A 56844-nucleotide genomic window follows, 5' to 3' on the forward strand; every position below is an offset into this window, starting at 1 on the left:
ACTTCATCGATGCCCAGCGCGTGCTGCGCAGCGCGCGCAACGAGCTGATCGCCGCCCAGTACGAGCAGCAGCTGGCCGCCATCCAGATCGAAAAGCTCTTGTCGACCGCCCCCGGCGCCACCGCCGCGCCGGGCCTGCCGCCGACCTCCACCATCGAACAGAAATAACCATGCGTCCCAATTTCCTGCTTTCGCTGACGGCCGCCGCCGTCCTGACGTTCAGCCTGGCGGCCTGTTCCGACAAGCCTGAACCCGTTGCCGAGGCGCCCAAGCTGCCGCCCGGCGTGATCCAGCCGGAAGGCAACCTGCAGCAGTCGCTGAAAGTGGCGCCGGTGAGCACCTCCCCGTTCAGCGAGATGCTGCGCGTGGCCGGCCGCATCGACTTCGACGAGCAGCGCGTATCGCGCATCGGCGCCAGCGTGACCGGCCGCGTCACCGACCTGTATGCCACGCTGGGCCAGGAAGTGAAGGCCGGCCAGGTGCTGGCGCGCCTGCACAGCAGCGAGCTGGGCGCGGCGCAGATGTCGTTCCTGAAGAGCGAGGCGCAGCACGAGCTGCAGGTGCGCAACGCCGAGCGCGCGCGCCAGCTGTTTGCCGCCGACGTGATCGGCCGCGGCGAGCTGCAGCGCCGCGAGAGCGAGCTGGCGATCGCCTCCGCCGAGATGCGCGCCTACCGCGACCAGCTGCGCGTGCTGGGCATGTCGCAAGGCTCGATCGCCGAGCTGGCCAGGAACGGCAGCATCAACTCGCATTCGCCGGTGTATTCCAGCATCAGCGGCACCGTGGTCGAGCGCAACGTGGCGCAGGGCCAGGTGGTGCAGCCGGCCGACGCGCTCTACACCGTGGCCGACCTGTCGCGCGTGTGGGTCGTGGCCGAGGTGCCCGAGCAACAGGCCGCGCAGGTAGCCGAAGGGCAGAGCGTTGAGATCGAGGTGCCGTCGCTGGCCAACGGCAAGGGCGGCAACACCATCACCGGCAAGCTGATCTACGTGGGCCGCACGGTCAACCCGCAGTCGCGCACGGTGCTGGTCCGCACCGAACTCGAGAACCGCGAAGGGCGCCTGAAGCCGGCCATGCTCGCCAGCATGCTGATCGCCGGCAAGCCGCAGGACCAGCTGGTGATTCCCGCGGCCTCGGTGGTGCGTGACGGCAACGACGAGCTGGTCTATGTCGAGATGCCGGGCAACAAGTTCCGCCTGACCAAGGTCAAGCTGGGCGCCGAGAGCGACGGCATGCGCGTGGTGCAGAACGGCGTGAAGGCCGGCGACCGCATCGTGGTCGATGGCGCGTTCCACCTGGACAACGAGCGCAAGCGCATCGAGCAAGGGTAATCGGACATGATGAAATCCCTAGTCGAAGCCGCCATCAAGCAGCGGCTGGTGGTTTGCGTGCTGGCCGTGGTGCTGTTCTTCTTCGGCCTGCGCGCTGCCACCAAGCTGTCGGTGGACGCCTTCCCCGATGTGACCAACGTGCAGGTGCAGATCGCGACCGAAGCCGCGGGCCGCTCGCCCGAGGAAGTCGAGCGCTTTGTCACCGTGCCGGTGGAAATGGCGATGACGGGCCTGCCCGGCCTGGAAGAGATGCGCTCGCTGAACAAGGCGGGCCTGTCGCTGATCACGCTGGTCTTTACCGACGCCACCGACGTGTACTTTGCACGCCAGCTGGTGATGGAGCGCCTGATCGAAGTGGGCGGACGCATGCCGGAAGGCGTGTCGCCGGTGCTGGGCCCGGTCTCGACCGGCCTGGGCGAGGTCTACCAGTACACGCTGGACCGCGCCGACGACGGCAACCGCGAACTGACGCAGGAAGAGCTGGCCGAGCGCCGCATCGCCCAGGACTGGGTGGTGCGCCCGCTGCTGCGCTCGATCCCCGGCGTGGCCGAGATCAACTCGCAGGGCGGCTACGTGCGGCAGTACCAGGCGCTGGTCAACCCGGAGCGCATGCGCCATTACGACGTGTCGATCCAGCAGGTCTACCAGGCGCTGGCGCGCAACAACGCCAACTCCGGCGGCGGCGTGCTGCCGCACTACGCCGAGCAGTACCTGATCCGCGGCGTCGGCCTGGCCAAGGGCGTGGAGGACCTCGGCAGCATCGTGCTGAAGGAAGTCAACGGTACGCCGGTCTACCTGCGCGACGTGGCCAACGTCTCCATCGGCCATGAGGTGCGGCAGGGCGCGCTGGTCAAGAACGGCCAGACCGAGGCCGTCGGCGGCATCGTCATGATGATGCGCGGCGGCAATGCCAAGGAAGTGGTCAGCCGCGTGAAGGCACGCGTAGCGGAGATCAACGAACGCGGCATGCTGCCCGGCAAGCTGCAGATCGTGCCGTACTACGACCGCAGCGAGCTGGTCGATGCCGCGTTGTGGACGGTGACCAAGGTGCTGCTCGAAGGCGTGGTGCTGGTGGTGATCGTGCTGTTCCTGTTCCTGGGCGACGTGCGTTCGTCGGTGATCGTGCTGGCCACGCTGGTGCTGACGCCATTGCTGACGTTCATGGTGATGAACCACGTGGGGCTGTCGGCCAACCTGATGTCATTAGGGGGCCTGGCAATTGCCATCGGCCTGATGGTCGACGGCTCGGTGGTGGTGGTCGAGAACGCGTTCGAGCGATTGGGGCACAAGGAGCCGGGCCTCACCAAGACCGAGATCCTGGTCAAGGCCGTGCAGGAAGTGGCCACGCCGGTGATCGTCGGCGTGGGCATCATCATCCTGGTGTTCCTGCCGCTGATGACCCTGTCCGGCATGGAAGGCAAGATGTTCGCGCCGCTGGCGTTCACCATCTCGATCGCGCTGGCGATCTCGCTGATCCTGTCGCTGACGCTGTCGCCGGTGCTGTCCTCGTACCTGCTCAAGGGCGGCGCCGAGCATGACACGCGCGTGATTGCATTCATGAAGCGCCACTACCTGCGCATGCTGCACTGGGCGCTGGGCAACAGCCGCAAGACCGTGCTCAGCGCAGTGGGCGCGTTCGTCGCGACGCTGCTGATCGTGCCGCTGCTCGGTACGTCGTTCATTCCGGAGATGAAGGAAGGCTCGATCGTTCCCGCGATCGACCGCGTGCCGAACATCTCGCTGGAAGAGTCGATCAAGCTGGAAAAGGAAGCCAACAGGCTGGTGCTGGGCGTGCCCGGCGTCAAGTCGGTGGTGTCCGGCGTGGGCCGCGGCGAAAGCCCGGCCGACCCGCAGGGCCAGAACGAATCGACCCCGATCGCCAGCCTGAAGGATCGCGACCAGTGGCCCGACGGGTGGACCCAGGACGATATCGCCAACGCCATTCGCGAGAAGCTCAAGGCCATCCCCGGCGTGCAGATCGTGATGGCGCAGCCGATCTCGGACCGCGTCGACGAAATGGTGAGCGGCGTGCGTTCGGACGTGGCGGTGAAGGTGTTCGGCGACGACCTCGACAAGCTGCGTGAACTCGCGGGTGAGATCTCGCGCGTGGCCGGGGGCATCCAGGGCTCGCAGGACATCCGTATCGAGCGTGTCTCGGGCCAGCAATACTTGTCGATCGAAATCGACCGCCAGGCGATTGCGCGCTACGGGCTGAACGTGTCGGACATCCATGACGTGATCGAGATTTCGATCGGCGGCAAGCGCGCCACGGACATCTTCGAAGGCGAACGCCGCTTTGCCGCCGCCGTGCGCCTGCCGGATGACTTCCGCAACAACGTGCAGTCGATCCGGCAGCTGCTGGTGAACGCGCCGGACGGCACGCAGGTGCCGCTGCAGAGCGTGGCCAGGATCGAAGTCAACGACGGCCCGGCGCAGATCAGCCGCGAAATGGCCAAGCGCCGCGTCGTGGTGATGATCAACGTGAAGGATCGCGACCTCGGAGGCTTCGTCGCCGAGCTGCAGCAGGCCACCGCGTCCAAGGTCAAGCTGCCGGAGGGCTACTACCTGGAGTGGGGCGGCCAGTTCCAGAACATGGAACGCGCCATGGGCCACCTGAAGATCATCGTGCCGGTGACCATCGCTGCGATCTTCTTCCTGCTGTTCCTGCTGTTCAACTCGCTGCGCTTTGCCACGCTGATCATCACGGTGCTGCCGTTCGCATCGATCGGCGGCATCATCGGGCTGTTCGTCACCGGGGAATACCTGTCGGTGCCGGCGTCGGTGGGCTTTATCGCGCTGTGGGGCATGGCCGTGCTGAACGGGGTGGTGCTGGTGTCGTATATCCGTTCGCTGCGCGATTCGGGCTTGTCGCTTGATGAGGCGGTGGTGCAGGGGGCGACGCAGCGGTTCCGACCGGTGATGATGACTGCGACCATTGCGATGTTGGGGTTGGTGCCGTTCTTGTTCTCTACCGGGCCTGGCTCGGAAGTGCAGCGGCCGCTGGCGGTGGTGGTGATCGGCGGGTTGATTACGTCGACGCTGCTGACGCTGGTGATGGTGCCGACTTTGTATCGGTGGTTTGATGATCGGAAGCCGGATCCTACTAGGGATGTGCCGGTTTAAGGTTTTGTTTGTGTTTAGGTTTTAGGTAGTGGGACGCCCTGTGCGCTGGTTGCGTGTGGGGCGTTTTTTTTTGGTTATGCTGCGGCTGGCATCTGGCGGTGCTTGATATGCCCTGTTCCGCCCTAAAGGGCGGGTAACTCTTTGTCCGAGCGACAAAGAGTCACCAGAAAGCGCGTTTACGGCCCTGCGGGCGGCCACTCTTATCGTAGTGGGCTGGGGCTTTCGTACGGGGCTTTGCTTCGTTGCAGGGCAGGACTGCCTGACGCCTTGGTGCGCCACGGTGGTTTGGGATTGACTCGGATGTTGAACGAGCCCAGAGCTGTTGAGTGGCCCCTGCTGCGGGCGGCGTGGTAGGAACGCCTGCGGCTGCGCTGCGCGCGGGTCCTAGTTGGTTTGCTGGGCTTGGCGACATGTTATGCCCTAAACACAAAATTTCTGACAGGCCCCCGAGCCCAGGCCCCTGACCTGCGATACTGCCGGCGCGCAGCGCAGCCGCAGGCGTCCCCGCGTTGACGCCAGCAGTAGGCCCCATCCCCCCTCAAGCCAACCTCATCTCCAACTGCCGGGACCACAAATCCATCGTGAAATCCGGCTCCTGGTGATGAATATGCCGATACAGCCCATGCTGCGCACCAATCGCATCATGCACCGCCTGCGCCGTGATCTGCTGCTCGGCGAACAAATGCCGGAAATGGCAGGCGACAATGACGCCGTCATCGCTCAACGCACCCGCCGCCAGCGCCGCGACCTCGTGCCAGTCGGACTTCGGGAAGTAGTACCCCAATTCTGAAAACACGATCAGGTCAAACGATCCCTCGGGCCAATGCTGCGGCAGCTCACCCGTCAGCACCTGTACGTGGGCAAACTCCGCCACGCGTTGCCGCGCCTGCCCGGCAGCGCTGTCGGCAAGCTCCATTGCCACCAGCGCATCGCAGCGCGGCGCCAGTTCGACGGTAAGATGCCCGCCGCCGCAGCCGGGCTCGAACACGCGTGCGAAGCGTTCGCGCGGCAGCGTGGCCATCAGCAGCGCGCGCTTGCGTGCCTCGTACCAGCGCGTGCCGATGCCCCAGGGGTCGTCCTGCCGGCCGTACAGCCGGCTGAAGTATTCGCGATCGACCGGCATGATCAGTAGCCGTAGTAAGGCTGTTGCCGGTAGTAGCCGGACGGCTGCGGGCCGCACGGCACGTACGCGCGGTCGTAGTCGCTGTAGCAATAGCCCGGTGGCACCGCCGGCGCCGCGTACGAGACCGGCGCGGGGGCATAGGTGACCGGCGGCGCCACCGCCACCGGTGCGGCCACTACCGGCGCCGAGGCCAGCGCCGCGCCGAACGCCAGGCCGACCAGCGCGCCGACGGCAAGGACCGCGCCGGCATTCGACCCGCCGCCATGGTGGCGGCCGTGCGCGGACGCGGGGCCGGCGGCTACCAGCGCCACGGCCAGGGCGGCCGCGGCGACGATTCGGGTGGAGGGGCGCATGTCGGACTCCTTGTGATGCAGCTTGTGTTCCTGAATGATGGATGCAAACTGCCCGGCAAGGTGTTTCGCCGCGAAGGCCGACTTGTTAGCTTTGTAACGGGGCTTTTTTCAGGGACCGGTTTTTAACAGGCCGTAATACGGCCCCTGTCACCCACCCTGTCCGGAATCCACCCCGGGGATTTGGGCCAGTCCGCCCGGGCTCGCGCAGGGCGGGCGTACCGATGTCTTGAGCGCGGACCACCGGGCGGAGCGGTCGGCGGACTTACCCCGCCGCGTATGCGCGTTGCGATGCTTCGCCGAACGGCGGCAGGTTTTCCAGCCGCAGCGATTGCGGTTCGGTCAGTGCGATGTCCTCGGCGCGCAGCCGCTTGAGGATCTCGAACAACAGGTCGCTGCGCGTGGCCGCGGCGATGCGCGGGCTGCCGACGTAGCCCGTCACCGACAGCGTGATGCCGTTGGAAGCGAGCTGGCTGAACATGACCGACGGCGCCGGCACGTCCAGGATGGACTCGTTTTCCTTGTAGACATCGAGCAGCAGGTCGCGCAGCTGTTCCGGATCGGTATTGAGCGGGAATGTCAGCTGCAGCGATGCCACGCCCTGCGTGCTGTTGCTCATGGTCACGTTGCGCACGTTCTGCGAGATCAGCTGCGAGTTGGGCACGATCACAGTCGAGCGGTCGCCCAGCTGGATCTCGGTCGCGCGCACATTGATGCGGCGGATGTCGCCCTCCACGCCGGCCAGGCTGACCATGTCGCCTACCTTGACCGGGCGCTCGGTCAGCAGGATCAGGCCCGAGACAAAGTTTTTCACGATCTCCTGCAGGCCAAAGCCGATGCCCACCGACAGCGCGCTGACGATCCACGCCAGGTTGTCCCAGCGCACGCCCAGCAGCGACAGCGTCAGCAGCACCAGCAGCACATAGCCGACATTGCTGAACAGCGTGATCAGCGATGCGCGCAGCCCCGGCTCGCTGCACACCTTGGGCAGCAGTTCCGCATCGAGCCAGCGCCGCACCGAACGCAGCAGCCAGATGCCCACGCCGAGCGCCAGCACCGCATTCAGGATTCGCTCCGGCATGATGTTCAGGCTGCGCAGCTTCTCGCCGCCCAGCACCATCAGCAGGCTGTTGAGCAGGTCCGCCGGCGTGGTGCCGAAGCCGCCGGTCAGCAGCGCCACCACTGCCACCAGCAGCAGCACGCTGGCGCCGATGCCCGACAGGACGGTCGAGGCCTGCTCCAGATGCGAATCGTCCACGCCGAACAGCTGCTTGATGACGCGGCCGCTGGCGTGGTTGGTCGACAGTACGGCCTCGCAGACATCGCGCGTGACCTGCGTCAGCAGGTACAGGCTGCACAGCACGATGTCGAACCAGACCAGCTCATAGGTCAGGAAGCGCGCGAAGCTGATATAGCCGGCCAGCAGCGCGACCATCGACACGATCACCAGCACGGTCACGGCGGCGTGGATCATGCCGGCCAGCGTGGCGCGCGCCTCCGGGCGTTCGCCCGCGGCGGCGAGTTCGTTGCGCACGCGGTTGGCGCGCAGCAGCGCCGCGCCGATGGTCAGCACCACCACCAGCGACACCAGCCCGCGGCCCAGCAGCGTGACCTGCAGGCTGGTGTCGGCGATGCGGTTGATCTGCTCGAGCGTGCCGGCCAGCAGCAACAGGCCAGCCAGCACGGCGGGGAAGGGCTTCATCGCCAGCGCGACCGGATCGGCCAGCGCAGGCAGGCGCCAGCTGGGGTGGCGCGTGCACAGCAGTGCGCGCCCCAGCCCGACGATCAGCGCGCTGGTCATCGTCAGCTTGACCAGCTGCGCGTAGAGCGCCATCCCGTCGGGCGGCAATTCATAGTTGCGCGCGAAGGCGTGGTAGACCAGCTGCACCGCGAGACCTGTGGTGCAGACCGTTGCCAGCGTGGTCGCCAGCGCCAGCGCGCTGCGGCGCAGGCGCGTCTCGGGCAGCCGGGTCAGGCAGAACCACGCCAGCGCGCGCTCGGCAAGGCGCCGCCCCAGCGTCCATACCGCCAGCGCGAGCAGCAGCAGGGCCACCGTGGCCGCGCGTTGCGACGGCTGCCACGCCAGCTGCAGCATCGGCTCCACCTGGTCGCGGAAGCCGTCCAGCCGCGCCTGGTCTTCCGGCGGCGGGCTGAACAGCGGCTGCCAGAACTGCGGGTTGAGGATGCTTTCCGAGCGCAGCGCGAGCTGGTCTTTCAGGTGGCCGCGCTCCAGCCGGGCCAGTTGCTCGCTCAGGTTGGCGATGTTCTCCTTGCTCTCGGCAGCCTGCTTGAGATGCGCGTCGAGCTGCGTGCGGCGCGTGTTCAGCTCGGCGCGCTGCTTCATCACCGCGGGAGCTTCCCTGGTGGTGCCGTCGACCGGTGGCGGACCGAGCACGTCGAGCTGTGCCTGCAACTGCTCGCGCTGCGGCTTCAGGGCGGCGCCGAGCTTGTCGGCGTCGGCATCCAGCCGCCGCAGCGTCTCTTGCAGGTCATGCAGCTTGGTATTGCCGTCGGGGTCGGAGGCCTGCTGCTTGACGCTGTCCTGCTCGGTCTGCAGGCGCTTGAGTTCGGCGTTGGCTTCGGCGTGGGTCAGCGCGGGCGCTTGTGCGGCGGCCTCGGCTTCCGATGCGGTCCCTGCGGCATGGACGGCGGGCAGGGTGACCGGCATCAGGTGGCATAGCGCAGCGAGCGCAAGGCCCAGTGCGAGCCGTGAAGCTTTGCTCATGGCGGATTCTCGTCGGATGGTGACGGCTTGCGGCGCTCCGGCGGCGGATGGAAATGGCAAGGCACGGTGCGGGCAGGGCCACATGGCGCTGCATCGCGATTCCGCTGCGGAACGGCCGGGACACCGGCGATGAACACGGGAAGGGATGGCTGCGTACAGTCCATCCGCTTCGGCGAATTTGGGTCAGCCACGAGAAAGGCCTGCGGGCGAAGCCGCAAGCGGGCAATGCGTGGCACGGGTCGTGCTGACCGATCGCGGCGGGACCATTTTCGGAGCCGCCACGGCTCAGGGCATTATACGAAAGCGTTCAGGTCACACGTCCCGCACAGGCGGCGCATGGGGCACCGGCGGGCAGAATTTTGCGCATCGGTGTAGTGCGCGGCCGTGCGTGGCCGTGCGAGGAAACAGCGCGGGCGGCATGTTCGTCACAATCGCATTACCATCACGGCTTTCGCGGGCCGGCAATCGGCTCGCCCGACATTGCAAGGAGCATTCATGGGAGTACCGTCTGCCACGGAAACGGCGCACCTGGCTGGCGCCGCCGGGCCGATCGAGATGCTGGTCGACCGTCCCGCCGGCACGCCGCGCGGGATCGCGGTGGTGTCGCATCCGCACCCGCTGCTGGGCGGCGCGGCCACGCATAAGGTGCCGCACCAGTTGGCCAAGGCGCTGCTGGCGCGCGGCTTCCTGACTGTGCGGCCCAACTTCCGCGGCGTGGCGGGCTCGGGCGGCGAGCACGACCAGGGCCACGGCGAGACCGGCGACATGCTGGCCGTGGTGGCGCAGTTGCGCGACGACCACCCCGGCCTGCCGCTGGCGCTGGCGGGCTTTTCTTTCGGGGCGTTCGTGATGGCGCAGGTGGCCGCCACGCTGGCGGCGCAGGGCGTGCCGGTCCGTCACCTCGTGCTGGCCGGCCTGCCGTATGGCACGGTCAAGGCCCATCGCAGCTATGACACGCCGGCAGTGCCGGCCGACTGCCTGGTGGTGCATGGCGAGCGCGACGAGCGCGCGGAATTGTCGGCGCTGTTCGACTGGGCCCGACCGCAGGCGCTGCCGGTGGTGGTGGTGCCGGGCGCCGATCATTTCTTTACCGGCAAGCTGCCGTTGCTGGTGCGCATCGTCGGCCAGTACCTCGACCGGCCCGCCGGGGATGGACGAAGCGCATGACGTTGTTGCGCATCGTGTAAAAACTGCGTCCCGCGGCGCTGCCGGAGCGCCACGCGGCCAGCACCGGCGCAAGGGCATGTTTTGTGCTACCGATATCAGGCTAGGACGTCAGATCGGAGGCAATCCATGAAAGACTATCCACCGTCGGAAATCCGGGGAACCTGGCGCCACCGCGGCTACGATGAGCCCGACGATACCCGCCAGGCACGCCACTGGCGCAGCGGCGACACTGGCGGCTCGCCGTATGGCTATGGCGAGGCCCGCTATGGCCTCGAGGATGAAGATGACGAGCGCCCCACGCGCCCTTCGCGCTGGGCCGCGCAAGCGGGGTCGCGCCGCATGCCCAAGGGCTACCAGCGCACCGACGCCCGCATTCGCGATGACCTGTGCGAACGGCTCGCCCACGCCGATGACGATGTCTCGGATGTCACCGTCGACGTCGGCTCGGGCATCGTCACGCTGGCCGGCACCGTCCGGGACCGCGACGCCAAGTTCCGCATCGAGCAAATGGCCGAGGATGTGCTCGGCGTCAGTGAAGTGCGCAATAACATCCAGATGGTGCGGCCCGGCAGCAGCGGCGGTAGCGGCGGCAATGGCGAAATCGGCGAGCGTGCCGGCCGCGCAGCGCGTGGCGAGGATCAGGATCAGGGTCAGCAGCGGGTCGGCCAGTCCACCGGCCAGCGCCGGCAGGTCGGTTCCCCGGCCGGCGACGTGCTGTACATCGTGCAAGGCTGGGACGGTCGTTTCCTCGCTAACGAGCGCGGCGAGGCGGTGATGGTGAGGTCGATCGCGCAGGCCGGCCTGTTCGATGATGCCGATGTGGCCCGCGCCGCTGCCGCGGAACACTGCGGACGCGGCTATCGCCTGCTGGCCACGCGCCGCTAGCGCGTTTTGCGCGCGCAAGCCTGTGCGCAAGGGGCACGCCGGTGTTATCGTGAGGGGCCCACGGCAAGCACTGCCGCAACCGGGCCCCATACCATGCATGAAGCCAGCGTTCTCCGGCCGCCGCACGCGGCGGTCGGCCAATCGTTGTCAGCGTTGCCCACGCCTGCGCTGCTGATCGAACTCGATGCCTTTGAAGCCAACCTGGCGCGCATGGCGGAACTTGCCGAACGCGCCGGCGTAGCGCTGCGCCCGCATGCCAAGGCGCACAAGTCCGTGGCGATCGCGCAGCGGCAGGTCGATGCGGGCGCGGTCGGCATCTGCTGCCAGAAGCTGTCCGAGGCGTATCCCTTTGCCGCCGCCGGCATCGGCAGCATCCACCTGAGCAATGAATTCGTCGGCGCCGACAAGGCCGCAATGGCCGCCGAACTGGCGCGCCACACGCGCTTGTCGATCTGCGTGGACGATGCGCGCCAGGTCAGCCAGGTCGGCGCCGCCGCGGCGCGCGCCGGCGTGCGCATTGCGGTGTTGCCGGAGGTGGACGTGGGGCAGGGCCGCTGCGGCGTGGACAGCGACGAGGCCTTGCTGGCGCTGGTCGATGCGATCGGCGCCGAAGCCGCACTGGATTTCGGCGGCCTGCAGGGCTATCACGGCGGCATCCAGCATATCGAGGCCTGGGCGCAGCGGCGCGAAGCCGCGCAGCGCGCGGCCGAAGCCACCGCCGGCTACCTGCGCGCGCTGGAGCGGCGCGGGCTGCGCTGCCCGGTGGTGACCGGCGGCGGCACCGGCACCGCCGAATTCGACCTGGAGAGCGGCGTCTACACCGAGATCCAGCCGGGCTCGTACCTGTTTCTCGACGGCCATTACGGCTCGCTCGAATGGGAGGGCGCGCTGCGGCCGCTGCATTCCCTGTTCGTGGCAGCCACCGTGATGAGCGCGGCGCGCGCCGGCGTGGCGGTGTGCGATGTGGGGCTGAAGTCGGTCGCGGTCGATTCCGGCCTGCCGCACGTGTGGCCGCGCGATGCCGATGGCGCGCTGGAGTACGTTGCCGCCAACGACGAGCACGGTGTGCTGACGGTGACCGGCGCCGACAGCCGCGACCTGCTGGGCGAGCGGCTGTGGCTGGTGCCGGGCCATTGCGATCCCACCGCCAACCTGCACGATGCCTATGCCTGCGTGCGCGGCGAGCGCGTGGAAGCGGTTTGGGCCATCGAGGGGCGCGGGCTCAGCCGCTGATTTTGCCTCGTACCCGATCCACCAGGCTTGACCGGCTCCTCGCCGACATTGCCGGCTGCCACGCCTGTGCCTTGCCCCACGAGCCCAGGCCGGTGGTGCAGGCCGGCGCCCATGCGCGCCTGCTGATCGTCGGCCAGGCGCCCGGGCGCCGCGTGCATGAAACCGGCATCCCCTGGAACGATCCTTCCGGCGACCTGCTGCGTACCTGGCTGCAACTGACGCCCGAGCAGTTCTATGACGCCGGCAAGGTGGCGATCGTGCCGATGGGGCTGTGCTATCCGGGCAAGGGCGCCAGCGGCGACCTGCCGCCGCGGCGCGAATGCGCGCCGCTGTGGCATGCAGCGCTGCTGGCGTCCATGCCGGAAATCCGGCTGACGCTGCTGGTCGGCCGCCACGCACAGGCTTATTACCTCGGCAGCCGGGCCGGGGCGACGCTGGCCGATACCGTCGCCGCCTGCGCCGACTACCTGCCAGCATTCTTCCCGCTGCCGCACCCCAGCCCGCGCAACCGCTTCTGGCTGCAACGCCATCCGTGGTTCGACACAGACGTGCTGCCGCGGCTGCGGCGGCAGGTGGCGCTGGCGCTGTCCGGCTGATGCCGCTCAGTGGTCCCTCAGTGATCCCTCAGTGATCCCTCAGTGATCCCTATGCGGGAAGCGGATGTTGAACTCCGTGAACTCGTGCTCGACGGAACGGCAGCTGATGCCCGCGCCCCAGCTGGTCAGCACGTTCTGGCAGAAGGCCAGCCCGATGCCGGTGCCGCGGTGCGCCGGGTAGGAGAAGAACGGCTGGAACATGCGCGCCAGCACCTGCGGCGGCACCCCGGTCGCGGTGTCGCGGAAGGTGACGTGCACCCCGTCCGGCCGCACCTCGCAGCAGATCCGGATATCGCCCTTGCCGGCGCGCTTGATCGCTTCGAGCGCGTTCTTCAGCAGGTTGGTCACGACCAGCCCGAACAGCTGGGCGTTGCCGAGCACGCGCACCGGGCCGGGCAGGTCGAACGCGACGATGTCGCGGCCCGGCTCGTCGAACGGAAACCGGGCGATGGCATCGCGGATCACGCCGCCCAGCTCGAACAACTCGCGCGTGGCCTGTTCCGGGTTCTTGGAGTTGGACACCAGCAGCTCGATGCTGTTGCTGATATGCGCGATGTCGGACTCCATGCGCGCCACCGCCTGCATCAGCCCCTCGCGGCGTGGCGCATCCTGGTCCAGCGCCGCCGGCAGCCGCGCCTTGAGGCCGCTCGCGCTGACGCTCAGGCTGGTCAGCGGCGTACGCAGTTCATGCGCGACGGTGGCCAGCGCCGCGGCCATGCCGCGCCGCTTCTGCTCGATCAGCAGCTGGCGGTCGAGCTTGATCACCACCAGCACCGAGATCACGAAGCCGATGATCGGCAGCTGCAGCAGCACCGGCTCCCATGGAATCCCGCCCATGGAATTGCCGGCCAGCACGAACAGCGCCACCGCGGCGGCCGCGCCGGACAGCAGCGAGATGGTCGCGAACGCCGTATTGAAGTGATAGAGGATCACCACGGCGATGATGACCGACTCGGCCCAGGCCATCGAGCCGCCGTTTTCCAGGTACAGGAAGATGAAGGCGAACGGCATGCCCACCGTGATCGCAAACAGCGCGTAGGGCGGCAGCCAGCGGCGGTGCGAGAACGCCCTGGCAAACAGCAGCGGCACGAACAGCGCGGTGCAGACCAGGCGCAGCCACAGGTTCTCGTAGGGCTGCGGGAACACGTACGACCAGATCAGGTAATAGAGCGGGTGACCGATGACCCCCAGCGCGCCCACCATCTGGATGCGCCGCAGCCGGATGACGCTTTCCTCGTCGAGCAGGATGGCCCGCGCCGCGGTATCGAACACCGCCTGCCAGGCCCGGCGGGCAAGGCTGGCAAGTCCCGGCAGACCGGAACGGCGCTTGCGGCCGCCCGAGTCGGCCAACTCTGCTTCCATCTCCAACGGCTACTCCTCGCGGGAGCTTGCGGCGAGCTCCTCTTTGGGATTGGGGGATTTGCGCCGGCTGCGGCGCGTCGATGACCATTCTTCCAGGCGCACCTCGTCGCGGATACTGGCGAGAACGCTGACCAGCCGGTCGATTTCACCGGCGCTAAGTTTCGCATGCAGGGTAAGTCGCATCAATGCCCGATTCTTGGGGGTTGCCGGCGAACAGAATACCGCGCCGAAGATGCCGCGCTGCTGCAGCGCGTTGCGCAGGACCATCACCTGCGGCTCGGTGCCGGCCTCCAGCCCGATGATCTGCTCGGAGCCGTCGCTGATGTTGTACCCCAGCGCACCGATCGCTTCGCGGGTGGTGCGGGTGATCGCATGCAGCTGTTCGCGCCGCTGGTCCGCCGCGGCGATGAAGTCGATGGCGGCGTCGAACCACGCAACCTCGTGGCGCAGCAGCCCCGAACTGAAAATGGCCGGCCGCGACTCGACCGCGAAGAAGTCCTTGAACGTGCTGGAGCAGGTGACGAAGCCCGCGCGCCCGGCGAAGGCCTTGGCCAGCGACGCGGTGCGGAAATGCACCCGCTCCGACAACCCCAGCGCCGGTACCAGCCCGCCGCCCGATGGCCCATGGGTGCCGAGCGAGTGCGATTCATCGACCACCAGCACCGAACCCGTCGCCTCCGCCACCGCGACGTATTCCTCCAGCGGCGCCACGCTGCCGGTGGTGGAGTACACCGCGTCGACCATGATCACGCCGGGCCCGAAGCGTTCGGCCTGGCGGCGCGCATGGCCCACGTCGTTGTGGCGGATCGGCACGGCCTGCGCACCGGCGGCGGTGATGCCTTCCCACAGCGAGGCGTGGCCGTTCATGTCGATATAGACCGGCACGCCCGGCCCGGCGATGCATTGCACCAGGCCGACGTTGGCGGCCCAGCCGGACTGCGCGATCAGCCCGTCCTCGGCCTGCATCAGGTTGGCCAGCTTGCGCTCGACGTGCCGTTGCGGCGTCTCGCCGTACTGGAACACGGACGACATCAGCAGCTCGGGCTGCTCGTTCAGCAGCGCGCGCGCTTGCGCCTCCAGCAACGGCCGCTCGCCCAGCAGGCAGAGGTAGTCGTTGCTGCTCAGGTGCAGCGCGTCGGGCCCCGGCTTGCGCCCGTGCAGCAGGTGGTCGCCACCCCAGAGCTTGCCCAGCCTGGCATCGAAATGCTCTGACATGCGTGCTGCGATCCACTGCGGCAGCGGCGGCGTGGTCACGCTGCGGGGGGGGCAGGGAACGGGGTGCGTCGGTTGCGGACGCTGGACGGCGGAGAACATCGGTTTTCCTCTGGTAGGTAGGAGGGATCGAAGGAGATCGCTGGCGGCATGGCCAGGAACCCGGGCATCGCAGGCACGTCGGGCTTTCTGCACGTCAGCGATTACTGTGCCAAGTCCTCGGCAACGATTGTGACCGGGCTTCCACCAGTCCAACGCTTGTATGAGCGGGAGGGGCCACGCCGCCGTTGCATTGTGGCGCGGCCAGCGCTCGCTGGCATGTCGGTATATCGCCGGTTAGTGCCTGGTAAGGCATATATAGGCAGGTGTACCCACAAATGCCACCCTCCGCGCGAGCGGGGACCGCCTAGGGTTTGTCCTGAAGACGAGGCGTAGCGGCTTGTTTTGATTGTGATTTCCGGCGGCGCGAAAGGGGGCGGGGCCCCGCCGGCCGAACTTTCGCCTTGACCTCCGGTGCTGGCCGCCGATAATAATGCAAACGTTTGCAAAGGAGAGTGACATGGAAACATCGATCGCGCGGCAGGTATCGCCGGCCCCGCGCCCCACGCTGATAGACGACGAACATTCGGTCACCGGCATCGTCCAGGCCGCGATGGCGGACACCGCCAGCCCACGCCTGCGCTTCGTCATGGATGCGCTGGTCCGCCATCTGCATGGCTTCCTGCGCGAGGCGCGCCTGACCGACGAAGAGTTCGAGTTCGCGCTGGGCTGGCTCGCCAGCCTTGGCCATGCGACGCATGCCACGCACAACGAGGTCGTGCTCGCGGCCGACGTGCTGGGTTTGTCGACCCTGGTGACGGTGATGAACAACAGCACCCGCGACGGCCGCACGCCCGGCGCCTTGCTGGGACCGTTCTACCGCGCCAACGCGCCGCGCTATGCCTGCGGCGACTGCGTGGTGCAGGACGACGCGCCCGGCCTGCCGCTGCTGGTCAGCGGCACCGTGCGCGGCACCGACGGCACGCCGCTGGCGGGCGCGCTGGTCGAGATATGGCAGGCCTCGCCGGTCGGCCTGTACGACAACCAGGACCCGACCCAGCCCGACCGCAACCTGCGCGGCTGCTTCCATGCCGATGCCGACGGCGGCTACCGCTTCCGCACGGTGCGTCCGGCCGGCTATCCGGTGCCGACCGATGGCCCGGTCGGCGCGCTGCTGGCCGCGCAACAGCGCCATCCGTACCGGCCGGCGCATATCCACTTCATCGTCGCCGCGCCGGGATACCGGACGCTGGTGACGCAGGTGTTTGCCGACGAGGCCGACAAGCTGGCCTCGGATGTCACCTTCGGCGTGCACCGGCAACTGGTCGGCACGCTGCAGCTGCACGACCAGGGCAGCAGCCCGTGGGGCGACGTGCCGGCGCCGTTCTACACGCTGGACTTCGACTTCACGCTGGAGCCGGGGCAGCAGACCTTTCCCAAGCCGCCGATCGACTGAACGCCGGCCGATTTCCTTTCACGCAAATTCAACTCCGAACATGAGCGCATCCCCCCTTTCCGGCAAGGTTGCCGTGATCCTCGGTGGCACCGGCAGCATCGGCTTTGCCGCCGGTGAAACGCTGGCCCGCCTCGGCGCGAGCATCGTCCTGACCGGCCGCGACGCCGACAAGGCGGCCAGCGCGGCGGCCGCGCTGCCGGCCGGCAACCATCTTGCCGCCGTCGCGGAAGTTGCCGACAGCGCCTCGCTGCGCGCGCTGGCCGACGAAGTCATCTGCCATTACGGCCGCGCCGACATGCTGGTCAATACCGCCGGCTTTACGCGGGCAATCCCGCACGCCGACCTCGACGCGCTCGACGACGCGCTGATCGACGAACTCTTTGCCATCAACTGGCGCGGCCAGTTCGCCGCGATCCGCGCCTTTGCGCCGCACCTGCGCGCCAGCGGCGACGGGCTGGTGGTCAACGTCGGCTCCATCGCGGGGCGCAACGGGCAGGGCAGCAACGTGGCGTACTGCGCGGCCAAGGCCGGGCTCGACGCCATGGCGATGTCGCTGGGGCGCGCACTGGCGCCGCAGATCCGCGTGCTGAACGTCTCGCCCGGCGTGGTCGACAGCGCCTTCGTGCCCGGCCGCGACAGCAGCTTCAACGAGCGCGCCGCCAGGACGACGCCGCTGCAGCGCATCGGCCAGGCGCAGGACGTGGCCGATGCCATTGCCGCGTGCGCTACCTCGCTGCGCTTTGCCACTGGCACCACCATTGTCGTCGACGGCGGCAGGCAACTCGGCTAGCCCGGCGCCACGCTCCGTTTTTCTCTTGTTCTTCACCAACGTTCGCTCATGCACGCACGCAAGACCATCATCACCTGCGCGGTGACCGGCAATATCGTCACCCCCGAGCAGCATCCCGGCCTGCCGGTCACGCCGGCGCAGATCGCCGACGCCGCGCTCGAAGCCGCCGAAGCCGGCGCTGCCGCGGCCCATATCCACGTGCGCGATCCCGAAACGGGCCGCCCGTCGATGGCGCTCGAATACTACGCCGACGTCATCGACCGCATCCGCGCGCGCAACCGCACGCTGATCATCAACCTCACCACCGGACCCGGCGGCCGCTTCGTGCCGAGCGAGGACGAGCCGCGCGTGGCCGCGCCGGGCACCACGCTGCTGCCTCCGGGCAAGCGCGTCGAGCACATCACCGCGTTGCGCCCCGATGTGTGTTCGCTCGACCTCAACACCATGAATTCCGGGGGCGACGTGGTCATCAACACGCCCGCCAACGTGCGCAAGATGGCCGCCGCGATCCGCGCCGCCGGCGTCATGCCGGAGCTGGAGATCTTCGACTCGGGCGACCTCAACATGGCGCTCGACTTCATCCGCGACGGCGTGCTCGACGGGCCTGGCCTGTGGACCTTCGTGCTGGGCGTCAAATACGGCTTCGCGCCCACGCCCGAAACGATTTTCTATGCGCGCAACATGCTGCCCGCCGGCGCGCACTGGTCCGCCTTCGGCATCGGCCGCGCCGAATTCCCGATCGTGGCGCAGGCATGGCTGGCCGGCGGCCATGTGCGTGTCGGCCTGGAAGACAACATCTACCTGGAGAAGGGCGTGCTGGCCCCCAGCAACGCCGCGCTGGTCGCCAAGGCCCGCGACATCGTGCGCTCGCTCGGCGGCGAGATCGCGTCGCCCGCCGAGGCGCGCCGCACGCTGGGGCGGCGCGAAGCCTGAGCCTTGCCAACCGAATTGCCGATTCCTGAAAGGAAAGAACTTATGAATACGATCCGCGTGAACCAGAAAGCCGCCGATATCGAGGCGCTGCAGCTCGAACTGCTCGGCGTGCCGCGCCCCGATGCCGCGGCGGACCAATGCATCATCGAAGTCGCCAGTGCCGGGGTCAATCCCAGCGACGTGAAGGCGACGCTGGGCCTGATGCCGCATGCGGTGTGGCCGCGCACGCCCGGCCGCGACTATGCCGGCCTGGTGGTCGACGGGCCGGCCGCGCTGCTGGGCCTGCAGGTGTGGGGCAGCGGCGGCGAGCTCGGCATCCGCCGCGACGGCACCCATGGCAAGTACCTGCGCATCCAGGCCAGTGCGGTGCGCGCCAAGCCGGCGTCGGTGTCGCTGCTGGAGGCCGGCGCCGTGGGCGTGCCGTTCATCACTGCCTACGAAGGCTTGCGCCGCGCCGGCATGCCCCAGGCCGGCAGTACCGTGCTGGTCTGTGGCGGCAACGGCAAGGTGGGGCAGGCCACCATCCAGATCGCCACGGCGCTGGGCGCGCGCGTCTTTGCCGTCGAGCGTACGGCCGAGCCTTACCGCGGCCATGCCAGCGGCGCAGTGCGCATGATCGACGCCAGCCGCGAAGCGATCGCAGAAGTGGTGCGCGACGAGACCGGCGGCCATGGCGCCGACATCGTCTACAACACCGTCGGCAGCCCGTACTTCGAGCAAGCCAACCAGGCGATGGCCATCGGCGCAGCGCAGATCTTCATCTCGACCATCGAGAAGCCGGTGCCGTTCGACATCTTCGCCTTCTACCGCGGCCAGCATACATACGTTGGCGTCGATACGCTGGCCCTGGACAGCGGCGCGTGCGCGCACATCCTGGACCAGCTTGCGCCAATGTTCGCCGCGGGCGCGCTGCGGCCGTTCCCGGTGCTGTCCGATTACACCTATGCGCTGGCCAATGCCAAGGACGCATACCGCGCGGTCCTGCAAGGCGCGACCGAGCGCGTGGTGCTCAAGCCATGAACACGACCCGCTTTGCCCGGGCGCCGGCGTATTTCCCGCCCAACCACGACGGCATGCATTGCCTGCGGCTGCAGGGACACGAGGCCGGCCCGTCCGAGGCACTGTGGCTCGGCGTCTCGGTACTGCTGCCAGGCGGCCATACCGCGCTGGATGCCTCGCCGGTGGAAAAGCACTACGTCGTGCTCGAGGGCGAAGTCTGCGTGCGCACGCCGGACGAGGCCGTCACGCTGGGACAGTACGACTCGGTGCGCCTGGCGCCGGGCGAGGCGCGGCAGGTCTCCAATCCCGGCAACCGGCCCGCCTTGCTGCTGCTGGCGATGCCGTATCCGAAGGCCTGATTTTCTTGTGCCGTGATGCAAACGATTGCAGACCCGAAATAAACGGCGCTGACCAAAAAGGTGATTACAAAAAGAATGACCACAACCAAAGGGGTAGACCAATGACATCCGTTCCCAAGCGGTGCCGCTTGCTACTGCTGGCCATGGGCGCGGCCTGCACCGGCCACGCCGGCGCGCAGTCGTCCGTGACGCTGTACGGGCGCCTCAACACCGCGCTGGAGTATTCCTACGCCAATACGGCGACCGACGGCACGCGCCTTGGCGGCGTCGGCCGGCTGACCAACAACCGCTCCGTGTTCGGCATGCGCGGCGAGGAAGGGCTGGGCGGCAGCCTCAAGGCAATCTGGCAGATCGAGAGCAACGTCTCGCTCGACACCGGCCAGGGCCAGATCGCGGGGCGCAATTCGCGCATCGGGCTGCAGGGCAGCGCCGGCACGCTGTTCATGGGGCACTGGCAGACGCCTTATACCGAGGCGACCTCGACCTACGATCCGTATTACCCAACCACGGCGGGGTATATGGCGCTGATCGGCAACGGCTCCACGTCGAGCTCGGACAACGTGCAGGACACCAGCGCGTTCGACCGACGGCAGAAAAACATCATCGTCTACAAGTCGCCGTCGCTGGCGGGCTTCAGCGGCGCCGCCGCGTGGGGCATCAACGAGGAAAAGACCACGGTGCCGCGCAACCCGGGGCTGTACTCGTTCTCCGCCGCCTACGACAACGGCCCCCTCAACGTGGTGCTGGCCTATGAAATCCACCAGCATTACCAGACCGCGGGCCGCAACGACGATGCGATGAAGGCGGGCGTTTCCTACAAGTTCCCGACGACCACCGTCGCGCTGCTCTATGAACGGCTGCACTACCGCACCGCCACCGGCGACCTCACGCGCAACGGCTACTACGCGTCGGTGGTGCAGAAGCTGGGGCCGGGCAGCGTGCGGGTCGGCTTTGGCCTGGCCAGCAACGGCGCCGGCAACGCCACCGAGACCGTCGGCTTCTTCCGCAGCGGCGCGGAGACGGGCGCGACGCAGGTCACGGTGGGCTACGACTATCCGTTGTCCAAGCGCACGGCGCTGTTTGCGTACTACAGTCGCATCAACAACAAGCGCAACGCGATCTATGACTTTGCCATCAACGAGCTGGGCGTAAGCGCGGGCGCCGACCCGCAGACCGTCGCGCTCGGCATGCGGCATTTCTTCTGAGGCGCGGCACACGCGTCCCGACTAGCAGTGAGGAGACAAGGAATGATTCGATCCATCCAGGGCGCCGTGCTGGCGCTGACTTCGACGCTGATACTGGCGGCCGCCCCCGCCGCCAGTGCACAGCCCCAGTACCCCAGCAAGCCGATCCGGCTGGTGGTGCCGTTCTCGGCCGGCAGCGCCACCGATATCCTGGCGCGCATCCTCGGCAGCAAGATGGCCGAGGGCGGCAGCTACCAGGTGATCGTCGACAACCGGCCCGGCGCGGGCGGGACTGTCGGCGCGACCGGCGTGGCCAAGGCGGCGCCGGACGGCTACACGCTGATCCTGGTGTCGGTCGGGCATGCGATCAACGCCACGCTGTATCCCAGGCTCGGCTATGACACGGTGAAGGACTTCGCGCCGGTCTCGCTGGTGGCCAGCGTGCCCAACGTGCTGGTGGTCAATGCGGCCAGCAAGTACAAGTCGGTGCGCGACGTGGTGGCGGCGGCCAAGGCCACGCCGGGCGCGCTGAACTTTGACTCGGCTGGCTCCGGCAGCTCCACGCACCTGAGCGGCGAGATGTTCAAGATGCAGGCCGGCATCGACATCACGCATATCCCGTACAAGGGCACCGGCGAAGCGCTTACCGACGTCATGGCCGGCCGCGGCGACATGATGTTCGCGCCCTCCGTCTCGGCGATGCCGTTCGTCAGGCAAGGCAAGCTGCGCGCGCTGGCGGTGACCACGGCCAGGCGGGCCAGCGCGCTGCCGGATATCCCGACCGTAGCGGAGTCGGGCTTGCCGGCCTATGCCTTCGATTCGTGGTTCGGCATCCTCGCCCCGGCCGGCACGCCGCGCGAGATCGTCGATGCCCTCAACGCCGAGATCGGCAAGGCGCTGTCATCCCCCGACGTGCGCGAGCGCCTGGCGGCGCAGGGCGCCGAGCCGCGGCGTTCATCGCCGCAGGAGTTTGCCGCGTATATCCAGGCGGAAATCGGCAAGCTGGCGCCGGTGGTGCGGCAGTCAGGGGTCAGGGCTGGGGAGTAAGGGCAGGGCATCGCGATGGCCAGGCTTGCCGATTGTGTGCTCCCTCTCCCGCTTGCGGGAGAGGGGAGCAAACAAGCCGGATAGAATGGATTGCGGGCAGCGCCGCGACGGCGCCAAGCGAGCGCAGCGACGCGTTACGTGCCCGAGCCCCTGACCTGCGATACTGCAGGCGCGCAGCGCAGCCGCAGGCGTTCCTGCGTTGCCGCCAGCAGCAGGGGCCGCCCACAGCTCTGGGCTCGTTCAATCACCGCGTCAATGCCGAGCCATGGTGGCGCACCACGGCGTCAGGCAGTCCTGCTTTGCAACGAAGCGCAGCCCCGTACGAAAGCCCCGGCACGCTACGATAAGAGTGGCCGCCCGCCCAGGGCAGAAAACGCGCTTTTGGTTACTTTTGCCGCTCGGGCAAAAGTGACTCGCCCCTTCAGGGGCGAAACCAGGGCATATCAAATATCCGCCAGATGTCCAGCCACAGCCATGTGAAGGATGACGGCGAAGTGAAGCCCAAGACTTCATTCAGGCCCCCGTCCCCACCCCCCATCAGCAATGCGCCTTAAAATATCGCATCTCCCATTCCCGGCCCGCCGCCCAACAACCAGCCGTCATGTCCGAGCGCAAGCGCCTCACCCTGAAAGACCTGGCCGCCGAGATCGACGTGCATTACTCGACGGTCTCGCGGGTCATGAACCCGGCCACGCGGCACCTGGTGGCGCAGGACGTGGCGGCGCGCATCCTGGAGGTGGCCGAGGCGCGCGGCTTCCGCCCCAACCGCATCGCCGCCGGCTTGCGCACGCAGCGCTCCGGGCTGGTAGGCGTGGTGCTGCCCGACATCGCCAACCCGGTGTTCCCGCCGATCCTGGCGGGGATCGAGTCGGTGCTGGCGCAGCAGGGCTACGTGCCCATCGTCGTCAACGCCGGCACCGACAAGAGCCGGCAGCGCTTCATCATCGACCAGATGATCGGCCGGCAGGTCGAAGGGCTGGTGCTGGCGACGGCGGAGCGCGAGGACGCGGTGCTCGACTACTGCATCCGGCAGCATATCCCGGTGGTCACGGTCAATCGCGGCGAAGAGACGGGCCGGGTCTCGTGCGTGGTCAGCGACAACCTGCTGGCGATGCGGCTGACGGTAGACCACCTGGCCGGCCTGGGCCATCGCCATATCGGCCATATCGCCGGCCCGGCCGCGCTGTCCACCGGCTTCTTGCGGCGCGAGGGCTTTGTCCAGGCGGTCAGGCGGCACCGCCTGCGCCGCGACGCCTGGCACGTGATCGAGGCCGCCAGCTATTCGCGCGAGGCCGGCAAGCTGGCGTGCGCGCAACTGCTGGAAGCCTTTCCGGCGGTCACCGCGATCGCCGCCGGCAATGACCTGGTGGCGATGGGCTGTTATGACCTGCTGCGCGAGCGCGGGCTGCATTGCCCCGCCGACATCTCGGTAGTGGGCCACAACGACATGCCCTTTGCCGATGCGCTGACGCCGCCGCTGACCACGGTGCGCATCGCCGTCCATGAGATGGGCGAGGAGGCTGCACGGCTGCTGCTGCGGCAGATCGACAAGCCGGGATCCGATGCCGTCACCGTGCAGCTGACGCCGCAGCTGATCGTGCGCGGGTCTACCGCCGCGCCGCGCGACGGCACGTCATAGGCGGGCCGTGCCGCCGCCACTGCGGCCATGAAGGCCAGCGACAGCACGCCCAGGTTTATTCGCGCCGGACCACCCGCCGCGTATTCTGGCAGGCACATGCGGCATAGCCGAGCGCGCGCGCCTGGTAATTCTGGAAGCGCCCGTTGCATGATGGACCGGCCAGGGTGCCTCCCCAGGCGCCGCATTGCGGGCGCCGTTGCTCTGGAACGGGATTTGCTATTGCCATGCAGGACACGTCGCGACAGGACCTCGCATGCTATCCCTTGGCCCCGTGTCGCCGCGCGCCGCCTTCGAGCTGATCCGCGAGAGCATCAACTCCTGGATCGACGACTATGCCCCGAGCATGGGCGCGGCGCTGGCGTACTACACCGTCTTCTCCATTGCCCCGCTGCTGATGATCGTCATCACCGTGGCGGGCGTGATATTCGGCGCGGAAGCGGCGCGCGGCGAGGTCGTCAGCGAGCTGAGCGGGCTGATCGGCACCGAAGGGGCGGAGGTGGTCGAAGACATGCTGGTTGCGGTCAGCGAGCCGGCCGCCAGCACGGTCTCCGCCATCATCGGGGTGGTGGCCCTGCTGATCGGCGCGACCACGGTGTTCGCCGAGCTGCAGTCGGCGCTCGACCGCATCTGGCGGGTCCCGCAGCGCCAGAAGAGTTCGGGCCTGTTTTCGCTGCTGCGCGCGCGGCTGCTGTCGTTCGGCATGATCCTGGGCATCGGCTTCCTGCTGGTCGTGTCGCTGCTGCTCAGTGCCGGCATTTCGGCGATGGGGCGTGAATGGGGACCGCTGCTAGGCATCGACGAGGCGGTCGGGCATGCGCTGGACACTGCCATCAGCCTGGTGCTGACGACCGTGGTGTTCGCGATGATCTACAAGATCATGCCGCGCACCAAGATCCGCTGGTTCGACGTCTGGCTTGGCGCCGTCGTCACGGCGCTGCTGTTCACGCTGGGCAAGTTGCTGATCGGCCTGTACATCGGCAAGAGCGGAGTGGCCAGCGGGTATGGCGCCGCGGGTTCGCTGGTGGTGTTGCTGCTATGGGTGTACTACGCCGCGCAGATTTTCCTGCTGGGTGCCGAATTTACCTGGCATTTTGCCCAGCGCTTTGGCTCGATGCGGCACAGCGGCCAGCCAGCGCCGCCGATCGCGCCGCTGCGCGGGCGGGCGCAGGTGGTCGTGGACGAGCAGGCCCGGGGCGAAGCGACCCGCCATCCGGTAAGGACCGGCATCGACGGCGTGACGCCCATCGTGGCGCTTTATGTCGACGAGATCGTGAACGCTGCCGTCAAGGCGGGAGAGCAAGGCCAGGCGACCGCGGTCGCCATCGCGGACGCCGCCGAGAAGGCCGTTGCCCACTTCAGGAGCGCAGCGGGATCGGACAAGCAGGCCTTGCGCAACCGCCTGCGCGAACTGGCGCAGGCGCTGGTGGTGTCTGCCGAGGCGGGGCACCATTCCGGCGATACCCGCGACCTGATCCAGTTCGGCGTGAGCTACGTCGAAGCGTACCTGCACCGGACGCACTGAGGCGCTGCATCGTGCTGCAGCGCGCTGCATCGCCGGACAGGCGAGCGCATCAGACGGCCAGCGCCGGCGTGGCCTCGCCCAATATCACCACGCGGTTGCGGCCGTCGCGCTTGGCCAGGTAGAGCGCCTGGTCGCCGCCATGCAGGAAGGCGCGCAGGTCCGCGAACGGCCCGGCATCCCCGCCGCCGGCCGAACTGGTGGCAACGCCGATGCTGACCGTCAGCGTGCCGAGCGGGCTGGTCGCGTTCGGGATCTCCAGTGCCTGCACCGCATGCCGGATGGCCTCGGCGATCCTCGCGGCGCCGGCGGCCGGCGTGCCGGGCAGCAGGATCGCGAATTCCTCGCCGCCGTAGCGGCCGGCATAGTCGCCCGGCCGGCGGATCTGCTTCTGGATGCTGTCGCCGACCGCGGCCAGCGCATCGTCGCCGGCAACGTGGCCGTAGCGGTCGTTGAACTGCTTGAAGTGGTCGACATCGACCATCAGCAGCGACAGCGGCTGGCCGTCGCGCCATGCCCGCCGCCATTCCTTGTCGGCGGCGTCATCCAGCGCGCGCCGGCTGCCCAGGCCGGTCAGGCCATCGGTATTCACCATCAGGCGCAGGTGCGCCTCCATGTCGAGGCGGCGGCGCCACTGGCGCGACAGCAGCACCGCCAGCGCCACGATCAGCGCATCGACCACGGCAATCAGCCCGGCAAACCACCATGCGCGCTTGTACCAGGGGGCCAGCACGTCGTGGACCGAGAGCCCGACCACCACCATGAGCGGGAAGTCGGGCAGGCGCCGGTAGCTGTACAGCCGCCGCACGCCGTCGACCGCGGCGATGCCGATAAAGCTGCCTTCGGTGCCCCGCAGCAGCGGTGCAAAGGAAGGGCTGGCCGAGATATTGCGGCCCACCGACGCATCGTCGTAGGGGCGGCGCATGATGATGGTCCCGTCCGTGCGCAGCAGCGTCAGCGTACCGCCGCCGCCGAGGCTGACGCCATCGAACAGCTTGCGAAAGTAGTTCAGGCGCAGCGTGCCGACGACGATGCCGCGGAACGCGCCATCGGGCCCCGACACCCGCCGGCTCAGTCCGATGGACTTGTTCTGCGCGGTGAGCCGCGGCTGGAACGGCTGGCTGAGGAAGATGCCGGCGTTGGCGTCGTGCACGTGGGCCTGAAAATAGTCGCGGTCGGCAAGGTTCACGGCGCGCGGCGGCCATTGGTGCGAATCGAGCAGCAGGTTGCCGCTGGCATCGGTGGCCAGCAGCGAGCCCATGTCCTCGGCGTTGATGGAGCGGTCGAACAGCACGCGCTGGCGCAAGGCGGTCGGCAGCTGCATCACTTCCGGGTCCTGCATGGCATCGGCGACCCCGGCGATGGCGAACTGGTAGATATGCAGGTTGCGCGAGATGCTGCGCTCCAGCGTGAGCGCCAGATTGGCCGAGGCTTCGCTGGCGCCGGCCAGCGCGTCGCTGCGCATCTGGGCCAGTGCCGCGGCGCCCAGTCCGGCGATGGCAACCGCCAGGGCGATGGTCGCCGGGACGATCATCGCGGCGGGGTTCAGGCGTACGCGCAGGCGTCGTCTTGCAAGGTCGATCATGGAGGCGGGCGCTGCCGGTGCAATTTTTGCAGCATTGTAGTGCCCGCGGGTACCTCGGCCGCGCCGTGGGAAAAAATGTCACACCTGAGTTTAGCGGCCTGCAAATCGCTTCGAGGCGTGCCGGACCGGTTTCAAGTTACAAGTGCTGCCGCCTTCCGCCACCGCGATGAAGTCCTGGATCTGGCTAAGGCGCATGGCTGGCGCTCCGGGGGCGGCGTCAGTCCAGCGTGACCCCGGTGTCGGCGGTCAGCTTCAGCACCACCGGCAGGTAGGCGGTGTAGGCGCTGGCCGCCTCGGACGGCGTGTTGCCGATGGGCTCGGCGCCCATGTCCTCGATCCGCTTCGAAAACGCCGGGCTTTTCACCAGCGCGCTGACCTCGCGCCCCAGGCGGTCGATGATGGGCTGGGGTGTTTTGGCCGGGGCCATCAGCGTGATCGGCCCGGTCAGCCGGTAGGCGTCGTCGGGATAGCCGGCCTCGGCAAAGGTGGGCACGTCGGGCAGCGACCTGGCGCGGCGCGGTCCGGTCACGGCGACCGGCCGTAGCTTGCCGCCGGCAAAGTGCTGCTGCAGCGCGGTGACCGAGCCCACCGTGACGTTGACCTGGCCCGCCAGCAGGTCGGTCACCATCGGTCCCTCGCCGCGGTAGGGCACGTGCAGGATGTCGACACCATACTTCCTGGCCATGTAGGTCTGGATGGTATGCGGCTGGGTGCCCGGTCCCCACGAACCCATGCGCAGCTTGCCGGGCTCCTTCTTTGCAAAGTCGATCAGTTCGGCCACGGTCTTGACGGGCACGGTGGCATTGACCGCCAGCACGGTGCGCGCGGTGGCGATGTCGGAAATCGGGCGCAGGTCGGTGCGCGGGTCGTAGGGCAGTTTCTTGTACAGCGCCAGGTTGGCGGTGATCGGGCCGGGAATGGTCAGCAGCAGGGTGTAGCCGTCGGGCGCCGCCTTGGCCGCCTGGTCGGTGCCGATAATGCCGCCCGCGCCGCCCTTGTTCTCGACCACGATGGTCTGGCCGAGCCGCTTGCCGAGACCATCGGCCAGCGCGCGCGCCAGCGTGTCGGTCAGGCCGCCTGCCGGGTACGCCACCACCAGCCGCACGGGCTTGGTCGGGTAAGCATCTTCGGCGCCTGCGCCAGACGGCAGCAGGGACAGGGCCGCGGCTGCGATCAGCACGACACGCCGGCGGCGTGAAAAGGTGCGGTTTTTCATGTCTTGTCTCCTTTTCGAATCTGTGTCCGATGCCGGAGAACCTTATGGGCGGCACGCCTGAGGGGTCAACACGATGGCCTATATTTCCAATATGTGGAAATTGATTCCGCTTTTTGACACTCGATCACGCGCTGTCCCAGACTGGGTAAAGAGGAAAACGCCATGAACCTGCCGGTCGAACAATTCATCGCCGAACGCCGCCGCGAGGACCCGTCCTTCGGCGGCCTGCTGGCCAAGGGCTTTGCCCTGCTGCGCTGCTTTATCGACGAGCCGCGCCCGCTCGGCAACGGCGAGCTGGCGCAGCGGCTGCAGCTGCCGCGCGCCACCGTCTCGCGCATCTGCCGCACGCTGTTCGAGCTGGGCTACCTCGACTGGGATCCCAAGCTCGACAAGTACTTCGTCAGCGCCCAGGTGCTGGCGCTGGGCTATCCGTACCTGGCCGGGCTGCAGGTGCGCCACGTGGCCCGTCCGCTGATGCAGGCGCTGGCAGACCGCATCGAGGGCGCTGCGTCGATGGGCGTGGCGCACCGGCTCGACGTGACCTACCTGCAGTCCTGCACCCACAACGAGGGCACCCCGGCGCGGCCGGGAACCGGCGCCGTGCGCTCGGTGCTGAGCACGGCCATGGGCCGGGCTTACCTGTGCACCTTGTCGAAGGCGGAGTTCGAAAGCCTGATGGTGGCCGCCCGCGAGGAGCGGCCCGAGGAATACGCGGCGTTCTACGACACGCTGTGCCACAACGTGGCGCACTACCCCAAGCGCGGCTTCGCGCTCAACGAGGGCGATGCCGGCATCGGCGTGTACGGCGTGGGCGTCTATTCGCGCATCCGATACCTGAACCGCCCGCTGCTGTTCAACTGCGCCGTGCCCGGCTCGCAGGTGAAGCGCGGGATGATGGAAAAGAAGGTGGCGCCGCTGTTGATGGAGATGGTCCGCTCCATCGAGGCCGCCACCGGCCTGCGGCAGTAGCCGGCCAGGCCCGACTGAAACCATCCATAAAACAAGACCCGGAGACTGCCACATGGTTGACCTGAATTCCCTGCTGTACCCGCGTTCGATCGCGGTGGTCGGTGCTTCCACCCAGCCGGACAAGGTGGGCGGCATGCCGATCCGGCTGCTGCGCGAACTGGGCTATGGGGGGCGCGTCTATCCGGTCAACCCGTCCGCCGCCGAAGTGCAGGGCCTGCGCGCCTATGGCTCGCTGGCGGACATCGGCGAGCCGGTCGACCTGGCGATCGTGGCGGTGCCGGCCAGCGCCAGCCAGGACGTGATGGCGCAGCTGGCCGGCAACGGCACGCGCGCGGCGGTGGTCTTCACTTCCGGCTTCGCCGAAGCCGGCGAGGGCGGCGTGCGCATGCAGGACCTGCTGGCCCGCAGCGCGCGCGATGCGGGCGTGACGCTGCTGGGCCCCAACTGCCTGGGCGCGATGAACCTGCGCGAGCGCGTGTTCGCCACCTTCTCGCCGATCCCGCTCAGCGGCGTGCCGCCGGTCGGCGAAGTCGGGCTGGTCAGCCAGAGCGGTGCCTTCGGTGCCTACGCCTATGCGCTGGCGCGCGAGGCGGGGCTGGGCCTGAGCCACTGGGTCACCACCGGCAACGAGGCCGGGCTGCAGGTGGCGGACGTGATCGCATGGCTTGCCAACGACCCCAACACCCGCGTGATCCTCGCCTACATCGAAGGCTGCCGCGACGGCGCGCGCCTGCGCCAGGCGCTGGCCGCGGCGCGCGCGGCGGGCAAGCCGGTGGTGGTTACCAAGGTCGGCACCACGGCGGCCGGCGCGCGCTCGGCGCAGTCGCACACGGCCAGCCTGACCGGCGAGGATGCGGTGTACCAGGCGGTGTTCGATGCCTACGGCGTGCACCGGGCCCATACGCTGGAAGAATTCTTCCGGCTCGGCTATGTGCTGTCGCGCGGCCGGCGGCCGGCGGCCTGGCAACGCCCGGAAGGGAGCGGCGCCGCTGCCGCCACGCCGCTGGCGATCGTCACCGTGTCGGGCGGCGTCGGCATCATGATGGCCGATCGCGCCGAGCAGCTGGGTTTGCCGCTGCCGCCGATGCCGGACCTTGCGGCCGAGGCGCTGCGCACCGCGATCCCGTTCGCCAGCACTGCGAACCCCATCGACGTCACGGGGCAGGTGGTGGCGCAGCCGCGCGTGTTCATGGATGCCCTCGCGGGCGTCGCGCGCAGCGGCGCCTATGGCTGCGTGGCGGCCTTCCTGGCCGGCGGTGCCAATGCGCCGCGGCTGTGGCCGGAGCTGCAGCAGACCATCGGTGCGTTGAGCGAAGACACAAATGCCGCTCCGCTGCTGCTGGCCGGCATTGTCGACGACGACAAGCGCGCATGGCTGGAAGCGCGCGGGTGCCTGGTGTTCCGCGAGCCGGGTCATGCAGTGGAAGCCGTCGCCACGCTGGCGCAGGCGGCGGCGCTGGAATCCGCACGGGATACCTTGTCCGGGACCGGGCCGCGGCGCGAAGCGCGACTGCGCGGCCTGCCGCCCGAAACCACGGCGCTGTCCGAGTACGAGGCCATGGCTTTGCTCGCCGACGCTGGCGTGCCGGTGGCCCCGCACGGGCTTGCGCGCGATGCGGACGAGGCGGTGCGCATTGCCGAGGGCCTCGGCTATCCCGTGGTGGTCAAGCTGTGCTCGCGCGAGATCCTGCACAAGAGCGATGTCGGCGGCGTGGCCCTCGGCCTGGCCGATGCGCAGGCGGTGCGCGAAGCCTTCGCCCGCATGGCGCAAGCGGTCGCCCTGGCGCGCACCGGGAGCGGCGCGCCGGTGCCGTTCGAAGGCGTGCTGGTGGCGCGCATGGTGCGCGGCTGGGGCGAGGTGATGGTCGGCGTGCGGCGCGACCCGGTGTTCGGGCTGGTGGCGCTGGCCGGCATCGGCGGCACCGCGGTCGAGATCTTCCGCCAGACCGCCTGCGGGCTGGCGCCGCTGTCGCGCGCACAGGCGCGCGCGATGCTGCGCGCCAGCCGTGCCGCCGCGCTGTGCGAAGGACATCGCGGCAACCCCGAAGTGGATCTCGATGCCGCCGCGCAGGTGCTGGCCACGGTGTCGCAACTGGCAGCCGGTCTGGGCGAGCGCCTGGACACGCTCGAGATCAATCCGTTCATCGTCACCGCGCAGGGGCTGGTCGCCGCCGACGCGGTGGTCACGCTTCGCCCGGACCGTCGTACCGCTTCATAGTGACGGCGCGCAACGCGGTGGACAGGATGCCCGCACAGACGGGCGCCGCCCCGCGGCCAGACGCAGTACCTCAATCAAGACAGGAGACAAGCATGCAAAGGCACAAGCACTTGCCGGCGCGGCGCATCGCGCTGCGCGCGCTGGGCGCACTCGGCGCGCTCGCCGTGGCGCTCTGCGGGGTGGTATCCCCCGCGCACGCCGGCCCCAATCCCGGCCCCAATCCCGGCACCTATCCCGACAAGCCGATCCGGCTGGTAGTGCCGTTCCCGCCGGGCGGCGGCACCGATGTGGTCGGCCGGCTGCTGGCGGCGGGCCTGTCGAAGGAACTCGGCAAGACCGTGGTGGTGGAGAACGTAGCCGGCGCCACCGGCACCATCGGCTCCGCACAGGTTGCGCGCGCCGCGCCGGACGGCTACACGCTGGTGCTTGGCATCTCCGCCACGCATGCGATCGCACCAGCCATTTTCCCGAAACTGCCCTACGACCCGCTGCGCGACTTCGTGCCCGTCAGCCGGCTCTTCTACGGCGGCAACGTGCTGATCGCCGGCCCCGGCTTTACCGGCCGCGACCTGCCCGCGCTGATCGCCGCGGCCAGGCGCCCCGGTGCCGACCTGACCTACGGCTCGTGGGGCAACGGCTCCGGCGGCCATCTCGCCGGCGAAAGCCTCAACGTGCTGGGCGGCATCCGCCTGCGCCACATCCCCTATAAGGGCGTCAGCCCGATGCTGACCGACGTGATGGGCGGCACGCTGCCCGTGGCCATGTCCGACCTTGCCGGCACGCTGCCGCTGATCCGCAGCGGCAAGGTGAGGGCGCTGGCGGTCACCGGCTCCGAGCGTTCGCCGGCGCTGCCCGACGTGCCGACCTTTACCGAGGCCGGCGTGGCGTTCGGCGTGGACAGCTGGTTCGCGCTGTTCGCCCCCGCGCGCACGCCGGCCGAGATCGTCGACAAGCTTGAGCGCGCCACCGTCGCCGTCATGCGCGATCCCGCCATCAAGGCGCAGGCCGACGCGCTCGGCATGCGCTACAGCCCCCAGCCGCGCAGCGCCTTTGCCGCGCAGATGCGCAGCGATGTGCCAGCCTGGGCCGCGCTGGTCAAGTCGAGCGGCGCGGCACAGGAATGAGCCGCACGCGTTCCCACAATTTCCGCCTATTTTTCCCGGAGCCCTGCATGAACCATCCCGCGCCACAGTTCTTCTCCGCACCCGTCTACAGCTCCAGCCAGGAAGCGCTGGTCGCCGCCGCCGCCATACCGCTGGCGATCTACGGCTATCCGCTGGTCGAAACGATCCGTACCTGCAAGCTGCAGACCGCAGTCAGCGAGGCCACCGGCTATGGCCGCGCCCCGGTCAACACGCTGTCGGCGAGCGAGCGCCAGTGGACGCATGAAGACCGCGACGTCGTCACGCCCGCCAATGACCTGCTGTATTTCTGCGGCTGGGCCAACCTGGCCGACGGGCCGGTCACACTGCGCGTGCCGCCGCTGCCGAAGTGCGACCAACAGCGCGACCGCTACTACGTGGTGGAGCTGCTCGATGCCTGGACCAACAACTTCGAGAACCTGGGCCCGCGCAACGTGCCGGCCGAAGGCGGCACGGTGACGCTGGTCGGCCCCGGCCAGCACGCTGAAGGCGAGCATGTCGTGGCCTGTCCGACCTCGCTGGTATGGCTGCTGGGGCGCGTGCTGGTGCAGGGTCCTGACGACCTGGCCGCGGCCCATGCATTCGAAAGCGGCTTCGCGCTCGAGGCGCCGGGCAAGCTCATGCCGCAATGCGTGCGCGACTGGCGCGATACCGGCAACGAGGCGCTCGATTTCTTCCAGAACCTGTTCAATGCGTTGCGCGAGTACCCGCCCGCCGAGCCCGAACTGGGCGCGTTCACGCTGCTGCGCAAGGCCGGCCTGAAGCTGGAGGGCGAGGTCGACGTCACGGCATTGCGCGCGGAAGTCCGCGCCGGCCTGGAGAACGCGTATCGCCAGGCCATGCAGCTGATCGAGGCGCATACGCGCAGCCAGGGCCGCAAGAGCTGGGGCTACAGCCTGAAGCTCGGGGTCTATGGCGACGACTGGCTGCAGCGCGCCTGCACCGCGATGAAGGGCCTGGGCGCGTTGCGCGCGGACGAAGCCATCTATGCGATGGCCGATTTCGATGCCGACAGCGAGCCCCTGCATGGCGCGCATGCATATGAGCTGCGCTTCCCGCCCGGCATGCTGCCGCCGGCGCAGGCGTTCTGGTCGGTCTCGCTGTACGGCGAGGACCGCTTCTTCAGCGCCAACGAGATCGGCCGCTACGCCGTGGGAGACCACACCCCGGGCCTGCGCATGGAGCCCGACGGCAGCCTGGTCATCCCGATCTCGCACCGGCGGCCGGAACAGGCCGAACAGGCCGACAACTGGCTGCCCGCTCCCGCGGGCCCGTTCTACCTGATCCTGCGCCTGTACCATCCCGCGCCGGCCTTTATCGCGGGCGAGTACCGCATTCCGCCGGTGCGCCGGGTTGCCTGAGGAGCGAGATTCCATGATGCCATCCACCGATTCCCGCACCCCCGCGCTGGCCCGCGAGGCCGTGCTGTACACGCTGCCGCTCTACGAAATGGCGCGCATGCGCGCCGCCACCTGCCCGCGCCGCCGCCGTGAAGGCGCCTTTGCCGACGAGCGGCCCGACGGCACGCTGCGCTGGGTCAACCAGTTCTTCCACACGCGCCAGTTGCTCGGCCCGCAGCACCGGCAGGTGGTCACGCCCAACAACGACACGCTGTACAGCAATGCCTGGCTCGACCTGTCGCAGGGACCGCTGCTGCTGGAGGTGCCGGACAGCGCCGGCCGCTACTACGTGCTCGGGCTGCTCGATTTCTATACCAACCCGTTTGCCTACATCGGCAGCCGCACCACCGGCACGCAGGCCGGGCGCTTCCTGCTGCACGGTCCCGGCTGGCGCGGCGAAGCGCCGGCTGGCGCCACCGCCATCGCCTGTCCGACCGATGCGGTGTGGCTGCTGGGCCGGCTGCTGGTGGACGGCCCGGACGACCTGCCCGCGGTGCATGCGCTGCAGGACCGCTTCCGGCTGACGCTGCCGGACGGCGGCGACGCGGTGCGCGCGTACGATGTCGGCATGCAGCCCAACGAACACCTCGGCGCGTCGCCGCAGCAGGTGCGGCGCTATGCCGACGTGGTGAACCGCGCGCTGCGCGAGAACCCGCCGCCAGCAGACGAGGCGGCGACAGTGCAGGCCTTCGCCGCGCTCGGCCTCGGTGCCGCGAGCGAGGGCGTGCCGCTGAAGGAAACGCAGGTGGCGCTGCTGGCCGCTGCCATGGAGCAGGTGCTGGCCGAACTGGGCCGGCCGATGCCTTCCGCGCTGGGCGGCGGCTGGAACCTGCCGGTCGAGATCGGCGCGTCGTTCGGCACGCGCTATGCCGAGCGCGCGCAGGTGGCGCGCAACTACATCGGCGCGCTCGGCATGGAAGAGGCCATGTACATCATCGCCGATTGCGATGCGCACGGCCGCCCGCTCGACGGGAACGAGCCGCACGAGCTGGCGTTCCCCGCCGGCCAGCTGCCGCAGGTGGGCGCGTTCTGGTCGCTGACCATGTACGACAAGGGCGACTGCATGCTGGTGGAGAACCCGATCGCCCGCTATTCGCTGGGCGACCGCTCGCCGAGCCTGCGCTACGAGCCGGACGGCAGCCTGCGCCTGCACCTGGGCGCCGCGGCGCCACGCGACGCGGCGCGCCACGGCAACTGGCTGCCGGCGCCGGCAGGGCCCTTCTACGTGGCGCTGCGGCTGTACGTGCCGGGCGCGGCGCACCTTGGCAAGACCTTTTCGTATCCGGGGATCCAGGCCGTGGAGGCATGACGATGACTGCTGACAAGATATCGCGCAGGGACCTGCTGGCACGCATGCGCGACCTGATGCTGCTGGGCGCGGCGCCCGCGCTGGCGCCGCTGTCCGCGCTGGCGCAGGCGTATCCGGCGCGCACCGTGCGGCTGATCTCGCCGTATGGCCCCGGCGGGTCCAATGACACCTCGGCGCGGCTGCTGGCCGAAGCGCTGAGCCGCAAGTATGGCCAGCAATTCGTGGTCGAGAACAAGCCGGGCGCCGGCACCCGGGTCGCCAACGAAACGCTGGCGCGCGCCGCCCCCGACGGCTACACGCTGCTGTGGGCCGCCGCGCCGTTTGCCATCAATACGGCGGCCGGGCTGCCGCAGCAATACGACATCCACAAGGATTTCGTCGCGGTCGGGCCGCGCGTGCTCGGCCCGGTGTTCCTGATCGTCAAGGCGGATTCGCCGGCGCGCTCGGTCGCGGATTTCGTCAAGCTGGCGCGCGCGAAAGCGGACGGCGTGACCTTTGCCTCGCCCGGCGCCGGGTCGGGGCCGCACCTGACGGCGGAACTGTTCGGCGCACAGGCGAAGTTCAAGGTGCTGAACGTGCACTACCGCGGCGATGCCACCGCCTACACCGAGCTGCTGGCCGGCCGGGTGGATGCCACGCTGACCGCCATCACGACGGCGCTGCCGTTTATCAAGGCGGGCAAGCTGCGGGTGCTGGCGGTCGCGTCGGAGCAGCGCACGCCGGTCTATCCCGATGCGCCCACGTTAGTCGAGCAGGGCTGTCCCGGCGTGACCGGCTACGGCTGGTTCGGCCTGATGGCGCCAGCCGGGACGCCCGCGGCGATCGTGCGCCAGCTCAACCAGGATGCCAGCGCGGTGCTGTCCGACGCGGATATGCGCAGCAAGCTGGCGGCGCTGGGATTGCAGCCCGAGCCGGGCGACAGTGCCGGATTTGCGCGGTTCATCGATGCGGAAGTGCGCAAGTGGGCCGCGGTGATCAAGGCCAGTGGCGTGGTGCTGGAGTAGCGGCATGCACGCCACATGCGGGCGTGCATGTGGCGAGCCTGTTGCGTCCAGATGCGCGAGTGGAAGATGGGTCATCGCCCCGATCCGGACCATCGGATCGGTGCGCTGGTCAGCGAAGCCCATGTCGGTCCTTTCGGTCACGACTTTCCAGAGCGTGGACGAAGCCATCGCGCTGGCCCCATCTGGATCGACGTATCGGACCAGTCGGGCCACAGCTGAGTGACATGGCGAGCCATGCCCCGGGTCCCGTCCGGGACCGGGCATGGCGCTCGCGCGATGCCCGGTCGCGCCGCAACACACGTATCATGCGCGACTCGCCGGAGTCCGCTCCCGCATTTTTTTCCTTCCATCGTCCCTCATGAGGTCATCCGTTCAATGCAAGCAGGTGTCATCCGAAGCAAGCGTCAGGCAACACTCATCGGGCTGATCGCGATCCTGTTATGGAGTTCGATCGTCGGCCTGATTCGTGGCGTCAGCGAAAGCCTTGGCGCAACCGGCGGCGCGGCCATGATGTATTCCGTTGCCTCGGCCTTGCTCTGGCTGACTGTCGGCTTCGTCAAGCCAGGTGAATTTCCCCGGCGCTACCTCATCTGGGGAAGCCTCCTGTTCGTTTCCTATGAGCTGTGCCTGTCCCTGTCCATCGGCTATGCCAACAGCGGCAGGCAGGCCATCGAGGTCGGCATGGTCAACTACCTGTGGCCGAGCTTTACCATGTTGTGCGCCATTGCATTCAACGGCCAGAAATCGAACCTGCTGGTCGTTCCCGGATTTTCGATTGCCGTCCTTGGCATTTGCCGGGTGCTTGGCGGCGACCAGGGACTGGACTTCGCCGGGATGGCGGCAAATATCCAGGACAACCCGCTCAGCTATGGGCTGGCCTTTGCGGGCGCCGTGATCTGGGCGGCCTATTGCACCGTGACCAGCCGCATCGCCGGCGGCAAGAATGGCGTCACGCTGTTCTTCATGCTGACGGCGCTGGCGCTGTGGATCAAGTACTTCACCGGCGACGGCGGGGCGATGGTGTTCAGCTATGAGGCCATCCTGTACCTGGCGCTGGCAGCCTCCGCGATGGGGTTTGGCTACGCTGCCTGGAACGTCGGCATCCTGCACGGCAATGTCACGGTACTTGCCGGCGCCTCCTATTTCATCCCGGTCCTTTCCGCCGCGCTGGCGGCCATGCTGTTGCGCACGCCGCTGTCGATCGCATTCTGGAAGGGCGCATCCATGGTCTGCGCCGGCTCCATCCTGTGTTGGCTCGCTACGCGCGGGCAACGTGCCAGGGCACCGGCTTCGCCGGAACCGGGCGCAGCGCACGAGCGCGCCCACGGGCAGTGAAATCCATTCAGTAACAGGACAAGAATATTGTTGTGCGTGTTGAGGCGCCGGCATTCGCGCAGGGCTCGGTGACCTTGTACGGGGTCTCCTCGAACCGGAACCGGCTGCTGCTGCGCACCGGGATCCGGCACTTCTTCTGAGCCGCTAATCCGTCGGGTCCTGCGCGTCAGGGATGCCAGGTCGACGGCTTTTCCAGCTGCATGGCGGGCCGCTGGCTGCCTGCCATCGCATACGACAGCTTGTTCGCGGCGTCGACCACGGTCTGCGCCAGCTCGAGCAACCGCGCTTCGCTGAGCCGGGAAGTCGGTCCCGAAATGCACATCGAGCCCAGCAGGCGCCAGTGCAATCCGAACACCGGCGCGGAGACGCTGGAGACCTCGGGTTCGCGCTCGCCGAGCGACAGGTGGAATCCGCGGCGCCGGATCATTTCATAGGGCTCGCCCGGCTCTCCCGAGAACGCCAATATGACCCGGCCGGGCGAGCCGCTGTCCAGCGGCAGTGCCGCGCCGATCCTAACGTGATGGCGGATGGCCTGCGGCCCTTCGACCCGGAGCAGGCAGGTGCGCTGCTGACCCTCGCGGATGTAGAACGAAGCGCTTTCGCCGGTCCGGATCGTCAGTTCCCGCAGGACCGGCTCCACCACTTCCTGCACATTGAACGTTGCCTGGTAGCACGCGCCCAGCCATCCCGCGGCGCGCCCCAGCCGCCAGTTGCCGTCTTCCTTCTGCACCAGGTAGTTGTCCGCCGCCAGCGTCCGGGCCAGCCGCAGCACGGTGGTCTTGTGGATGCCGGTGCGCCGGCTCAGTTCGGCCAGCGACAGGTGCGGGTCATTGACCCCGAAGGCTTCCAGCACGCGTAACGCGCGCGTCACCGCAATCACGGCGCTCGGCCCCTCGTCGCCGGTTGAGGCGACCTGTGTATCACTTTTCCGGTTCATGACGCGAAATGCGGTGCACGGTATGAAACGGCATTGTATGACGTGAAACGGTCGACCACAATCCAATCACAACGAAGCCTCACAACGAAACCAGATTCGGAGACACCAATGAAGGCAATATCCCGTCGCGGCCACCTGGCCATTGCAGGCATCCTGTTGGCATCCGCCACGGCCCATGCCGCGCCGCAGTATCCGAGCAAGCCCATCCGGGTCATCGTCCCGTTTCCCGCCGGCGGCGGCACCGATATCATCGCGCGGGAAGTGACCACTACCGTCGCCAGGTCGACCGGCTGGGTCTTTGTCGTGGAGAACAAGCCGGGGTCCGGCGGCAACCTCGGCGTGGACGCGGCAGCCAAGGCGCCTGCCGATGGCTACACCATTGCCCTGGGGCAGACCAGCAACCTTGCCATCAATCCCTCGCTGTACGAGCGGCTGCCGTACGACCCGCTGAAGGACCTTGCGCCGATCAGCCTGATCGCTTCCGCGCCGCTGGTGCTGGTGACGCACGTCAACTCGCCGTACAAGACGATGAAGGACGCAATCCAGTCCGCCAGGGCAAAGCCCGGGTCGCTGAATTTTGCTTCGCCGGGCAATGGCACGGTGGCGCACCTCGGTGGCGAGCAACTGCAAGGCACCGCGAAAGTGAAGTTCACCCATGTGCCGTACAAGGGCGCGGCACAGGCGGTCAATGACCTGATGGGCGGGCAAGTCGACCTGTACATGGCGTCCGTGCCGACGCTGCTCGGGCATATCAAGAACAACAAGCTGCGGCCGCTCGCGGTGACCTCATCGAAGCGCCTGCAAGACCTGCCCCAGGTGCCGACCGTTGCCGAGTCGGGCTATCCCGGCTTCGAGACGGCGACCTGGTTCGGCTTCGTCGCGCCTGCCGCGACACCGAAGGAAATCGTGATGCGCCTGAATACCGAGTTCAACAAGGCGCTCAAATCCCCGGCACTCGCCAGCAAGCTGAACGAACAAGGGGCATCGGTGCTCGGCGGCACACCCGAAGCATTCACCGCGCTGATCAAGCAGGACATCGGACGCTGGGCGGCGGTCATCAAAGCCTCCGGCACAAAGCTGGATTGAGCGGCACCGTATCCAACCATTTCTCAAATTTCGCTGGAGTTCGTCATGGCTTTGCCCAACATCATCAAATCGTTCGATCGCGTACCCGCTGACATCATCGCGCGCGCCGCCAGGTTCCAGCCCGCAATCCTGTCGGATGTCGGCGGACGCCGCGGCGCCCTGCATGGCCGGATCAAGGCCCTGCGCCCGACCATGAAAGTCGCCGGTCCGGCATTCACTGTCGAAGTCCGTCCGGGCGACAACCTGATGATCCACGCAGCCCTGGCGCTTGCGCAGCCCGGCGACGTGCTGGTTGTGGACGGCAAGGGCGACCAGACCTCGGCGCTGATGGGAACCATCATGATGCATGCCGCCCGCCAGCGCGGCCTGGCGGGTGTGGTCCTCGATGGCGCCGTGCGGGACAGCCTCGAGCTGGACGACATGCAGTTCCCGGTCTTCTCGGTGGGCACGAATCCCAATGGTCCGACCAAGGAAGTCGGCGGCCGCATCGGACACCCGATTTCCGTCGGGGGCGTGACGGTGAACCCGGGCGACTATATCTGCGGCGATGCCGATGGCCTGGTCGTGGTGGAGCGCGAGAAGATCGAGGCCCTGCTCGACGCCGCGGCGAAGAAGGAAGACGCGGAGGCCAGGCGCATCGAACAGATAAAGGAGGGCAATACCACCGCGCCGTGGCTGCTGGCATCGCTGGTGACCGCCGGCGTCCTGAAAGAGGGAGAAGCATTGTGATGAACCGGCCAGTCATTATCGTCACGGGTGCGGACCTGGCACCGGAAGCCCTGGCGCTGCTGGGCGACTATCAGGTCGTTTTCGCCGGCAGGACACCCCAGACCGCCGACCTCGTCGCGCTGGCAACGAAGCACAATCCTGTCGGCATCATCGTGCGCTATGGCGCCGTGACGGCCGAAGTCATGGACGCGGCCCCCGCCTTGCGGGTGATCTCGAAGCACGGCACCGGAACCGACACCATCGACAAGGCCGCTGCCGAGGCGCGCGGCATCAAGGTGACCGCCGCTGCCGGGGCCAATGCCGCGGCCGTTGCAGAACACGCGCTGGCGCTGATGCTTGCGTGCGCCAAGTCGGTGGTGCAACTGGACGCGCGCATGCATGCCGGCCACTGGGACAAAGCCACGCACAAGAGCCTGGAGCTGAATGGCCTGACCATCGGCCTGATTGGCCTGGGCGCGATCGGGCGGCGGTTCGCCAGAATGTGCGACGCCATCGGCATGCGCGTGATCGGCTTCGACCCGTTTGCCACGGACTTGCCGGACCATATCGAAGCCGTGCTGCTGGAAGAGATCTGGGGACGATCGGATGTCATCTCGCTGCAATGCCCGTTGACGGCCGAGAACAGGGAAATGGTCAATGCCGGCACACTGGCACAGTGCAAGCGTGGCGTGATCCTGATCAACACTGCGCGCGGCGGGTTGATCGACGAAGCGGCGCTGCTCGAAGCCGTCCGCTCGGGCCACGTCGCCGCTGCCGGCCTGGACAGCTTTGCGCGCGAGCCGATGCAGGTGCCGCATGCCTTCCAGGGAGAGCCGGGCTTCGTGCTCAGTCCGCATATCGGTGGCGTGACCAGCGCGGCCTACGTCAATATGGGTGTCGCAGCGGCGAACAATACCCTGGCGGTCCTGCGCAGGCTGGCCGAGCCGGCGCTTGGACCGCACTAGTCGCAGTACCCCCTGACAAGAACGTTCGCAAGATGGAGACAGCATGAAACAGATGAACGTCGGAGCCGCGCTGCTCCGGGCGCTGGCACTTGCCGCGCTTGCCGCCATGTCGACGGCGGCGCAAGCCCAGGGGTGGCCAGCCAAGCCGGTCAAGATCGTCGTTCCTTACCCGCCTGGCGGCGCCGTGGACGCCGTCACCCGCAAGATGGCGCAGCGGCTCACCGAGCAGACGGGCCAGAGCTTCTATGTCGAAAACAAGGCAGGCGCGACCGGAACGATCGGCTCGGCCCAGGTTGCGCGCGCCGCGCCGGATGGCTACACGCTGCTCGCCAACGATACGACCTACGCGCTGTTGCCCCACATCTTCAAGTCGCTTCCTTTCGATGCCGCAAAGGACCTGCAACCTGTCGCGGCATACGTGTTCGCCCCGATGGGCGTGGTGGTCAAGGCTGACGGCAAGTACAAGACGCTGGCCGACCTGATTGCCGCGGCGAAGTCCGACGACAAGGTTTCCTACGGGTCGGGCGGGCCGGGCTCGACTCCGCATTTCGCCAGCGAAGCCTTGGGCCTCGCCGCGGGAACGCACTTCATGCATGTGCCATTCAAAGGCGCCGGCGAAGCAACCATCGCGTTGCTGAGCGGTACCGTCGACTTCCAGATGGCTTCTATTCCGGGCGTGATCGGACAGGTCAAGGGTAACAAGCTGGCGGTGCTGGCCGTCAGCGGCACGAAACGCCTGCCCGCGCTGGCCAGCGTGCCCACCTTTGCGGAGGCCGGTGTCAAGGGCTACGGTGTCACCAATTTCACCGGCTTGTGGGCGCCCAAGGGCACGCCCGCCGACGTGCTGGAGCGAATCCAGAAGGAGGTGTCCAAGGCGATGGCGACGCCGGACATGCAGGCCTATGCTGAGAGTATCGGTGCCGAGCCGGGCTATTGGGATGCCGGCACGTTCAGGACCGAAGTGGCCAGCAGGACCGCCTTCTGGGGGAAGGTTGCACGCGGGACGGGGTTTCAGAAGCAGTAATGGGCGCGCCGCTGCAACAGGACGATCAACAGGTGTCGAGACATGTTTCTACTGAATTCGCCGGTCATACGTGAAGCGTCGTCGTTTTCCAGCCTGCCTGCCCGCTATCGCCACCCGCGGCGAACCGAATGGTCCAGGGCGAACCAGGGAGGGCGCGAATGCGATTCCTTCCTGGAAGGCCCCGTCTTCGACGATGCCGGCAACCTGTACGTCACCGATATTCCCAATGGCCGGATCTTCAGGATCGACCAGAAGGGCGATTGGGACCTGGTTGCCGAATGGGACGGCGAGCCCAACGGGATGAAATTCCTGAATGCCGGGTCCTTGCTTGTCACGGACTACCGCAACGGGCTGATGGAGGTTGACGTGCGAACGGGTAGCGTCCGGCCGTACCTGCCGCGCCGGAATACCGAAAGCTTCAAGGGCGTCAACGACTTGACGCTGGACTCGCAGGGAAACATCTATTTCACGGACCAGGGGCAAACGGGGCTGCATGACCCTAGCGGCCGCGTGTATCGGCTGACTGGCGAAGGGCGCCTCGAACTGCTGCTTTCCAACGTGCCGAGTCCGAACGGCATCGTGCTGTCACCGGACGAGCGCTTCCTGTTCGTTGCCGTCACACGGGGCAACTGCGTCTGGCGCATGCCCTTGCAGGAGGACGGCAGCGTATCCAAGGCCGGGCAGTTCTTTACGTCATATGGTCCCAGCGGGCCGGACGGCCTCGCCATGGATGTCGATGGCCGCCTCCTTGTTGCCAATCCCGGCCTTGCCTATGTCTGGGTGCTCAATCATCGTGCCGAGCCGGTCGAGGTGATCCGTGGCACTGCTGGCCATTCGCTGACCAACGTCGCCTTCGGCGGACCCGATGGAAGCATGCTTTACGTGACCGATTCAACTGCCGGCGAGATTCTGCAGATTGGCATGTCGGTTCCCGGCGTGAGGCACCGGCACCTGGCCGGGTGAGCACCTGAGCGAGCGGACCGCGGCGTCACGGTCGACCGGCCTGGCACGCGCCGGGTTGATGAGGTAGCCGCCGCGCTACTTAAGCAATCTCTTATAGACCGGCAAAGAATCGCTGAATTTACCTTAAGTGAGCGGACGGATATCTTTGGGCGAAAGGCGTTGGTCCTGCCGCACGATTCTCCGGGTCGCTGTGCGCATGCCCACTGCCTTGCGATCAGCATTGCGGCCAAGGCGACGAGTCAGCTCAAGATGTCTCTTGCATCAGCCGCGGAACAATAAGTACGGAGGCTTCGGCGGACACGTCAGCAAGCTCGGCAAGGCGAGGAGACATGACAAGCACCACCAGTATCGGACGCCGGCGGTTCCTCAAGATTCTCGGCGCAGGCCCCGTTGCCGTCACGGCCTCGGCCCTGGGCATGGGTACGGGTACGGCCTGGGCGCAGGCCCCGGCCGGCGTGCGCCCCTACAAGCTGCTGCGTGCGAAGGAGACGCGCAACAATTGCACCTATTGCTCGGTCGGGTGCGGCCTGCTGATGTATTCGCTCGGTGACGGCGCAAAGAATGCGAAACCCCGCATCTTCCACATCGAGGGGGATCCCGATCATCCGGTCAGCCGTGGCTCGCTCTGCCCCAAGGGCGCGGGGCTGCTGGACATTGTCCATTCAAAGAACCGGCTGCTGTATCCGGAATACCGCGCGCCGGGGTCGAAGGAGTGGGTGCGCATCAGCTGGGACGAAGCGACCAGGCGCATCGCCCGGCTGCTGAAGGACGACCGCGACAAGAACTTCATCGCGCGCAACGAGAAGGGCCAGCTGGTGAACCGCTGGCTGAGCTCGGGCATGCTCGCCTCGTCGGCGGCCTCCAACGAAACGGGGGTGCTCGACTTCAAGTTCGCCCGCTCACTCGGCATGCTGGCGCTGGACTGCCAGGCGCGCCTGTGCCACGGGCCAACGGTTTCGGCGCTGGGGCCGTCCTTCGGCCGCGGCGCGATGACGAACCACTGGGTGGACATCAAGAATGCCAATGTCGTCATGGTCATGGGCGGCAATCCGGCCGAGGCCCACCCGGTCGGCTTCAAATGGGTGATCGAGGCCAAGATCAAAAACAAGGCCAAGGTCATCGTCATCGATCCGCGCTTCAACCGCACGGCCTCGGTTGCCGATATCTTCTCGCCGATCCGGGCGGGGTCGGACACGGCCTTCCTGATGGGCATGGTCAACTGGCTTCTGCAGAACGACAAGATCCAGCATGACTACGTGCGCGCCTACACCAACGCGCCGCTGATCGTGCGCGAGGATTTCGGCTTCGACGAAGGGCTGTTCTCGGGCTTCAATCCCGAAAAGCTCGTCTACGACAAAGCCTCCTGGACCTATGAGCTCGACGCACGGGGAAACGCGAAACGCGATCCCTCGATGCGCCATCCGCGCTGTGTGCTGAACCTGCTGAAGCGGCACGTCTCACGCTACACGCCGGAGAAGGTCGAGGAGATCACCGGCGTCAGGAAGGCCGATTTCCTGCAGATCGCCGAGATCGTCGGCTCGTGCTCGGCGAAGGACAAGACGCTCACCTGGCTTTACGCGCTCGGCTGGACGCACCACACCGGCGGCGCGCAGATCATCCGCGGCGCGGCGATGATCCAGCTGCTGCTGGGCAATGTCGGCATGTCCGGCGGCGGCGTGAATGCGCTGCGCGGCCATTCCAACATCCAGGGCTATACCGACCTGGGCCTGCTGTCGCTGCGGCTGCCGGGCTACATGGACCTGCCCGCCGACAGGCAGCAGACGCTCAGGCAGTTCCTGGCCGATGCCACGCCGAAAGCGATGTTGCCCGACCAGGTGAACTACTGGAAAAACCTGCCGAAGTTTTTCGTCTCGCTGCAGAAAAACCTGTTCGGCAAACATGCCACGGCGGCAAACGACTGGGCCTTTGACCTGCTGCCGAAATGGGACCGCAGCTACGACATGCTGGCCTATTTCGACCTGATGTACGAGGGCAAGGTCAACGGCTACGTGGTCCAGGGGTTCAACCCGCTGGCGGCAATGCCTGACAAGAACAAGTCCTCGGCCGCGCTGTCGAAGCTGAAGTTCCTGGTGGTCATCGACCCGCTGGTGACCGAGACCTCCAACTTCTGGCGCAACGAAGGCAAGTTCAACGACGTCAGGACCGAGGAGATCATGACCGAGGTCTTCAGGCTGCCGTCGAGCTGCTTTGCCGAGGAAGACGGGACCGTCGTGAATTCGGGCCGCTGGCTGCAATGGCACTACGCGGGCCAGCAGCCGCCGGGCGAGGCGCGGCATGATCCGGCCATCCTTGGCGGCATCATGATGGAGCTGCGGCGGCTTTACGAAAAAGAGGGCGGCGCCTGCCCCGAACAGGTGTTGCACATGACCTGGGACGAGGAGACCTATCACGATCCCTACAGCCCCCATCCCGAGGAAATGGCCAAGGAAGCCAACGGCTACGCGCTGGCGGATGTATTCGACGAGACCGGGAAAAAGATCCTGCGCAAGGGCCAGTTGCTGGATTCGTTCGCGCAACTGCGCGACGACGGCACCACCTCGAGCTACTGCTGGATCTTCACCGGCTCCTGGACCGAGGCCGGCAACCAGATGGCCAGGCGCGACAACACCGACACCGGTCTCGGCAACACGCCGGGCTGGGCCTGGTCCTGGCCCGCGAACCGCCGCATTCTCTACAACCGCGCCTCGATGGACGAGATGGGGAACCCCTGGGACCCCAAGCGCCAGATCCTGCATTGGAACGGCGAGACATGGGTGGGTGCCGACGTGCCCGACTTTCCGCTCACCGCGGCACCCGGCTCACCGATGGGACCTTTCATCATGCTGCCCGAAGGCGTGGGGCGCCTGTTCTCGGCCGGAGGCATGATCGACGGCCCTTTCCCCGAGCATTACGAGCCGGTCGAGAGCCCGATCGGGAAGAACCCGCTGCACGCAAAGGTCACCCACAATCCGACCGCACGCATCTTCCAGAACGATGCGCAGCGCATGGGCAACCGCACCGAGTTTCCCTATGTCGCCACGACCTATTCGATCACGGAATTGTTCCGCCACTGGACCAAGCACTCGCATCTGAACGCCATGCTCCAGCCCGAGCAGTTCGTCGAGATCGGCGAGAAGCTGGCCGCGGACAAGGGCATCGCCCATGGCGACACGGTGAAGATTACGACCAAACGCGGCTACATCACTGCCAAGGCGGTGGTGACCAAGCGCATGCGCACGCTCCAGGTGGCCGGGCAGGCGGTCGAGCAGATCGGCATCCCGTGCCATTGGGGCTTCGAGGGAGCGACGCGCAAGGGCTATCTCGCCAACACGCTTGCGCCTGGCGTTGGCGATGCCAATTCACAGACTCCGGAATTCAAGGCATTCCTCGTAAACATTGAAAAGATGGCGGGAGCACAGGCATGAACTCGCAGAACATCATCCGTCGCTCGGCCTCGTCGGAGCTGACACCGGCCCCTCGGATCCGTGACCATCAGATGCAAGTGGCCAAGCTGATCGACGTATCGACCTGCATCGGCTGCAAGGCGTGCCAGGTCGCCTGCAGCGAATGGAACGACCTGCGCGGCGAGGTGCAGGAGAATGTCGGCGTCTACGACAACCCGCGCGATCTGTCGCCCGACACCTGGACCCTGATGCGCTTTACCGAGCATGAGGACCAGGCGGGGAAGCTGGAATGGCTGATCCGCAAGGACGGCTGCATGCATTGCGAGGACCCCGGCTGCCTGAAGGCCTGCCCGGCGCCCGGCGCCATCGTGCAGTATGCGAACGGCATCGTCGACTTCCAGTCCGACCTGTGCATCGGCTGCGGCTATTGCGTGGCCGGCTGCCCCTTCGACGTGCCGCGCATTTCCAAGAAGGACAACAAGGCCTACAAGTGCACGCTGTGCTCGGACCGCGTCTCGGTCGGGCAGGAGCCTGCGTGCGTCAAGACCTGCCCGACCGGCGCCATCAGCTTCGGCTCGAAGGCAGAGATGCAGTCCCTCGCGGCCGAGCGCGTGGCCGAATTGAACGAGCGCGGCTTTGCCAAGGCCGGACTGTATGACCCGGCGGGGGTCGGCGGCACCCACGTGATGTATGTGCTGCAGCATGCCGATGACCCCAAGCGCTACGCGGGCTTGCCGAAGGACCCGAAGATCAGCACGGTCGTTTCGGGCTGGAAGGATTGCCTGCAACCTGGCGCGGCCGTCGTTGGCGCGGCGGCGGTCGTGGGCATGGCGGCGCATTTCATGGCGGTCGGCCCCAACACCACCGAATCGGATGGGCACCATGGCCCGGATGATGGCGCAGCATAGGCGGAGAGCGGAGATGGCGACCAACAACGATAGGATCTTGCGCACGAAGTTCGCCGAACGGCTGTGCCACTGGGCGATTGTGTTCTGCTTCTTCCTCGCTGCGGTTTCGGGTATCTCGTGGTTCTTCCCGATGGTGAGCTGGATGAGCGGATTCCTTGGCACGCCGCAGATGGCGCGGCTGCTCCACCCGTTCCTCGGCATCGCGGTTTTCATTGGGCTTTGCTACATGTTCGTGCGCTTTGTGGGCTACAACATGCCCGCGCGCACCGACGCGATCTGGTTCCGCCGCGTCCGGGACGTGCTCCTGAACCGGCATGGTGGCGAACCGCTGCGGATAGGCAAGTACAACGCCGGCCAGAAGGTCTTGTTCTGGCTCATCATGGCTTCGATACTGGCCCTTCTGATCACCGGGCTGATCATGTGGCGCGCCTATTTCGCCGAGTATTTCCCGATTCCCGTGCTCCGCCTGGCGATCCTGGCCCATTCCGTCGCAGGGATCGCCCTGATCCTGCTGATTGTGGGGCACATCTATCTGGCCCTCTGGGTCTGCGGTTCGATCACTGGCATGGTGACGGGCTATGTTTCACGGGCCTGGGCCAGGCAGCACCATGACCGCTGGTATGGCGAGGTGAAGGCGAAAGAGGCGAAAGAGGCGAAAGAGGTGGAAGCGAAGGGCCGTCGGTCATGAGCCCGCATCCGATGCCGCCAGGCGGGCTGCCATCGGGCGAGGCATCCCGGAATTTCGCGCCGCAGATCCAGCCAGACCTTGCCGGTCTTTACGGCCGCCGCGCCGCGCGCCTGCGCACGCTGGCCGAAGGCCACGATCACGCCGATTACCTGCGCTTGGCCGCCCGCGTGGCCGAGGTGCAGGCATCGCTTGTGCCCGAAGCCGGCGGATCCGGACCGGCAGGCGCCAGGGCCATTCTGCAGCAGGGGCATCTGGGTTTTCTGCTTGACCGGTTGATTGAGCGGCTTGCGCCCGATGTCCCCGCCCCGGTCGCCACGCATCTTGCGGTGCTGCGCGACCTTCCGGACGAGGAGCGCCTTGGCGCGGCGCAGGCGCTGACCCTGGGTCGCTTCGACGCCGTCCCGGCGGCGATCGCGCCCTTCCTTTGGGCCGCGCTCTCGCTGCAACGCGCCAGCGCCGTGCGCGCCGCGCCCGTGCCCGGCTGCGGCCCTGCCGAGCACGCGTCTTGCCCTGCCTGCGGCAGTGCGCCTGTAGCAAGCCTGATCCTGACCGGCGATCGCCAGGGCTTGCGCTATCTGCATTGCGCGCTCTGCGAGAGCGCCTGGCACATGGTGCGGGCGAAATGCACCAACTGTGGTGCCGCCGCGGACCTTGACTACCTCAGCTTCGACACCGCCGAAGCCACGGTGCGCGCCGAATGCTGCGGCGTGTGTCACGGATACCTGAAAGTCATCTCACTGGAACGCGACCGGCAAGCCGAGGCCGTCGCCGATGATCTTGCCACGCTGTCCCTGGACCATGCCGTAACGGCGGAGGGCTATCAGCGCACCGGGTTCAATCCCTTCGCACTGCCGGCATGAGGACGGGATGCTGCCCGCTTTTTTAGCGGGCTTGTGCGGCGTCGGTGTCCGCGGTGGCGTCGCCCTCGGCGCCGTCAAGGTGCACATCGGCCATGCCGCCATTGATCCCGGGCTATGGGGGGACGCAACGGCTGCCACGGCTGGTGGGTACGACGCGGGCGCTGGATCTGATTACCACCGGGCGGATGATTGCCGCGGACGAGGCACTGGAGATCGGCCTGGTCGACCGGCTGGTCGAGGCGGGCGACCCTGTCGCTGTCGGCAAGGCGCACCTGGCTGAAGTCTCGGAAGACCGGCCATCGGCTGTCCACCTGGCGCGCGAGGCGGTGCTGGCTGCAGCCCGGCTGGATCTGGATGCCGGCCTGCGCGCGGAGGCTGAATTGTTCCCGCGCGCCACGCGCACCGAGGACGCGCGTGAAGGCAGCGAAGCATTCCTCGCCAAACGCTCGCCGCAGTTCACCGGCAAATAACGTATCAACTGAAGGAGCGGGGCGCCGATGGTGCCGCCACGGCGCTCGACGCCCGCGCGCGTTCTGCGCCGGCCAGGATCTGGCCGATCCGGCGATGCAGATCGTGAACGGAAAGCTGCCCGATATCGGCGCTCACGTCGAGCGGTACTTCAAGCCTCTTGTCATGAAGCTGCAAAGCCTGCCAGTCCCGAGCGTTGCGGCTGTCAACGGCCTGGCTGCGGGCGGCGGCGCGTCGCTCGCGCTGGCCTGCGATGTCGTGGTTGCGGCGAAGTCGGCCTACTTCCTGCAGGCGTTCTCGAAGATCGCCATCGATGGCTTCGAGGACGCCGGCATGGCAACGGCTGCAGCCGTACTGGCGGAGTGCGCCCGCTTCAACGATCACGGCCGCGTGCGCGGACGCGTTGCCGCGCACCCTGAATCAAGCTGCAGACCTGCCAAAGGACCCGGATCGCCTTGACATCTTGATCGGCAATCCAGGCGCAAGTCGAACCTCAGACGCGTTCGAAGATCGCGGCAATGCCCTGCCCGCCGCCGATGCACATCGTCACCAGCGCGTAGCGGCCTTGCACGCGTTGCAGCTCGTACAGCGCCTTGACCGTGATCAGCGCGCCGGTGGCGCCGATCGGGTGGCCCAGCGAGATGCCCGAGCCATTCGGGTTGACCTTGGCCGGATCCAGGCCCAGCGCCTTGGTCACGGCGCAGGCCTGCGCGGCGAAGGCCTCGTTGGCTTCGATCACGTCCAGGTCCGACACCTGCAGGCCGGCGCGTTCCAGCGCGATCTTCGTCGCCGGCACCGGGCCGATGCCCATGGTCTTCGGATCGACGCCGGCATGGCCGTACGAGACCAGGCGCGCCAGCGGCTTCAGGCCGCGGCGCTCGGCCTCGGCGCGCTCCATCATCACCACTGCGGCGGCGGCATCGTTCAGGCCCGAGGCATTGCCGGCCGTGACGGTGCCGTTTTCCTTGGCGAACACCGGCTTGAGCTTGGTCATGTCGTCCATGGTCGCGTCATGGCGCACGTGCTCGTCGGTGTCGAACGTCACCTCGCCCTTGCGGCCCTTGCTCACCACCGGGACGATCTGGTCCCTGAAATAGCCGGCCTTGATCGCGGCGGACGCGCGGCGGTGCGATTCCAGCGCGGCTTCGTCCTGCTGCGCACGCGAAATGTCGTATTCCCTGGCCACGTTCTCGGCCGTGACACCCATGTGGATGCGGTGGAACGGGTCGTGCAGCGCGCCCAGCATCATGTCGACCAGGCCGGCGTCGCCCATGCGGGCGCCCCAGCGGGCCGCGGGCGCCAGGTACGGGGCGCGGCTCATGCTTTCGGCACCGCCGCCGATGGCGACGTTGGCATCGCCCAGCAGGATGGTCTGCGCGGCGCTGACGATGGCCTGCAGGCCCGAGCCGCACAGGCGGTTCACGGTCAGCGCGGGCGCGTTGATCGAAACCCCGCCGTTGACCGCAGCGACGCGGCCCAGGTACATGTCGCGCGGCTCGGTCTGGATCACGTTGCCGAACACCACGTGGCCGACGTCGTCGCCGGATACCTGCGCGCGGGCCAGCGCCTCGCGCACCACCAGCGCGCCCAGTTCGGCCGGCGCCACGTCCTTCAGGCTGCCGCCAAAGGTCCCGATCGCGGTACGGACACCGCTCACCACTACGACTTCACGCGTCATGCTCTAAATCTCCAATAGAAGGGGGCAAGTAACGATTACTTGCTGTAGACGTACACGCCGCGGCCGGTCTTGCGGCCCAGGTAGCCGGCAGCCACCATCTCGCGCATCAGCATTGCCGGACGGTACTTCGGATCTGCGAATTCGGTGTACAGCACTTCCATCACGGCCAGCATGGTGTCCAGGCCGATCATGTCGGCCAGCGCCAGCGGGCCGATCGGGTGGTTGCAGCCCAGCTTCATGCCTTCGTCGATCTCTTCGGGCGAGGCCAGGCCTTCGCCCAGCACGCAGAAGGCTTCATTGATCATCGGGCACAGGATGCGGTTGACGACGAAGCCCGGGCTGTTCTTGACCGTGATCGGGTACTTGCCCAGTTCCTTCGCCAGCGCTTCCACGGCGGCGTGGGTGGCGTCGCTGGTCTGCAGGCCGCGGATCAGTTCGACCAGCGCCATCACCGGCACCGGGTTGAAGAAGTGCATGCCGATAAAGCGGTCGGCGCGCGAGGTCACCGCGGCCAGCTTGGTGATCGAGATCGACGAGGTGTTGGACGCAATGATCACGTTCTCGCCGACGATGCCGTCGATCTGCCTGAGGATCTTGACCTTCAGGTCGTAGTTCTCGGTGGCGGCCTCGATCACGATGTCGGTGGCCTTGAGGTCGTCATACGACGTGCTGCCCTGGATGCGCGCCAGCGCATCGGCCTTTTGCGCCTCGGTCAGCTTTTCCTTCTTGATCAGCCGGTCCAGGCTGCCCGCCACGGTGGCCACGCCCTTCTGCACCGCGGCGTCGCTGATGTCGACCATCACCACGTTCAGGCCGGCCACTGCGCAGGCCTGGGCGATGCCATTGCCCATGGTGCCGGCACCGACGATGCCTACTGTCTTGATTGCCATGTCTTAACGCCTTAGGGTTTGAGAGTTTTGAAGTGTCTGGTGGAGTTGAGGCCATGGAGCTGCGGGCACAGCCCAGCCTGTCAACATAGCGTGCGATCGCAGTCACCGGATCGGGCGCTGCCTGGATGGCACGCACAGATTGCATGCAGGACGCCGTCGCGGACGTCGAAGCCGATGGAGGGCGGCACGGAATAAGCTGACGCAGGCCGCCGGCGGTCGCTATGTCTGGTGATCGTAGCGCCGCGGGGGGCGTTCGACACTACCCGAACCTGCCCATTCATTGACAATTTCTGCCGCTTTTCCCGCAATGCGAAGCCGATTGCAACTGAGGCAGCCGGACGTCTGCCTTCAGTTTTGTCAGCCGATCAGGGGCAGGCACTTGCCAGCGCGCGTCGGTAGCCCGCCCGACCAGGAGCCACGCTACGCCGGATGCTCGGTCAGCCAGTGCCTGGCGATGTCCTCCCGGCGGCAGATCCACACGGCGTCATGGCCGCGTATGTCGTCAAGGAACCGTGCCAGGGCCATGGCGCGCGCCGGATGGCCGCTGATGCGGGGATGCAGCCCGACGCTCATCATCTTCGGCGCGCGCGCACCCTCGTGCCACAACTGGTCAAATGCGTCCCGCAGCGTGCGGTAGAAATCTTCCCCCGAGGCAAAGCCGTCAGGCAGCAGAAAGCGTGCGTCGTTGTTGATCAGCGTATACGGGATTGCCAGCAGCGGCGGGGAGCTGCGGAGCCAGTACGGCAGGTCATCGTTGTAGGCATCCGAGCTGTAAAGGAACCCGCCTTCCTCATGGACCAGGCGCCGGGTGTTGGCGCTGACCCGCCCGGTGTACCAGCCTACCGGCCGCCTGCCGCAGGTGCGTTCGATTGCCGCGATTGTCAGGCGGATATGGCGCCGCTCCTCATCTTCCGGGACGTCCCGATAATCGATCCAGCGATAGCCATGCCCCGCAACCTCGTGTCCTGCGGCACTCAGTGCCTGTCCGATCGGCGGATTGAGTTCCAGCGCGCGACCGGCCGCGAACGCGGTCAGCGGCAGGCCGCGCTCGGCGAACAGATCCAGCAACCGCCAGACTCCGGTACGCGCTCCATACTCGTACATGCTTTCCACGCTCCAGTCGCGCTCGGCCTCACGAGGCGGCCGTCCGGGCAGTTCGTGCAGGTACGCTTCGGAGCGCACATCGCCGTTGAGGATGCACGATTCCGCGCCTTCTTCGATGTTCAGCACAAACTGCACCGCCACGCGCGCGCCGCCGGGCCAGCGTGGATCGGGCGGGGAGCTGCCGTAGCCGGCGAGGTCGCGCGCCTGCATCATCCCAGCTCGAAGGTTGTAATGCCGAAGATGCGCTTGTGCACCAGGCCTGGCGCAGGCCCGAGATACATGCGCGCGCAGCCGAAGACTTCCGCCATGCCGTGCCGATGGGCCAGCGCCATGGCCGCGGGGTGGTTTTCCGGGACATCGAGGAACAACGGGCCACCCGACGCAAAGGCGGCCAGGCGCGCATAGAGCGCTTCGGCCGCGTCGGCGTCGTCGGCAAACAGCGGCCCGATCTTGCAGCCTTCCCCGCACCGGCGCACCACGCCGAATCCGCCCAGCCGGCCCTGCCGCAGACACCCCAGCGCAAGCCCGTCCTGCTGCCGGATCCATCCGCGCAGGAAGGCCTCGCGCGCGGCGGGAAAGCACGTGCGGTCGTATGCCAGCACGTCGTCGAAGGGCACCTCATCCAGCGGGACGATCGCGTCGTCCGGGCGCGACGAGTCTGGCGAGTGGGGCGAGTGGGGCGGGCTATCCGGTACCTCGGCACGAAAGCGCAGATTGCGATGGGAGAAGACGAAGCCACCCCTGGCGTAGTAATCCTGCATCGCGAAAACGCCATCCAGCCCAATGGTTGCTCCGGGCCGCAGCCGGGCAATCAGCCGGTCCCGGCGCGCATGCCACAGCGCGTTGCCCAGTCCCCGGCCGCGAAACGCCGGACGGACGATAAAGAAGCCCATAAAGCCGAACGCTCCGCCGTAGGATGTGATCGCGCCGGCGCCGATCAGCTCCCCGTCCAGCTCGGCCGCGATGAAAGCATCCGGGTCCGTGGCCCAGAACAGCGCCGCGTCGTGAAGGCCGGGGTTCCACCCCTCGGATGCCGCCCAGCCGACCAGTCGATCCAGCTCGGCGCGTGTCATGTTCCGAATCACCAGGTCGCCTGACATTGAAATCTGCTCCTTTGGCCGATTCGCGGACTGCCCTTGCCGCGGCAGTCGCCCCTCATCACTTCAGGTCTATGTGCCTGGATGATTAAAGGCGTTCTCCGCCTTGGGATCAACGGGCGGTAGTCCCGCGATCCGATGGGTGACCGGTAAGGAATGCGCCAGGTCATTTTGGGCTTGCCTGACTCGTTCGGTGTGAACAAAAGGCCGCCTGCAAGCGGCCTGACCCGGTGTGCCGTTGCTTTCCCGCATACGCACTATTACCTAATGCTGCGTTGCGACAATTCCTTTGCTACAATTCGGGAAAACCCCATGAGGGTAATCCCGCAGCAACAAGCAAGGAAGGAAGCCATGAACACCCAATCCGATATCAAGCTGACCGATCAACTGGAACGCGACCTCATCGAGCGCGAGCTCGGCAAGCAAAGCCTGGGCTTCGTGCATGACGCCAAGCGCGCCATCGCCGCGGTGCAGGAAGTCATCGCGCGCCTGCAGTGGCAAGCCCGCAAGGCCAAGGTCGTCTACGCCAACGGCTAAGCAGTTTCCAGCGGTATTGCAGTACCTGCGGCCCCTGGTGGCTGCGTTGTAGAACCGGCCAGACGCGCGCCCGCCACGGGCAAGACGCGGCCGGTCTTGTTTTGCCTGCTCGCTTTACGCAAGGCAGGTCGACGTGCCTTGTGAGCAACTCTGACAAGGCTTGCCAGACCTTTTCGTTTTGTCGCGGCGCGGCCAAAGGCTATCTTGGATGCCTTTGCAGAACCGTCCGCGACCATGCCCCCGCTTGTCCTTATGTGCCTGCTGATCACTTACGTGGTCTGGGGTACGACCTATCTGGCGATCCGCTTTACGCTGGAGAGCTTTCCGCCGCTGTTCATGACGGGTACGCGCTTTCTATGCGCGGGCCTGCTGCTGGCCGCCTGGCTGGCGTGGCGCGGCACGCCGATGCCGTCGTGGCGGCAGCTGCGCAACTGCGCGGTGCCGGCGCTGTTCCTGCTGGTAGGCGGCATGGGATTGACCGCGATGGCCGAGCAGACCATCTCGTCGGGCGCGACCACGGTAATGATCGGCTCGATGCCGATCTTTGCGCTGATCTGGGCGGCCTGCTTCGGCCAGCGCCCCAAGTGGTACGAGTATGTGGCGATTGCGATCGGCAGCGCGGGCATCGTGGTGCTGACCGCGGGGGCGGAATTCCGCGTCAGCGCGGGTGGCGTGGTGGCGCTGATGCTGGCGGTGGCGAGCTGGTCGTTCGGCTCGCAGCTGGTGCGCCGGCTCGAACTGCCGCAGGGCGCGGCGGCCTTTGCCGCGGAGATGCTGATCGGCGGGGTGGTGCTGATGGTGCTGTCGGCGCTGCGGCAGGAGCCATGGCCGGTGTCGCTGGGGTCGATCAGCGCGCAGGCCGGCTGGGCCTGGGTCTACCTGGTGGTGGCGGGCTCGCTGGTGGCGTTCTCTGCCTATATGTACCTGGTGGCGACGGTCGGCCAGACGCTGTCGACGAGCTATGTCTACGTCAATCCGCCGGTGGCGCTGGCGATGGGCGCCTGGCTGGGCGGCGAGGTGATCGCGCCGCAGACGCTGTACGCGGTGGTGCTGATCCTGCTTGCCCTGGCGGTGCTGAGCGTCGGCACGCTGCGCACGGCGCGGGCGCAGGCGGCTGCCTGAAGCACCCTGGCCCGCAAGCTCAGCTGCCGGACTGCTCCTGGATCCAAAGCGACAGCCTCACCTTGTAGGCCTGCTGGATATGGCGCCGGGCAATCTGCTCGGCCTGCGCCGGATCACGCTTTTCCAGCGCTTCGACCAGGGCGGTGTGCTCTTCATAGGAGCTGCGCGCGCGGCCGGGCACCGCCAGCGTGGTGCGCCCCAGCAGCGCCATCGATTCGTGCAGCGAGCGCAGGTTCTTCAGCAGGTAGCGGTTGTGGGCGCAGCGGTGCAGGGTTTCGTGGAACAGCCGGTTGTTCTGCGCGAGCCGGTCCGGATCGTCGGCGAACGCGAGGTCGCGCTCGACGATATCGCGCAGCAGCGAAATCTCCACATCGGTGGCATGGCGTGCGGCCAGCGCCGCGGCGGTGCCTTCCAGCACCTCGCGCATCACGTACAGCTCGCTGACCATGCTGGCGTCGAGCTGCGTCACCATCATGCCCCGGTTGGGCTCGTTGACCACCAGGCCTTCCGATTCCAGCCGCGACAGCGCTTCGCGCACCGGGGTGCGCGACAAGCCCAGCGATTCCGCCAGTTCCACTTCGCGCAGCCGGGTGCCGGGAGATAGCTGCCCCGCCTGGATGGCGGCGCGCAGTTGCTGGTAGGCACGCTCCGAGCGCGGGAGCGATGCAGCCTGGCCGCCTTCGGCGGCACCGGCAAACTCTTGAGAAATCATGTGAGGCTGGCTGGTGCGGTTTGACTGTCGTAGCCAGCCATCATACCCGCTCAAGCGCGCCTGACATCACGGCGCCGCAATATCCTGCAAAGCGGCGCCGGCTGGCGGCTGCGCCGGGGGCGGGCTTTTGACTGGGGCTTCCGACGGGGGCTTACGCCTGGGGCGGGTGGTACTGGTACAGCCATGTCTCGGACAGCGGCTTGCCGTCCAGGCGCAGGAACAGGCGGATGTCGACCGGCCCCTTGCCATCGGTGGTCAGGTCGAACTGGGCGCGCCAGTGGCCGGGCACGTTGTTGGGCACGGCTTCGGTGAAGACATAGGAGAAGGTGCCGCGCGAAGCGGTCAGCACGGCTTCGGGCTTGACGCCGAACGGCAGCTTTTCCAGCGGCGCGCCCTTGAACTCGACCATGAACTTGCGCACGCCCTTGGGCCGCGGCTGGCCGG

50 protein-coding genes (2 of these 50 only partly in view) are annotated in these 56844 nt (G+C 67.4%); 36 read left to right on the forward strand and 14 right to left on the reverse strand.

Annotation, left to right across the window (positions count from 1 at the left end; translation table 11 throughout):
• The 3 genes in view from E1J61_RS12325 to E1J61_RS12335 are tightly spaced (at most 6 nt apart) and all read left to right on the forward strand, a layout consistent with a single transcriptional unit that may run on beyond the window.
• Positions 1 to 167: the final stretch of a TolC family protein gene (locus E1J61_RS12325; protein ID WP_133094341.1), read on the forward strand. The gene continues 1309 nt to the left of window position 1, outside the view; the window shows 167 of its 1476 coding nt (coding positions 1310–1476); its start codon lies beyond the left edge, outside the window; it ends in the stop codon at positions 165 to 167.
• 2 nt (positions 168 to 169) lie between these two features.
• On the forward strand, positions 170 to 1330 hold the full coding sequence (locus E1J61_RS12330) for an efflux RND transporter periplasmic adaptor subunit (RefSeq protein ID WP_133094342.1): 1161 nt from the start codon (positions 170 to 172) through the stop codon (positions 1328 to 1330).
• A 6-nt stretch (positions 1331 to 1336) separates the two neighbouring features.
• Positions 1337 to 4453, forward strand: a complete 3117-nt coding sequence (locus tag E1J61_RS12335) for an efflux RND transporter permease subunit (RefSeq protein ID WP_133094343.1) — start codon at positions 1337 to 1339, stop codon at positions 4451 to 4453.
• Between the two features lie 538 nt (positions 4454 to 4991).
• Here E1J61_RS12335 and E1J61_RS12340 read toward each other — a convergent pair.
• The 3 genes from E1J61_RS12340 to E1J61_RS12350 form a co-directional block, all read right to left on the reverse strand.
• On the reverse strand, positions 4992 to 5576 hold the full coding sequence (locus E1J61_RS12340) for a bifunctional 2-polyprenyl-6-hydroxyphenol methylase/3-demethylubiquinol 3-O-methyltransferase UbiG (protein ID WP_133094344.1): 585 nt from the start codon (positions 5574 to 5576) through the stop codon (positions 4992 to 4994).
• Positions 5577 to 5578: 2 nt separating this feature from the next.
• A complete protein-coding gene (locus E1J61_RS12345; RefSeq protein WP_133094345.1) occupies positions 5579 to 5929 on the reverse strand; it encodes a mechanosensitive ion channel protein MscS in 351 nt (116 codons plus the stop codon).
• Between the two features lie 262 nt (positions 5930 to 6191).
• On the reverse strand, positions 6192 to 8651 hold the full coding sequence (locus tag E1J61_RS12350; protein ID WP_133094346.1) for a DUF3772 domain-containing protein: 2460 nt from the start codon (positions 8649 to 8651) through the stop codon (positions 6192 to 6194).
• Positions 8652 to 9146: 495 nt separating this feature from the next.
• Here E1J61_RS12350 and E1J61_RS12355 point away from each other — a divergent pair, with 495 nt between their 5' ends.
• From E1J61_RS12355 to E1J61_RS12370, 4 genes are all read left to right on the forward strand, one after another.
• Complete coding sequence (locus E1J61_RS12355; protein WP_133094347.1) at positions 9147 to 9818, forward strand: alpha/beta hydrolase; 672 nt, start codon at positions 9147 to 9149, stop codon at positions 9816 to 9818.
• A gap of 126 nt (positions 9819 to 9944) precedes the next feature.
• On the forward strand, positions 9945 to 10703 hold the full coding sequence (locus tag E1J61_RS12360; RefSeq protein ID WP_133094348.1) for a BON domain-containing protein: 759 nt from the start codon (positions 9945 to 9947) through the stop codon (positions 10701 to 10703).
• 93 nt (positions 10704 to 10796) lie between these two features.
• On the forward strand, positions 10797 to 11936 hold the full coding sequence (locus E1J61_RS12365; protein ID WP_133094349.1) for a DSD1 family PLP-dependent enzyme: 1140 nt from the start codon (positions 10797 to 10799) through the stop codon (positions 11934 to 11936).
• Between the two features lie 2 nt (positions 11937 to 11938).
• Positions 11939 to 12532: a uracil-DNA glycosylase family protein gene (locus E1J61_RS12370; RefSeq protein WP_133094350.1), complete on the forward strand. Its 594-nt coding sequence runs from the start codon at positions 11939 to 11941 to the stop codon at positions 12530 to 12532.
• Between the two features lie 39 nt (positions 12533 to 12571).
• On the opposite strand, the gene E1J61_RS12375 is transcribed toward E1J61_RS12370, so the two are convergent.
• Positions 12572 to 13894 (reverse strand): sensor histidine kinase, encoded by a 1323-nt coding sequence (locus E1J61_RS12375; RefSeq protein ID WP_133094351.1) that lies wholly within the window; start codon positions 13892 to 13894, stop codon positions 12572 to 12574.
• A gap of 9 nt (positions 13895 to 13903) precedes the next feature.
• Entirely contained in the window at positions 13904 to 15208 is a 1305-nt protein-coding gene (cqsA, locus tag E1J61_RS12380) for an alpha-hydroxyketone-type quorum-sensing autoinducer synthase (RefSeq protein ID WP_133094352.1), read from the reverse strand.
• A 457-nt stretch (positions 15209 to 15665) separates the two neighbouring features.
• Here cqsA and E1J61_RS12385 point away from each other — a divergent pair, with 457 nt between their 5' ends.
• The 9 genes from E1J61_RS12385 to E1J61_RS12425 all read left to right on the forward strand — a co-directional run bounded on the left by E1J61_RS12385 (position 15666) and on the right by E1J61_RS12425 (position 25074).
• Positions 15666 to 16601: a dioxygenase gene (locus E1J61_RS12385; protein WP_133094353.1), complete on the forward strand. Its 936-nt coding sequence runs from the start codon at positions 15666 to 15668 to the stop codon at positions 16599 to 16601.
• 40 nt (positions 16602 to 16641) lie between these two features.
• A complete protein-coding gene (locus E1J61_RS12390) occupies positions 16642 to 17391 on the forward strand; it encodes an SDR family NAD(P)-dependent oxidoreductase (RefSeq protein WP_133094354.1) in 750 nt (249 codons plus the stop codon).
• Positions 17392 to 17439: 48 nt separating this feature from the next.
• Complete coding sequence (locus tag E1J61_RS12395; RefSeq protein WP_133094355.1) at positions 17440 to 18324, forward strand: 3-keto-5-aminohexanoate cleavage protein; 885 nt, start codon at positions 17440 to 17442, stop codon at positions 18322 to 18324.
• A 42-nt stretch (positions 18325 to 18366) separates the two neighbouring features.
• Positions 18367 to 19344, forward strand: a complete 978-nt coding sequence (locus E1J61_RS12400) for a zinc-binding alcohol dehydrogenase family protein (protein ID WP_133094356.1) — start codon at positions 18367 to 18369, stop codon at positions 19342 to 19344.
• On the forward strand, positions 19341 to 19682 hold the full coding sequence (locus tag E1J61_RS12405) for a cupin domain-containing protein (protein ID WP_133094357.1): 342 nt from the start codon (positions 19341 to 19343) through the stop codon (positions 19680 to 19682). Before E1J61_RS12400 ends, E1J61_RS12405 begins: the two co-directional genes overlap by 4 nt.
• A gap of 101 nt (positions 19683 to 19783) precedes the next feature.
• Entirely contained in the window at positions 19784 to 20887 is a 1104-nt protein-coding gene (locus E1J61_RS12410) for a porin (protein ID WP_133094358.1), read from the forward strand.
• A 42-nt stretch (positions 20888 to 20929) separates the two neighbouring features.
• Positions 20930 to 21913, forward strand: a complete 984-nt coding sequence (locus tag E1J61_RS12415) for a tripartite tricarboxylate transporter substrate binding protein (RefSeq protein ID WP_133094359.1) — start codon at positions 20930 to 20932, stop codon at positions 21911 to 21913.
• Between the two features lie 601 nt (positions 21914 to 22514).
• Positions 22515 to 23552 (forward strand): LacI family DNA-binding transcriptional regulator, encoded by a 1038-nt coding sequence (locus E1J61_RS12420; RefSeq protein ID WP_133094360.1) that lies wholly within the window; start codon positions 22515 to 22517, stop codon positions 23550 to 23552.
• Positions 23553 to 23805: 253 nt separating this feature from the next.
• The gene (locus E1J61_RS12425) at positions 23806 to 25074 is read left to right on the forward strand and encodes a YihY/virulence factor BrkB family protein (RefSeq protein ID WP_133094361.1); all 1269 of its coding nucleotides are present in this window, start codon (positions 23806 to 23808) and stop codon (positions 25072 to 25074) included.
• 49 nt (positions 25075 to 25123) lie between these two features.
• Here the strand turns inward: E1J61_RS12425 and E1J61_RS12430 are convergent, their stop codons facing one another.
• Positions 25124 to 26656 (reverse strand): sensor domain-containing diguanylate cyclase, encoded by a 1533-nt coding sequence (locus tag E1J61_RS12430; protein ID WP_133094362.1) that lies wholly within the window; start codon positions 26654 to 26656, stop codon positions 25124 to 25126.
• A 217-nt stretch (positions 26657 to 26873) separates the two neighbouring features.
• Positions 26874 to 27872, reverse strand: coding sequence for a tripartite tricarboxylate transporter substrate binding protein (locus E1J61_RS12435; protein ID WP_133094363.1), 999 nt, complete (start codon positions 27870 to 27872; stop codon positions 26874 to 26876).
• Between the two features lie 162 nt (positions 27873 to 28034).
• Between E1J61_RS12435 and E1J61_RS12440 the strand changes: the two genes are divergently transcribed.
• From E1J61_RS12440 to yddG, 7 genes are all read left to right on the forward strand, one after another.
• Positions 28035 to 28841: an IclR family transcriptional regulator gene (locus tag E1J61_RS12440; RefSeq protein ID WP_133094364.1), complete on the forward strand. Its 807-nt coding sequence runs from the start codon at positions 28035 to 28037 to the stop codon at positions 28839 to 28841.
• A gap of 52 nt (positions 28842 to 28893) precedes the next feature.
• Positions 28894 to 31059 (forward strand): acetate--CoA ligase family protein, encoded by a 2166-nt coding sequence (locus tag E1J61_RS12445; RefSeq protein WP_133094365.1) that lies wholly within the window; start codon positions 28894 to 28896, stop codon positions 31057 to 31059.
• A gap of 92 nt (positions 31060 to 31151) precedes the next feature.
• Positions 31152 to 32183: a tripartite tricarboxylate transporter substrate binding protein gene (locus E1J61_RS12450; protein WP_133094366.1), complete on the forward strand. Its 1032-nt coding sequence runs from the start codon at positions 31152 to 31154 to the stop codon at positions 32181 to 32183.
• Positions 32184 to 32230: 47 nt separating this feature from the next.
• A complete protein-coding gene (locus E1J61_RS12455) occupies positions 32231 to 33562 on the forward strand; it encodes a DUF1254 domain-containing protein (protein WP_133094367.1) in 1332 nt (443 codons plus the stop codon).
• Between the two features lie 16 nt (positions 33563 to 33578).
• A complete protein-coding gene (locus E1J61_RS12460) occupies positions 33579 to 34910 on the forward strand; it encodes a DUF1254 domain-containing protein (protein ID WP_133094725.1) in 1332 nt (443 codons plus the stop codon).
• A 2-nt stretch (positions 34911 to 34912) separates the two neighbouring features.
• Positions 34913 to 35914: a tripartite tricarboxylate transporter substrate binding protein gene (locus E1J61_RS12465; RefSeq protein WP_133094368.1), complete on the forward strand. Its 1002-nt coding sequence runs from the start codon at positions 34913 to 34915 to the stop codon at positions 35912 to 35914.
• Between the two features lie 390 nt (positions 35915 to 36304).
• Positions 36305 to 37249 (forward strand): aromatic amino acid DMT transporter YddG, encoded by a 945-nt coding sequence (gene yddG / locus E1J61_RS12475; protein ID WP_133094726.1) that lies wholly within the window; start codon positions 36305 to 36307, stop codon positions 37247 to 37249.
• Between the two features lie 166 nt (positions 37250 to 37415).
• Here yddG and E1J61_RS12480 read toward each other — a convergent pair whose 3' ends face one another.
• Positions 37416 to 38186 (reverse strand): IclR family transcriptional regulator, encoded by a 771-nt coding sequence (locus E1J61_RS12480; protein ID WP_133094370.1) that lies wholly within the window; start codon positions 38184 to 38186, stop codon positions 37416 to 37418.
• Between the two features lie 108 nt (positions 38187 to 38294).
• On the opposite strand from E1J61_RS12480, the gene E1J61_RS12485 reads away from it, so the two are divergent.
• From E1J61_RS12485 to E1J61_RS38630, 11 genes are all read left to right on the forward strand, one after another.
• Complete coding sequence (locus tag E1J61_RS12485; RefSeq protein ID WP_133094371.1) at positions 38295 to 39272, forward strand: tripartite tricarboxylate transporter substrate binding protein; 978 nt, start codon at positions 38295 to 38297, stop codon at positions 39270 to 39272.
• Positions 39273 to 39317: 45 nt separating this feature from the next.
• Positions 39318 to 40001 carry an RraA family protein gene (locus E1J61_RS12490; RefSeq protein ID WP_133094372.1) on the forward strand — a complete coding sequence of 228 codons (684 nt, stop codon included), beginning with the start codon at positions 39318 to 39320 and terminating at the stop codon, positions 39999 to 40001.
• Positions 40001 to 40945 carry an NAD(P)-dependent oxidoreductase gene (locus tag E1J61_RS12495; protein ID WP_133094373.1) on the forward strand — a complete coding sequence of 315 codons (945 nt, stop codon included), beginning with the start codon at positions 40001 to 40003 and terminating at the stop codon, positions 40943 to 40945. The genes E1J61_RS12490 and E1J61_RS12495 overlap by 1 nt, the downstream gene beginning before the upstream one ends.
• A gap of 43 nt (positions 40946 to 40988) precedes the next feature.
• Entirely contained in the window at positions 40989 to 41969 is a 981-nt protein-coding gene (locus E1J61_RS12500) for a tripartite tricarboxylate transporter substrate binding protein (RefSeq protein WP_133094374.1), read from the forward strand.
• A 42-nt stretch (positions 41970 to 42011) separates the two neighbouring features.
• A complete protein-coding gene (locus tag E1J61_RS12505) occupies positions 42012 to 42932 on the forward strand; it encodes an SMP-30/gluconolactonase/LRE family protein (protein ID WP_133094375.1) in 921 nt (306 codons plus the stop codon).
• Between the two features lie 329 nt (positions 42933 to 43261).
• The gene (fdnG, locus tag E1J61_RS12510; protein ID WP_133094376.1) at positions 43262 to 46357 is read left to right on the forward strand and encodes a formate dehydrogenase-N subunit alpha; all 3096 of its coding nucleotides are present in this window, start codon (positions 43262 to 43264) and stop codon (positions 46355 to 46357) included.
• A complete protein-coding gene (gene fdxH / locus E1J61_RS12515; protein ID WP_133094377.1) occupies positions 46354 to 47244 on the forward strand; it encodes a formate dehydrogenase subunit beta in 891 nt (296 codons plus the stop codon). Before fdnG ends, fdxH begins: the two co-directional genes overlap by 4 nt.
• A gap of 13 nt (positions 47245 to 47257) precedes the next feature.
• Entirely contained in the window at positions 47258 to 47932 is a 675-nt protein-coding gene (locus E1J61_RS12520; RefSeq protein WP_133094378.1) for a formate dehydrogenase subunit gamma, read from the forward strand.
• Positions 47929 to 48792, forward strand: a complete 864-nt coding sequence (gene fdhE / locus E1J61_RS12525) for a formate dehydrogenase accessory protein FdhE (protein WP_133094379.1) — start codon at positions 47929 to 47931, stop codon at positions 48790 to 48792. Before E1J61_RS12520 ends, fdhE begins: the two co-directional genes overlap by 4 nt.
• 92 nt (positions 48793 to 48884) lie before the next feature.
• Positions 48885 to 49262, forward strand: a complete 378-nt coding sequence (locus E1J61_RS12530; RefSeq protein ID WP_133094380.1) for an enoyl-CoA hydratase/isomerase family protein — start codon at positions 48885 to 48887, stop codon at positions 49260 to 49262.
• On the forward strand, positions 49147 to 49719 hold the full coding sequence (locus E1J61_RS38630) for an enoyl-CoA hydratase-related protein (protein WP_371703846.1): 573 nt from the start codon (positions 49147 to 49149) through the stop codon (positions 49717 to 49719). Before E1J61_RS12530 ends, E1J61_RS38630 begins: the two co-directional genes overlap by 116 nt.
• Before the next feature lie 34 nt (positions 49720 to 49753).
• Here the strand turns inward: E1J61_RS38630 and bktB are convergent, their stop codons facing one another.
• The 4 genes from bktB to E1J61_RS12555 all read right to left on the reverse strand — a co-directional run bounded on the left by bktB (position 49754) and on the right by E1J61_RS12555 (position 54032).
• Positions 49754 to 50938 carry a beta-ketothiolase BktB gene (gene bktB / locus E1J61_RS12540; protein WP_133094381.1) on the reverse strand — a complete coding sequence of 395 codons (1185 nt, stop codon included), beginning with the start codon at positions 50936 to 50938 and terminating at the stop codon, positions 49754 to 49756.
• Between the two features lie 35 nt (positions 50939 to 50973).
• On the reverse strand, positions 50974 to 51828 hold the full coding sequence (locus tag E1J61_RS12545; protein ID WP_133094382.1) for a 3-hydroxybutyryl-CoA dehydrogenase: 855 nt from the start codon (positions 51826 to 51828) through the stop codon (positions 50974 to 50976).
• Between the two features lie 420 nt (positions 51829 to 52248).
• Positions 52249 to 53145 (reverse strand): polysaccharide deacetylase family protein, encoded by an 897-nt coding sequence (locus E1J61_RS12550; protein WP_243736844.1) that lies wholly within the window; start codon positions 53143 to 53145, stop codon positions 52249 to 52251.
• Positions 53142 to 54032 carry a GNAT family N-acetyltransferase gene (locus tag E1J61_RS12555; RefSeq protein WP_133094383.1) on the reverse strand — a complete coding sequence of 297 codons (891 nt, stop codon included), beginning with the start codon at positions 54030 to 54032 and terminating at the stop codon, positions 53142 to 53144. Before E1J61_RS12555 ends, E1J61_RS12550 begins: the two co-directional genes overlap by 4 nt.
• Positions 54033 to 54380: 348 nt before the next feature.
• On the opposite strand from E1J61_RS12555, the gene E1J61_RS12560 reads away from it, so the two are divergent.
• Together E1J61_RS12560 and E1J61_RS12565 are read left to right on the forward strand one after the other, a co-directional pair.
• Positions 54381 to 54566 carry a hypothetical protein gene (locus E1J61_RS12560; protein WP_133094384.1) on the forward strand — a complete coding sequence of 62 codons (186 nt, stop codon included), beginning with the start codon at positions 54381 to 54383 and terminating at the stop codon, positions 54564 to 54566.
• 234 nt (positions 54567 to 54800) lie between these two features.
• The gene (locus tag E1J61_RS12565; RefSeq protein WP_133094385.1) at positions 54801 to 55688 is read left to right on the forward strand and encodes an EamA family transporter; all 888 of its coding nucleotides are present in this window, start codon (positions 54801 to 54803) and stop codon (positions 55686 to 55688) included.
• Between the two features lie 19 nt (positions 55689 to 55707).
• On the opposite strand, the gene E1J61_RS12570 is transcribed toward E1J61_RS12565, so the two are convergent.
• Both E1J61_RS12570 and E1J61_RS12575 read right to left on the reverse strand, forming a co-directional pair.
• Positions 55708 to 56400 (reverse strand): GntR family transcriptional regulator, encoded by a 693-nt coding sequence (locus E1J61_RS12570; RefSeq protein WP_133094386.1) that lies wholly within the window; start codon positions 56398 to 56400, stop codon positions 55708 to 55710.
• Between the two features lie 151 nt (positions 56401 to 56551).
• On the reverse strand, positions 56552 to 56844 hold the 3' portion of the coding sequence (locus E1J61_RS12575; RefSeq protein ID WP_133094387.1) for a glucan biosynthesis protein. The gene runs 1309 nt beyond the window's last position; 293 of the gene's 1602 nt are visible here — the last part of the coding sequence; its start codon lies beyond the right edge, outside the window; it ends in the stop codon at positions 56552 to 56554.

Source organism: Cupriavidus sp. L7L (assembly GCF_004353535.1).
GTDB classification, from domain to species: domain Bacteria; phylum Pseudomonadota; class Gammaproteobacteria; order Burkholderiales; family Burkholderiaceae; genus Cupriavidus; species Cupriavidus oxalaticus_A.

Excerpts from the sequence above, each read along its gene's own strand:
- E1J61_RS12550 (WP_243736844.1), bottom strand. The coding sequence starts at position 53,145 with ATGATGCAGGCGCGCGACCTCGCCGGCTACGGCAGCTCCCCGCCCGAT.
- E1J61_RS12410 (WP_133094358.1), top strand. The coding sequence starts at position 19,784 with ATGACATCCGTTCCCAAGCGGTGCCGCTTGCTACTGCTGGCCATGGGC.
- cqsA (WP_133094352.1), bottom strand. The coding sequence starts at position 15,208 with ATGTTCTCCGCCGTCCAGCGTCCGCAACCGACGCACCCCGTTCCCTGC.
- E1J61_RS12350 (WP_133094346.1), bottom strand. The coding sequence starts at position 8,651 with ATGAGCAAAGCTTCACGGCTCGCACTGGGCCTTGCGCTCGCTGCGCTA.
- E1J61_RS12450 (WP_133094366.1), top strand. The coding sequence starts at position 31,152 with ATGCAAAGGCACAAGCACTTGCCGGCGCGGCGCATCGCGCTGCGCGCG.
- E1J61_RS12390 (WP_133094354.1), top strand. The coding sequence starts at position 16,642 with ATGAGCGCATCCCCCCTTTCCGGCAAGGTTGCCGTGATCCTCGGTGGC.
- E1J61_RS12430 (WP_133094362.1), bottom strand. The coding sequence starts at position 26,656 with ATGATCGACCTTGCAAGACGACGCCTGCGCGTACGCCTGAACCCCGCC.
- E1J61_RS12400 (WP_133094356.1), top strand. The coding sequence starts at position 18,367 with ATGAATACGATCCGCGTGAACCAGAAAGCCGCCGATATCGAGGCGCTG.
- E1J61_RS12385 (WP_133094353.1), top strand. The coding sequence starts at position 15,666 with ATGGAAACATCGATCGCGCGGCAGGTATCGCCGGCCCCGCGCCCCACG.
- fdnG (WP_133094376.1), top strand. The coding sequence starts at position 43,262 with ATGACAAGCACCACCAGTATCGGACGCCGGCGGTTCCTCAAGATTCTC.
- E1J61_RS12365 (WP_133094349.1), top strand. The coding sequence starts at position 10,797 with ATGCATGAAGCCAGCGTTCTCCGGCCGCCGCACGCGGCGGTCGGCCAA.
- E1J61_RS12405 (WP_133094357.1), top strand. The coding sequence starts at position 19,341 with ATGAACACGACCCGCTTTGCCCGGGCGCCGGCGTATTTCCCGCCCAAC.
- E1J61_RS12360 (WP_133094348.1), top strand. The coding sequence starts at position 9,945 with ATGAAAGACTATCCACCGTCGGAAATCCGGGGAACCTGGCGCCACCGC.
- E1J61_RS12485 (WP_133094371.1), top strand. The coding sequence starts at position 38,295 with ATGAAGGCAATATCCCGTCGCGGCCACCTGGCCATTGCAGGCATCCTG.
- E1J61_RS38630 (WP_371703846.1), top strand. The coding sequence starts at position 49,147 with ATGCCGGCCTGCGCGCGGAGGCTGAATTGTTCCCGCGCGCCACGCGCA.
- E1J61_RS12500 (WP_133094374.1), top strand. The coding sequence starts at position 40,989 with ATGAAACAGATGAACGTCGGAGCCGCGCTGCTCCGGGCGCTGGCACTT.
- E1J61_RS12505 (WP_133094375.1), top strand. The coding sequence starts at position 42,012 with ATGTTTCTACTGAATTCGCCGGTCATACGTGAAGCGTCGTCGTTTTCC.
- E1J61_RS12420 (WP_133094360.1), top strand. The coding sequence starts at position 22,515 with ATGTCCGAGCGCAAGCGCCTCACCCTGAAAGACCTGGCCGCCGAGATC.
- E1J61_RS12415 (WP_133094359.1), top strand. The coding sequence starts at position 20,930 with ATGATTCGATCCATCCAGGGCGCCGTGCTGGCGCTGACTTCGACGCTG.
- E1J61_RS12375 (WP_133094351.1), bottom strand. The coding sequence starts at position 13,894 with ATGGAAGCAGAGTTGGCCGACTCGGGCGGCCGCAAGCGCCGTTCCGGT.
- E1J61_RS12340 (WP_133094344.1), bottom strand. The coding sequence starts at position 5,576 with ATGCCGGTCGATCGCGAATACTTCAGCCGGCTGTACGGCCGGCAGGAC.
- E1J61_RS12465 (WP_133094368.1), top strand. The coding sequence starts at position 34,913 with ATGACTGCTGACAAGATATCGCGCAGGGACCTGCTGGCACGCATGCGC.
- E1J61_RS12530 (WP_133094380.1), top strand. The coding sequence starts at position 48,885 with ATGCCGCCATTGATCCCGGGCTATGGGGGGACGCAACGGCTGCCACGG.
- E1J61_RS12435 (WP_133094363.1), bottom strand. The coding sequence starts at position 27,872 with ATGAAAAACCGCACCTTTTCACGCCGCCGGCGTGTCGTGCTGATCGCA.
- E1J61_RS12425 (WP_133094361.1), top strand. The coding sequence starts at position 23,806 with ATGCTATCCCTTGGCCCCGTGTCGCCGCGCGCCGCCTTCGAGCTGATC.
- E1J61_RS12480 (WP_133094370.1), bottom strand. The coding sequence starts at position 38,186 with ATGAACCGGAAAAGTGATACACAGGTCGCCTCAACCGGCGACGAGGGG.
- E1J61_RS12555 (WP_133094383.1), bottom strand. The coding sequence starts at position 54,032 with ATGTCAGGCGACCTGGTGATTCGGAACATGACACGCGCCGAGCTGGAT.
- E1J61_RS12460 (WP_133094725.1), top strand. The coding sequence starts at position 33,579 with ATGCCATCCACCGATTCCCGCACCCCCGCGCTGGCCCGCGAGGCCGTG.
- E1J61_RS12570 (WP_133094386.1), bottom strand. The coding sequence starts at position 56,400 with ATGATTTCTCAAGAGTTTGCCGGTGCCGCCGAAGGCGGCCAGGCTGCA.
- E1J61_RS12345 (WP_133094345.1), bottom strand. The coding sequence starts at position 5,929 with ATGCGCCCCTCCACCCGAATCGTCGCCGCGGCCGCCCTGGCCGTGGCG.
- E1J61_RS12330 (WP_133094342.1), top strand. The coding sequence starts at position 170 with ATGCGTCCCAATTTCCTGCTTTCGCTGACGGCCGCCGCCGTCCTGACG.
- E1J61_RS12355 (WP_133094347.1), top strand. The coding sequence starts at position 9,147 with ATGGGAGTACCGTCTGCCACGGAAACGGCGCACCTGGCTGGCGCCGCC.
- E1J61_RS12560 (WP_133094384.1), top strand. The coding sequence starts at position 54,381 with ATGAACACCCAATCCGATATCAAGCTGACCGATCAACTGGAACGCGAC.
- E1J61_RS12455 (WP_133094367.1), top strand. The coding sequence starts at position 32,231 with ATGAACCATCCCGCGCCACAGTTCTTCTCCGCACCCGTCTACAGCTCC.
- E1J61_RS12440 (WP_133094364.1), top strand. The coding sequence starts at position 28,035 with ATGAACCTGCCGGTCGAACAATTCATCGCCGAACGCCGCCGCGAGGAC.
- E1J61_RS12495 (WP_133094373.1), top strand. The coding sequence starts at position 40,001 with ATGAACCGGCCAGTCATTATCGTCACGGGTGCGGACCTGGCACCGGAA.
- E1J61_RS12490 (WP_133094372.1), top strand. The coding sequence starts at position 39,318 with ATGGCTTTGCCCAACATCATCAAATCGTTCGATCGCGTACCCGCTGAC.
- fdhE (WP_133094379.1), top strand. The coding sequence starts at position 47,929 with ATGAGCCCGCATCCGATGCCGCCAGGCGGGCTGCCATCGGGCGAGGCA.
- fdxH (WP_133094377.1), top strand. The coding sequence starts at position 46,354 with ATGAACTCGCAGAACATCATCCGTCGCTCGGCCTCGTCGGAGCTGACA.
- bktB (WP_133094381.1), bottom strand. The coding sequence starts at position 50,938 with ATGACGCGTGAAGTCGTAGTGGTGAGCGGTGTCCGTACCGCGATCGGG.
- E1J61_RS12545 (WP_133094382.1), bottom strand. The coding sequence starts at position 51,828 with ATGGCAATCAAGACAGTAGGCATCGTCGGTGCCGGCACCATGGGCAAT.
- E1J61_RS12565 (WP_133094385.1), top strand. The coding sequence starts at position 54,801 with ATGCCCCCGCTTGTCCTTATGTGCCTGCTGATCACTTACGTGGTCTGG.
- E1J61_RS12395 (WP_133094355.1), top strand. The coding sequence starts at position 17,440 with ATGCACGCACGCAAGACCATCATCACCTGCGCGGTGACCGGCAATATC.
- E1J61_RS12335 (WP_133094343.1), top strand. The coding sequence starts at position 1,337 with ATGATGAAATCCCTAGTCGAAGCCGCCATCAAGCAGCGGCTGGTGGTT.
- E1J61_RS12445 (WP_133094365.1), top strand. The coding sequence starts at position 28,894 with ATGGTTGACCTGAATTCCCTGCTGTACCCGCGTTCGATCGCGGTGGTC.
- E1J61_RS12520 (WP_133094378.1), top strand. The coding sequence starts at position 47,258 with ATGGCGACCAACAACGATAGGATCTTGCGCACGAAGTTCGCCGAACGG.